40 protein-coding genes are annotated in these 44,929 nt (G+C 67.0%); 30 read left to right on the top strand and 10 right to left on the bottom strand.

Annotated elements, in window-relative coordinates; genetic code table 11:
* Positions 1 to 176 precede the first annotated feature (176 nt).
* Together ACFYOW_RS18960 and ACFYOW_RS18955 are read right to left on the bottom strand one after the other, a co-directional pair.
* The gene (locus tag ACFYOW_RS18960) at positions 177 to 1,274 is read right to left on the bottom strand and encodes an ABC transporter substrate-binding protein (protein WP_387289503.1); all 1,098 of its coding nucleotides are present in this window, start codon (positions 1,272 to 1,274) and stop codon (positions 177 to 179) included.
* A 135-nt stretch (positions 1,275 to 1,409) separates the two neighbouring features.
* Positions 1,410 to 2,207, bottom strand: coding sequence for a VOC family protein (locus ACFYOW_RS18955; protein ID WP_387289501.1), 798 nt, complete (start codon positions 2,205 to 2,207; stop codon positions 1,410 to 1,412).
* A gap of 315 nt (positions 2,208 to 2,522) precedes the next feature.
* On the opposite strand from ACFYOW_RS18955, the gene ctaD reads away from it, so the two are divergent.
* The 8 genes from ctaD (at position 2,523) to ACFYOW_RS18915 (ending at position 12,139) form a co-directional block, all read left to right on the top strand.
* Positions 2,523 to 4,265 (top strand): cytochrome c oxidase subunit I, encoded by a 1,743-nt coding sequence (gene ctaD, locus ACFYOW_RS18950; RefSeq protein WP_063046341.1) that lies wholly within the window; start codon positions 2,523 to 2,525, stop codon positions 4,263 to 4,265.
* A gap of 237 nt (positions 4,266 to 4,502) precedes the next feature.
* Positions 4,503 to 5,726: a phosphoserine phosphatase SerB gene (gene serB, locus ACFYOW_RS18945; protein WP_387289498.1), complete on the top strand. Its 1,224-nt coding sequence runs from the start codon at positions 4,503 to 4,505 to the stop codon at positions 5,724 to 5,726.
* A 74-nt stretch (positions 5,727 to 5,800) separates the two neighbouring features.
* On the top strand, positions 5,801 to 6,565 hold the full coding sequence (locus ACFYOW_RS18940) for a peptidyl-tRNA hydrolase (protein WP_387289496.1): 765 nt from the start codon (positions 5,801 to 5,803) through the stop codon (positions 6,563 to 6,565).
* 383 nt (positions 6,566 to 6,948) lie between these two features.
* A complete protein-coding gene (locus ACFYOW_RS18935; protein WP_063046344.1) occupies positions 6,949 to 7,782 on the top strand; it encodes an ABC transporter ATP-binding protein in 834 nt (277 codons plus the stop codon).
* Between the two features lie 107 nt (positions 7,783 to 7,889).
* A complete protein-coding gene (locus tag ACFYOW_RS18930) occupies positions 7,890 to 8,660 on the top strand; it encodes an NUDIX hydrolase (protein ID WP_387290070.1) in 771 nt (256 codons plus the stop codon).
* 18 nt (positions 8,661 to 8,678) lie between these two features.
* Positions 8,679 to 9,455 (top strand): enoyl-CoA hydratase-related protein, encoded by a 777-nt coding sequence (locus ACFYOW_RS18925; protein ID WP_387289494.1) that lies wholly within the window; start codon positions 8,679 to 8,681, stop codon positions 9,453 to 9,455.
* Positions 9,456 to 10,004: 549 nt separating this feature from the next.
* Complete coding sequence (locus ACFYOW_RS18920) at positions 10,005 to 10,982, top strand: class I SAM-dependent methyltransferase (protein WP_387289492.1); 978 nt, start codon at positions 10,005 to 10,007, stop codon at positions 10,980 to 10,982.
* Complete coding sequence (locus ACFYOW_RS18915) at positions 10,982 to 12,139, top strand: class I SAM-dependent methyltransferase (RefSeq protein ID WP_387289491.1); 1,158 nt, start codon at positions 10,982 to 10,984, stop codon at positions 12,137 to 12,139. The genes ACFYOW_RS18920 and ACFYOW_RS18915 overlap by 1 nt, the downstream gene beginning before the upstream one ends.
* Positions 12,140 to 12,563: 424 nt before the next feature.
* Here ACFYOW_RS18915 and ACFYOW_RS18910 read toward each other — a convergent pair whose 3' ends face one another.
* Complete coding sequence (locus ACFYOW_RS18910; protein ID WP_387289490.1) at positions 12,564 to 13,895, bottom strand: PQQ-binding-like beta-propeller repeat protein; 1,332 nt, start codon at positions 13,893 to 13,895, stop codon at positions 12,564 to 12,566.
* A gap of 238 nt (positions 13,896 to 14,133) precedes the next feature.
* Here ACFYOW_RS18910 and ACFYOW_RS18905 point away from each other — a divergent pair, with 238 nt between their 5' ends.
* Positions 14,134 to 14,883 carry an acyltransferase gene (locus ACFYOW_RS18905; RefSeq protein WP_040693897.1) on the top strand — a complete coding sequence of 250 codons (750 nt, stop codon included), beginning with the start codon at positions 14,134 to 14,136 and terminating at the stop codon, positions 14,881 to 14,883.
* Positions 14,884 to 14,980: 97 nt separating this feature from the next.
* Positions 14,981 to 15,526 carry a DUF1697 domain-containing protein gene (locus ACFYOW_RS18900; protein WP_387289488.1) on the top strand — a complete coding sequence of 182 codons (546 nt, stop codon included), beginning with the start codon at positions 14,981 to 14,983 and terminating at the stop codon, positions 15,524 to 15,526.
* Between the two features lie 3 nt (positions 15,527 to 15,529).
* Here the strand turns inward: ACFYOW_RS18900 and ACFYOW_RS18895 are convergent, their stop codons facing one another.
* The 3 genes from ACFYOW_RS18895 to ACFYOW_RS18885 form a co-directional block, all read right to left on the bottom strand.
* The gene (locus ACFYOW_RS18895) at positions 15,530 to 16,783 is read right to left on the bottom strand and encodes a glycosyltransferase family 4 protein (protein WP_063047273.1); all 1,254 of its coding nucleotides are present in this window, start codon (positions 16,781 to 16,783) and stop codon (positions 15,530 to 15,532) included.
* Between the two features lie 11 nt (positions 16,784 to 16,794).
* Positions 16,795 to 18,327: a 1,4-alpha-glucan branching protein domain-containing protein gene (locus ACFYOW_RS18890; RefSeq protein ID WP_387289486.1), complete on the bottom strand. Its 1,533-nt coding sequence runs from the start codon at positions 18,325 to 18,327 to the stop codon at positions 16,795 to 16,797.
* A 73-nt stretch (positions 18,328 to 18,400) separates the two neighbouring features.
* Complete coding sequence (locus tag ACFYOW_RS18885; RefSeq protein ID WP_387289485.1) at positions 18,401 to 19,204, bottom strand: class I SAM-dependent methyltransferase; 804 nt, start codon at positions 19,202 to 19,204, stop codon at positions 18,401 to 18,403.
* A gap of 192 nt (positions 19,205 to 19,396) precedes the next feature.
* Between ACFYOW_RS18885 and ACFYOW_RS18880 the strand changes: the two genes are divergently transcribed.
* The 5 genes from ACFYOW_RS18880 to ACFYOW_RS18860 all read left to right on the top strand — a co-directional run bounded on the left by ACFYOW_RS18880 (position 19,397) and on the right by ACFYOW_RS18860 (position 23,918).
* Positions 19,397 to 20,182, top strand: a complete 786-nt coding sequence (locus tag ACFYOW_RS18880) for an electron transfer flavoprotein subunit beta/FixA family protein (RefSeq protein WP_063047271.1) — start codon at positions 19,397 to 19,399, stop codon at positions 20,180 to 20,182.
* A gap of 110 nt (positions 20,183 to 20,292) precedes the next feature.
* Positions 20,293 to 21,249, top strand: coding sequence for an electron transfer flavoprotein subunit alpha/FixB family protein (locus ACFYOW_RS18875; protein ID WP_387289483.1), 957 nt, complete (start codon positions 20,293 to 20,295; stop codon positions 21,247 to 21,249).
* A gap of 211 nt (positions 21,250 to 21,460) precedes the next feature.
* On the top strand, positions 21,461 to 22,081 hold the full coding sequence (locus tag ACFYOW_RS18870) for a PadR family transcriptional regulator (protein ID WP_387289481.1): 621 nt from the start codon (positions 21,461 to 21,463) through the stop codon (positions 22,079 to 22,081).
* 56 nt (positions 22,082 to 22,137) lie between these two features.
* Positions 22,138 to 23,160: an ATP-binding cassette domain-containing protein gene (locus tag ACFYOW_RS18865; protein ID WP_387289479.1), complete on the top strand. Its 1,023-nt coding sequence runs from the start codon at positions 22,138 to 22,140 to the stop codon at positions 23,158 to 23,160.
* Positions 23,157 to 23,918: an ABC transporter permease gene (locus ACFYOW_RS18860; protein WP_387289478.1), complete on the top strand. Its 762-nt coding sequence runs from the start codon at positions 23,157 to 23,159 to the stop codon at positions 23,916 to 23,918. Before ACFYOW_RS18865 ends, ACFYOW_RS18860 begins: the two co-directional genes overlap by 4 nt.
* Before the next feature lie 37 nt (positions 23,919 to 23,955).
* Here ACFYOW_RS18860 and ACFYOW_RS18855 read toward each other — a convergent pair whose 3' ends face one another.
* A complete protein-coding gene (locus ACFYOW_RS18855) occupies positions 23,956 to 24,813 on the bottom strand; it encodes a LysR family transcriptional regulator (RefSeq protein WP_387289476.1) in 858 nt (285 codons plus the stop codon).
* 111 nt (positions 24,814 to 24,924) lie between these two features.
* On the opposite strand from ACFYOW_RS18855, the gene ACFYOW_RS18850 reads away from it, so the two are divergent.
* From ACFYOW_RS18850 to ACFYOW_RS18840, 3 genes are all read left to right on the top strand, one after another.
* The gene (locus ACFYOW_RS18850; RefSeq protein ID WP_387289475.1) at positions 24,925 to 26,196 is read left to right on the top strand and encodes an NAD(P)/FAD-dependent oxidoreductase; all 1,272 of its coding nucleotides are present in this window, start codon (positions 24,925 to 24,927) and stop codon (positions 26,194 to 26,196) included.
* Between the two features lie 178 nt (positions 26,197 to 26,374).
* Positions 26,375 to 27,202, top strand: coding sequence for a GNAT family N-acetyltransferase (locus tag ACFYOW_RS18845; protein WP_387289473.1), 828 nt, complete (start codon positions 26,375 to 26,377; stop codon positions 27,200 to 27,202).
* Between the two features lie 5 nt (positions 27,203 to 27,207).
* Complete coding sequence (locus tag ACFYOW_RS18840; RefSeq protein WP_387289471.1) at positions 27,208 to 28,218, top strand: lysophospholipid acyltransferase family protein; 1,011 nt, start codon at positions 27,208 to 27,210, stop codon at positions 28,216 to 28,218.
* Positions 28,219 to 28,273: 55 nt separating this feature from the next.
* Here the strand turns inward: ACFYOW_RS18840 and ACFYOW_RS18835 are convergent, their stop codons facing one another.
* Positions 28,274 to 28,453 carry a hypothetical protein gene (locus ACFYOW_RS18835; RefSeq protein WP_387289470.1) on the bottom strand — a complete coding sequence of 60 codons (180 nt, stop codon included), beginning with the start codon at positions 28,451 to 28,453 and terminating at the stop codon, positions 28,274 to 28,276.
* Positions 28,454 to 28,629: 176 nt separating this feature from the next.
* Between ACFYOW_RS18835 and ACFYOW_RS18830 the strand changes: the two genes are divergently transcribed.
* The 4 genes from ACFYOW_RS18830 (at position 28,630) to ACFYOW_RS18815 (ending at position 32,516) form a co-directional block, all read left to right on the top strand.
* Positions 28,630 to 29,601, top strand: coding sequence for an antibiotic biosynthesis monooxygenase (locus ACFYOW_RS18830; protein ID WP_387289468.1), 972 nt, complete (start codon positions 28,630 to 28,632; stop codon positions 29,599 to 29,601).
* 218 nt (positions 29,602 to 29,819) lie between these two features.
* Positions 29,820 to 30,509, top strand: a complete 690-nt coding sequence (locus ACFYOW_RS18825; RefSeq protein WP_387289466.1) for a CAP domain-containing protein — start codon at positions 29,820 to 29,822, stop codon at positions 30,507 to 30,509.
* A 427-nt stretch (positions 30,510 to 30,936) separates the two neighbouring features.
* On the top strand, positions 30,937 to 31,935 hold the full coding sequence (locus tag ACFYOW_RS18820) for a hypothetical protein (protein WP_387289464.1): 999 nt from the start codon (positions 30,937 to 30,939) through the stop codon (positions 31,933 to 31,935).
* Positions 31,935 to 32,516 (top strand): hypothetical protein, encoded by a 582-nt coding sequence (locus ACFYOW_RS18815; RefSeq protein WP_387289462.1) that lies wholly within the window; start codon positions 31,935 to 31,937, stop codon positions 32,514 to 32,516. Before ACFYOW_RS18820 ends, ACFYOW_RS18815 begins: the two co-directional genes overlap by 1 nt.
* Positions 32,517 to 32,850: 334 nt before the next feature.
* On the opposite strand, the gene ACFYOW_RS18810 is transcribed toward ACFYOW_RS18815, so the two are convergent.
* Complete coding sequence (locus tag ACFYOW_RS18810; protein ID WP_387289460.1) at positions 32,851 to 33,249, bottom strand: DUF4870 domain-containing protein; 399 nt, start codon at positions 33,247 to 33,249, stop codon at positions 32,851 to 32,853.
* Between the two features lie 55 nt (positions 33,250 to 33,304).
* On the bottom strand, positions 33,305 to 34,678 hold the full coding sequence (locus tag ACFYOW_RS18805) for an FAD-dependent monooxygenase (protein ID WP_387289458.1): 1,374 nt from the start codon (positions 34,676 to 34,678) through the stop codon (positions 33,305 to 33,307).
* A gap of 35 nt (positions 34,679 to 34,713) precedes the next feature.
* Between ACFYOW_RS18805 and ACFYOW_RS18800 the strand changes: the two genes are divergently transcribed.
* The 8 genes from ACFYOW_RS18800 to ACFYOW_RS18765 all read left to right on the top strand — a co-directional run bounded on the left by ACFYOW_RS18800 (position 34,714) and on the right by ACFYOW_RS18765 (position 44,916).
* A complete protein-coding gene (locus tag ACFYOW_RS18800; protein ID WP_387289456.1) occupies positions 34,714 to 35,400 on the top strand; it encodes a TetR/AcrR family transcriptional regulator in 687 nt (228 codons plus the stop codon).
* A 520-nt stretch (positions 35,401 to 35,920) separates the two neighbouring features.
* A complete protein-coding gene (locus ACFYOW_RS18795; RefSeq protein ID WP_387289454.1) occupies positions 35,921 to 37,147 on the top strand; it encodes a cysteine desulfurase family protein in 1,227 nt (408 codons plus the stop codon).
* The gene (gene mnmA / locus ACFYOW_RS18790; protein WP_387289451.1) at positions 37,147 to 38,268 is read left to right on the top strand and encodes a tRNA 2-thiouridine(34) synthase MnmA; all 1,122 of its coding nucleotides are present in this window, start codon (positions 37,147 to 37,149) and stop codon (positions 38,266 to 38,268) included. Before ACFYOW_RS18795 ends, mnmA begins: the two co-directional genes overlap by 1 nt.
* Positions 38,269 to 38,490: 222 nt before the next feature.
* Positions 38,491 to 39,543 carry a methionine synthase gene (locus ACFYOW_RS18785; protein ID WP_387290068.1) on the top strand — a complete coding sequence of 351 codons (1,053 nt, stop codon included), beginning with the start codon at positions 38,491 to 38,493 and terminating at the stop codon, positions 39,541 to 39,543.
* A 149-nt stretch (positions 39,544 to 39,692) separates the two neighbouring features.
* Positions 39,693 to 40,874, top strand: a complete 1,182-nt coding sequence (locus tag ACFYOW_RS18780; protein ID WP_387289448.1) for an FAD-dependent oxidoreductase — start codon at positions 39,693 to 39,695, stop codon at positions 40,872 to 40,874.
* 62 nt (positions 40,875 to 40,936) lie between these two features.
* Entirely contained in the window at positions 40,937 to 43,051 is a 2,115-nt protein-coding gene (gene ligA / locus ACFYOW_RS18775; protein ID WP_387289446.1) for an NAD-dependent DNA ligase LigA, read from the top strand.
* Positions 43,052 to 43,135: 84 nt separating this feature from the next.
* Entirely contained in the window at positions 43,136 to 43,834 is a 699-nt protein-coding gene (locus ACFYOW_RS18770) for an SDR family NAD(P)-dependent oxidoreductase (RefSeq protein ID WP_387289444.1), read from the top strand.
* Complete coding sequence (locus ACFYOW_RS18765) at positions 43,831 to 44,916, top strand: S-adenosylmethionine:tRNA ribosyltransferase-isomerase (protein ID WP_387289442.1); 1,086 nt, start codon at positions 43,831 to 43,833, stop codon at positions 44,914 to 44,916. Before ACFYOW_RS18770 ends, ACFYOW_RS18765 begins: the two co-directional genes overlap by 4 nt.
* Positions 44,917 to 44,929: the final 13 nt, after the last annotated feature.

Genomic DNA, 44,929 nt, shown 5'->3' with positions numbered 1-44,929 from the left:
GCCGGACGTCCCGCCATCAGCGACCACCGCGGAGCGAGTCTTACGAGCGGCCTGTTCGCGGCCCGTCTCGCGTCCGAGTCGTCGAAGCGCATGCGCCGAAGGCGCGAGTCTCGACGGCTCGGACGCGAGACACCAGGGGGCCGCGAACACGCAGCGCCGAAGGCGCTGCCAAAAACTCAGTCGGTGACGAAACCGTTCAAGCTGCTGCGCAGGTCGGCGAGCAGGGCGCGGGCCGCGGTGAGGCCGTCGCCGTGCCACACGGTGTCTTCGACCGCGAAGACGCGCTTATCGGCGGAGGCGCCGAGATCCTTCCAGGCATCGCTGCGCAGCACCGACTTACCGTGCGCTTCACCGGCCTCGCCCGCGAAGACGACGTAGATGATGTCGCCCTCGACCTTGGTCAGGTCCTGCTCGGTCACGTCGAAGGAGGTGCCGCGCTGGGCGGTCGGCCGCTGTACACCCACATCGGCGAGGACCTGTCCCGCGAAGCTGTTGCTGCCCTGGACCTGGTCGTGATCGGCGGTGAAGCGGACCACCGAGGCCTGGGACTGGCTGGCGGCCAAGGCATTACCGGTCTCGCGCGCCTCGGCACGGTAGTTCTCCAACGCCGTTGTCGCGGCAGTGCGACGGCCGAGACCCGCTGCAAGCGTGCTGAATTCGGTCTGCCAGCCGCTGCCGGGATCGGCGAGTACGGTCGGCGCGATCGCCTGCAATGCGGCGAAACCGCCTGGGCCGCTCGACATATCGCCGATGATCAGATCGGGATGCAGGGCGGCGATCTGCCCGAGATCGGGCTGTGCCGCCGAACCGACGGGGGGGATCTTCAGCACGCCGTAGCCGAGATACATGGGCTGCGAGCGGGGTCCGTCGATCGGAACCGCGCCGACGACCCGCTCCCACAGGCCGACCGCGCAGGTGGCGTCCAACGCTGAGGTAGACAGCACAACGACGCGCTGCGGATCGGCGGGCACCTCCGACGTGCCCGCGGCGTGGGTGACGGTGCGGGTCTTGCCGTTCGACGGATCCGGTGCGCTCGGTAGCGGGCAGGCGTTCGAGGTGTCGCGCTCCAGGCCGACCACACCGGCGCCCGCGATATTCGTCGTGGTGCGAATGATCGAGCTGGCGTCGTCCTTCTGACTGCAGCCCGCGACGAGCAATGCGGCGCAGAGCAGGGCGACCGCGGTGCCCCCGTGCCGGACCGCGCGATTCCTGGCGGTGCCGTATCGGGGGGAGTCCGTGCGGTTTCGGGTGCGAACAGGGGCGCTCACCGGCATGCGGGTGAGGGTACCGCGTGGCGTGGGTGCCGGGACGCGAAGGCCACCGCCGCGTGCACGTCGCATCCGGACCCTGTCCGCGACCGCGCGGAATCCCGCTGTCGTACAGCGGATTCCGCGCGGTCGTCGGATCGGCTACGCGGCGTTGCCGCCGATGCTGAATCGTGCCCCGGTCGGATCGGCGACCTGTGCGATCCGGCCGTAGGGGGTGTTCTCGGGCGGGGCCAGCACGGTGCCGCCCAATTCGACGACCTTCGCGACGGCCGCGTCGACGTCATCGGCGCCGAAGTAGACGGTCCAGCCCGCCGGTACACCCTCGGGCAGGAAGGCCGAGGCATCCATGACACCGCCGAGCATCGGGGTGGTGGCGTGGATGGTGGTGTAGCGGAACTCCGGGGAGTCGGAAATGGCGAAGGTATCGCTCCAGCCGAAGACGTCGCGGTAGAAGTCGAGCGAGCGGGCGTAGTCGCGGGTGTGCAGTTCGAACCAGGACGGGATGCCGACGTGGTCGGTCCAGGTGCCGCCTGAGGCGATGCCGATGGTCTCGAATCCGCCGAAGGTGCCGGCCTGCCAGATGCCGACGCCCGCGCCGCCGACATCGCCGAGCACGGCCATCGCACCGAGATCGCCCACATCCATGGGCGCAACGACGACCGCGCCGCCGTGCTCGGCGGCCGCGTCCGCGGTGGCCTTGGCATCGGGCGAAGCGAGGTAGACCGTCCATTGATCGGGTCCCTCGGCCCCGTCCGCGGTCTTGCCCATGCCGCCCGCGACGGCCTTACCGTCCTTGCGGAAGGTGATGTAGCCGCCGAACTCCTCGTCCGCGCGGTCGGCGGTCCAGCCGAACAGCTGGCCGTAGAAGGCGATGGCCCGGTCTGGATCAGAGGTGTAGATATCGACCCAGCAGGGATCGCCGGTCTTGGGTGCGGTCATGAGTGGGCTCCTTGCGAGAGTGGATCACTGTCACCGATAGAGACGTCGGCTGCCCGCGAAAATCATCGCTGGCGACTGCTTGCAGGTCGCTCTAAATGGTCGGCACGCAAGGGGCCGGATCATGAGCGCCGAATCAGTGGGTCGGAGTCGCCCACACCGCGAAATACGACACAGAGTAGGACCCGTGCGGATGGCTGTCGCAGCACGGTTTACGATCTCAGGAGCGCAAGCGAACTCCTCGTCTGTCCCCGTAGTGGGGCGGATGCGAGCAGCGGAGCCTGCGGAGCGACCTAAAGGCACCTTTCAGGAGGATCAGTGACTGCCGTAGAGCCAAAGCCAGTCCCTCAGTTGGAAGCGACTCGGCCGTATCCGGCTCGGACCGGGCCGAAGGGCTCGTTCATCGTCAAGATGGTCACCACCACCGACCCTAAGGTCCTCGGTGTCATGTACCTGACCACCTCGATGGCGTTCTTCCTCATCGGTGGTCTGATGGCCCTGCTGATGCGTGGTGAGCTGGCCCGGCCGGGTCTGCAGTTCCTGTCCCCGGAACAGTTCAACCAGCTGTTCACCATGCACGGCACGATCATGCTGCTGTTCTACGCGACCGCGATCGTGTTCGGCTTCGCCAATATCGTCCTGCCGCTGCAGATCGGCGCACCCGACGTCGCCTTCCCACGACTGAACGCCTTCAGCTACTGGCTGTACGCATTCGGCGCGACCATGGCGACCGCGGGCTTCATCACCCCCGGTGGCGCCGCGGACTTCGGTTGGACGGCGTACGTCCCGCTGACCGACATCCTGCACTCGCCCGGCGTCGGCACCGACCTGTGGATCCTCGGCCTCGCGGTCTCCGGTCTGGGCACCATCCTCGGTGGCGTCAACATGCTGACCACGGTGGTCTGCCTGCGTGCCCCCGGTATGACCATGTTCCGTATGCCGATCTTCACCTGGAACATCGCCGTCACCAGCGTCCTCGTGCTGCTCGCCTTCCCGCTGCTGACCGCCGCGCTGTTCGGCCTGGCCTACGACCGCCACCTCGGTGGCCACATCTACGATCCGGCCACCGGCGGCATCCTGCTCTACCAGCACCTGTTCTGGTTCTTCGGACATCCCGAGGTGTACATCATCGCGCTGCCGTTCTTCGGCATCGTCTCGGAGATCTTCCCGGTCTTCTCGCGTAAGCCGATCTTCGGTTACACCACGCTGGTCTACGCGACCCTTGGTATCGCGGCGCTGTCGATCGCGGTGTGGGCGCACCACATGTACGCCACCGGCGCCGTGCTGCTGCCGTACTTCTCGTTCATGACCTTCCTGATCGCCGTCCCGACCGGTGTGAAGTTCTTCAACTGGATCGGCACCATGTGGCGCGGCCAGCTGACCTTCGAATCGCCGATGCTGTTCTCCCTCGGCTTCCTGGTCACCTTCCTCTTCGGCGGTCTGTCCGGTGTCATCCTGGCCTCGCCGCCGCTGGACTTCCACGTCACCGACTCGTACTTCGTCGTCGCGCACTTCCACTACGTGCTCTTCGGCACCATCGTGTTCGCCACCTATGCAGGCATCTACTTCTGGTTCCCGAAGATCACCGGCCGCATGCTGGACGAGCGCCTCGGCAAGTGGCACTTCTGGACCACCTTCATCGGCTTCCACACCACCTTCCTGGTGCAGCACTGGCTGGGCGCCGAAGGCATGCCGCGCCGCTACGCCGACTACCTGCCCAGCGACGGATTCACCACGCTGAACACCATTTCCACCATCGGCGCCTTCATCCTCGGTGCGTCGATGCTTCCGTTCATCTGGAACGTGTTCAAGAGCTACCGCTACGGCGAAGTGGTCACCGTCGATGATCCGTGGGGTTACGGCAACTCGCTGGAGTGGGCCACCACCTGCCCGCCGCCGCGGCACAACTTCTACGAACTGCCGCGCATCCGTTCCGAGCGTCCCGCATTCGAGCTGCACTACCCGCACATGGTCGAGCGGATGCGGGCCGAGGCGCATGTGGGCTGGGGTTCGGGCAAACATGCCACCGAAGTGCACGAAGGCGCCTTGGCAAAGCATTAGACGGTGGCCGGACATTCGTCCGTCCAAGGGCGCAGAGAGTGAGCCCACCAGGCGAGTGAGCAACTACATTGTCCGGCAGAGAGGTACCCGGCAGTGCAGTAGCGTCGCCATGATGAGTGTGCACCTACTGATCATCAGTGGGTGCACACTCATTTTGTGGGGACTAGCACCGACCGCAGCGTTGCGACATCGGGGTCCAGCACAGCTACGGCAAACAACTAACTTGGAGCACCTCAGTTGGCCGACACCATCGTCCTCGTCACCGTCACCGGACCCGACCGGCCCGGTGTGACCTCCGTACTGCTCGCGGCGATGTCGCGGCATCACGTGAGCCTGCTGGATGTGGAGCAGGTCGTCATACGCGGCCGACTGACCCTCGGCGTGCTGGTCACCTGCCCGAGCGATCCGGAGGCGCTGCAGGACGAGCTCGAAGAGGCGATGAATACCGTCGGCATGCATGTCGACGTCGAGGTCGACGCGCAGATCGGCAGGCAGCCGATGTCCACCCATGCGGTGGTCATCCTCGGCGCGCCGGTGACCGCGCGCGCATTCAGTTCGGTCTCTCGTCAGCTCGCCGCGCTCGGCGCCAATATCGACACCATCCGCGGCATTGCCGACTACCCGGTGACCGGAATGGAACTCCTGGTCACCGCGACCGACACCGGCCCCGATTCCGATGCCCGGCTGCGCACGGCGCTGGCCGAGGTCGCGGTCGCCGAACAGGTGGACGTGGCGGTGGAGCGGGCCGGACTGGCCCGCCGTGGCAAGCGGCTCATCGTCTTCGACGTCGATTCGACCCTGATCCAGGGCGAGGTCATCGAGATGCTCGCCGCGCACGCCGGGGTGGAGGATCAGGTCCGCGAGGTCACCGAGGCGGCCATGCGCGGTGAAATCGACTTCGCCGAATCCCTGCGTCAGCGGGTGGCGACCCTCGAGGGGCTGGACGAATCGGTGATCGAGGAGGTCGCCGACCGGATCGAGCTGACCCCGGGCGCGCGCACCACCATTCGAACCCTGCGCCGCATCGGATTCCGCTGCGGTGTGGTGTCGGGCGGCTTCCGTCAGGTGATCGAACCGCTCGCGCACGAACTGGAATTGGACTTCGTGCAGGCGAATACGCTCGAAGTCGTGGACGGCAAGCTGACCGGCCGGGTGGTCGGCGAAATCGTCGACCGCGCCTTCAAGGCCACCGCGCTGCGTAAATTCGCGGCGGAGGCGGGCGTGCCGATGGAGCAGACCGTGGCCGTCGGCGACGGCGCCAACGACATCGACATGCTCAATGCGGCCGGACTCGGCGTCGCCTTCAATGCCAAGCCCGCGTTGCGCGAGGTCGCCGACGCGGCGCTGTCGCATCCTTACCTGGACGCGGTCCTGTTCATCCTCGGCGTGACCCGCGACGAGGTGGAGGCCGCCGATGCCCGCGACGGCGGAATCCGTCGCGTCCCGCTCGTCGGCAGCTGAGTCACGAGGGTCGGTAGGCTCGCTGGGGGTGTCGCGCCTGCGCGGCGGTTTTCGTTGACGATCGAGGTGGCGTGATGTCGAGTATCCCGGAGGCCGAATTGTCGACGGGTGTCGAGGGATTCCGCATTCGGCATGCGGAGCTGGCGCGTGGCTACGGCGCTCTCGGCGATCCGGAAGATTCCGCTCTCGTGCAAGCCATGCAGATGGTGCTGCATATTCCGAAGGTCGATCCGCCGCGGCGCAGTGCACTGCTCGAGGCCGCGGCGGTGGCCACGGTGGCGCTGTGCCTGGATGAGCGGGTCGGGCCCGAGGGTGTGTGGGAGCAGCGGTTCCTGGCCTGGAAGCGGTCGCGGATCCGCAAGGTGGCGCGGCGGGCGCGCGGTGCGCAGTGGCTGGCCGCCAACGAGGTGGACGGGGTGACCGTCGAGGTGGACGGTGCGCAGGCGCGGGCATTCGTGCCGGGGCCGGTGGGCGAGGTCGATCCGCGGATCAGGCGGCTGCAGATCAACGGCACCGACCTCGAACACGACGATCCCGGACCCGCCGATCCCGACCTGCCCGTGCTGTGGGTGAATACGAAGCTCGGCATGACGCTCGGCAAGGCCGCCGCCCAGGTCGGTCACGCCAGCATGTTGCTAGCCGGTGCGCTCACCGTGGACGAGGCACTGCGGTGGTCGCAGCGCGAGTTCCGATGTGCGGTGCGCGAATCCGGACCGGAGCAGTGGGCGTCGCTGTGCGAGCAGGTGTCTCGTGGGCAGGCCGTCGCGGTGCGCGACGCCGGTTTCACCGAGGTCGCTCCGGGGTCGATGACTGTGATCGCGGTGCCCGGACAATACTGATCGGCTGGGGGTGAATTGCTCGCATCCGATTTACACCGCAGGTCCCGCAAGCGATTACGCGGTGTAGATGTTTCGCTGTTCGGCGCTAAGGGGATTCACCTGAGCCCGATCTGGGTACGTTCGACGCAATAGGACCGCCGCATACCACTCGCCGGAGGCCATCATGATGACGACGCTGTTGGTGATACTCGCCGTTTGGGTAGGTTGTTCGATTCCGCTGGCGCTGATCGTCGCGCGGATGTTCCGCTTCACCGATGAGCCGCCGAAAAACCCGCCGGGAGCGGTGCGCGCACCGTCCGCGACGGCACGTCGTGGCGGACGAATGGCCATGTCGTGGCTACCGGCATGGGTCGGTCGTACGAACACAGCGCATTTGAGCCAAGATGGAGCCCGTGCCGCAACCGGATCCCGATCTGCTCATTGATTTCACCGACGTGACCATCCGACGTTCGGGTCACACCCTCGTCGGCCCGGTCACCTGGCAGGTCGAGCTCGACGAACGCTGGGTGGTCCTCGGACCCAACGGCGCGGGCAAGACCTCGCTGCTCCGCATGGCCGCCGCCGAAGTGCATCCGACCTCGGGCATCGCCCATCTGCTCGGTGAAGTCATCGGCAAAACCGATGTCAGCGAGCTACGACCGCGCATCGGCTGGTCCTCGGCCGCGGTGGCCAGCCGGATTCCGCGCGACGAGAAGGTCAGCGATCTGGTGGTTTCCGCCGGTTACGCGGTCCTCGGTCGCTGGCGCGAGCGTTACGACGATGTCGATACCGACCGCGCCATCGATATGCTCGAAAGTCTCGGCGCCGAACATCTTTCCGATCGCACCTACGGAACGTTGTCCGAGGGGGAGCGCAAGCGGGTGCTGATCGCCCGCGCGATGATGACCGATCCGGAGCTGCTGCTGCTCGACGAGCCCGCCGCCGGTCTGGATCTGGGGGGCCGTGAGGAATTGGTGGAACGCCTCGGCGATCTCGCCTCGGATCCCGATTCCCCGGCCATGGTCCTGGTGACCCACCATGTCGAGGAGATTCCGCCGGGCTTCACCCATGGCCTGCTGCTGAACGAGGGCGCGGTCATCGCGCAGGGTTTGCTGCCGGATGTGCTTACCGCCGAGAACCTGAGTGAGGCCTTCCGTCAGTCGATCGCGCTGGATCGCGTCGATGGCCGGTACTTCGCGCGGCGCGCGCGTCGTTTGGGGCGGCACCGTTCGCGCTGAGCCCGTGATGGGGATTACGGCGTAAAACAAGCAGGCGTTAGGGTGCAGGAGTGAGTGAGACGAACGCGCAGGAGCCCATTCCGCCGCTCAAGGACGCGTCGACGGTGATGTTGGTGCGTGACGGTGCCACCGGGCCCGAGGTGTTCCTGCAGCGCCGGGTCGGGGCGATGGCCTTCGCCGCCGGCATGACCGTTTTCCCGGGCGGCGGTGTCGATCCGTCGGACGGAACCGCCGACATCGAATGGGCCGGACCCGAACCCGCTTGGTGGGCGGCGAAGTTCGGCACCACCGAGCCAAGGGCCAAGGCGCTCGTCGCCGCCGCAGTGCGCGAAACCTTCGAGGAGTGCGGGGTGCTGCTGGCCGGGCCGACAGTCGACACCGTCGTCTCCGATACCACCGGCTACCACGATGCCCGGGCGCGACTGGAGCGGCGCGAAGTTTCGCTGGCGGACTTCCTCGCCGAAGAGAAACTGGTGTTGCGCGCGGATCTGCTGCGGCCGTGGGCGAATTGGATCACCCCGGTAATCGAGCCGCGGCGCTATGACACCCGGTTCTTCGTCGCGGTGCTGCCGCAGGGGCAGCTGGCCGACGGCGCCACCACCGAGGCCGCCGAGGTGCAATGGCGCACCGCGGCGGACGAACTCGACCGCTGGCGGGCGGGCACCGATGTGCTGTTGCCGCCGACCTGGTCGCAGCTCGATGCCATTGCCGAATTCGCTTCCACGGCGGAGATTCTGGCCATCGACCGGGTGATCGAACCGATCATGCCGGTGCTCGCCGGTGACAGTGGGCGGCAGGTCCTCCAGTTCCCGGACAACCAGCGCTATTTCGCCGGACTGCCGGATACCAGCAGGCTCAGGGGATCCGCGCGTCCTTGAGGCAGTAGGTTTCCTGCCATGGCCGAATACGTGACCCTGGAGTTGCCGGAGGATCCCGCCGTTCGTGGCGTTGCCGTCCTCCGGATCGACCGCCCGCCACTGAACCTGCTGAATGCGCAGCTGGTCCGGGAGGTGGCCGAGGCGGCGGCGGTTGTCGCCGCACACCCCGGGGTCGCGGCATTGGTCGTCTACGGCGACGAGCGGGTCTTCTGCGCGGGCGACGACCTCGCCGAACTCTCCGGACTCGACCCGGATCAGGCCGAAGCCATGGCCGCCGATCTGCAGGCGGCACTGGGCTGCCTGGCCAAGGTGCCCCAGCCCACCGTCGCCGCGATCAGCGGCTACTGCCTCGGCGGCGGCCTGGAACTGGCCCTCGCCGCCGACCGCCGCATCATCGGCGACAACGTCAAACTCGGCCTACCCCAAATCAAAGCGGGCCTCATTCCCCTCGCAGGCATCCGCCGCCTATCGCTGCTGATCGGCCCCGGCACCGCCAAAGACCTCGTCTACACCGGCCGCTTCGTCGAGGCCGATGAAGCGCGCACCCTCGGCCTGGTGGACGAGGTAGTCGCCCCCGACGACGTCTACACCGCCGCCATCCGCTGGGCTCGGCAATTCACCGACGGACCCACCCGCGCCCTCGCCGCCGCGAAAGCCGTCTTCGAAGCAGGCCCCCACGGCCTGGACCGCGCCCGCATCGAATGGACCGCCCTCTTCACCACCGAAGACCGCCGCATCGGCACCGAGTCTTACCTGGCCGACGGCCCAGGCTCGGCGACTTTCGTCGGGCACTGACGGGGCACACGGCTCGGCCGCGTCGGTGGCGTTCGTGAGGTCTCGGTCGATCTGCCCGGGCGGGTCTGACGGGCTCGATCGTGCTCGCACGGAATGGACCCCACTCTTCGCCACCGGGGCCCGCATTGGCACTAGTCGAACCTGGCCGACGGTCCAGGTTCGGCAACCTCAGTCGGACGCTGACGGGCACCGACGCAACCGGCTGACGGTTCGGTTTGGCCTGCTTGCCGTTACTGGTCGGTAGTCAGGATCTGCGGTGCCGCGGTCAGTCGGGTCGGGCTTGGGTGATCGGAGTGCCGATGCGGACCATAAACAGGAACACGTTCCTGGCCTGTGGGTGGTGTGACTTTCGCGGCACTCGATGATCGTGAGGCCCACTCGAGCCCCAGGTTGCCGACCGCATCTGGGGCGCGAGGCGGTGCGGGGGTAGATCGTCGGGCAGGTTCAGAACCAGAACGAGTCTCGGGCGACGGTGCGGCGGGGCGAAACACGTCCTACTCACTGGTCCGCTGCAGACGTGCGGCGCAGGGTTGGCTAGGCTAGCCCACCATGACGGTCCACCCCGATGACCCGGCGCCGAACCCGCATGCCACCGAGGCCGAGGTCGAAGCAGCGCTGAAGGATACGAAGCTCGCCCAGGTGCTCTATCACGACTGGGAAGCCGAGACCTATGACGACAAGTGGTCGATTTCCTATGACGAGCGCTGTATCGACTATGCCCGCGGCCGGTTCGACGCCGCGGTCGGCCCCGCGCCGCTGCCGTACGAGCGCGCGCTGGAATTGGGCTGTGGCACCGGCTTCTTCCTGCTGAACCTCATGCAGGGTGGCGTCGCGAAGTCTGGCTCGGTCACCGACCTGTCGCCGGGCATGGTGAAGGTCGCACTGCGTAATGCCGAGAACCTCGGGCTCGATGTCGACGGCCGGGTCGCCGACGCCGAGACCATCCCGTACGAGGACGACACCTTCGACCTCGTCGTCGGCCATGCGGTGCTGCACCACATCCCGGACGTGGAACTGGCGCTCAAGGAGTGCCTGCGCGTGCTGAAGCCGGGCGGGCGTTTCGTCTTCGCCGGTGAACCGACCACCGCGGGCAACTTCTACGCTCGCTGGCTCGGCCGCATCACCTGGAAGGCCACCACCACCGTGACCAAGCTGCCCGCACTGTCGGGTTGGCGGCGGCCGCAGGCCGAACTGGACGAGTCCTCGCGCGCCGCGGCGCTGGAGGCGGTCGTCGACCTGCACACCTTCGATCCGAGCGACCTCGAGGCCATGGCCCGGCGCGCCGGCGCCACCGAGGTCAAGGCGAGCACCGAGGAGTTCGCGGCGGCGCTGTGGGGCTGGCCGGTGCGCACCTTCGAGGCGGCCGTCCCGGATGAGAAGCTCACCATGGGCTACCGGATGGCCATGTACCGCGCGTGGCTGCGGCTGAGCTGGTTGGACGAGAACGTCATGCGCCGCGTGGTGCCGCGCCAGTTCTTCTACAACGCCATGATCACCGGCGTGAAGCCGGGCGCTGCCGCCAAGTAGTGGGTTACCGCTTCGGTCGCGAGGATGTCGTCTTCCTCGGCAGCGCGGCGGGTTACGCTGCGCTGGCCGAGGTGGATCGGCTGGAGCTGACTCCCGCGACGCACCTGCGCGATTTGGAGCGGGTGCGTCGCGAATTCGGCGAGCGGTCGGCCGCACTGGTGGAAACGGTGCGTCTGCGCCGTCGTGCCGCGGCCAAACTCGTCGATACCGGACAGTGGCTGTTCACCGATGACGCGCTGCAACAGGCGACGCCGACGCTGGTGGCCCGCCATCGCGCCGCGCGCCTGTCCGGACGTGCCGTACACGATGTGACCTGCTCGATCGGAGCGGAACTCGCCGAACTGGCCCGCACCTGCCCTGCCGTACTCGGCAGCGACCTCGACGACGTGCGCCTGTCCATGGCCGCGCACAATCTCGCCGCATCCCGAAATGTCCTGCTGGCCAAGGCCGATGCCCTCGTCCCGACCAGCACCGGCACCGTCGTCGTCGCCGATCCGGCCCGCCGCGCGGACGGTCGACGCACCCACGATCCGGCCAAACTGCAACCCCCGCTACCGGATCTGCTTGCCGCCTATCCCGGCCGCGACCTGGCCGTAAAGTGCGCTCCCGGACTGGATTTCGACCGCCTGAACTGGCCGGGCGAGATCGAGGTCGTCTCCCTCGACGGCGCGGTCCGTGAGGCCTGCCTGTGGTCGCCGGGCCTTTCCGGCAGCGACGTCACCCGCCGCGCGACAGTCCTCACCTCCCGCGGCGAATCCGTCACCTACACCGACGCCGCCCCCGACGAGATTCCGGAACAGCCCCCCGGCGAGTGGATCATCGACCCCGACGGCGCCATCGTCCGCGCAGGCCTGGTGCGCCACTACGCCGCCGAACACGGCCTCTGGCAACTGGACCCGCAGATCGCCTACCTGACCGGCGACACCGTCCCGCACGGCGTCCGCGGCTTCCGCATCGTCGACCGCCTGGAATTCCGCGAAAAAACCCTCCGCCAAGAACTGTCCCGCCACAACTGCGGCCCCCTCGAAATCCGCATCCGCGGCCTCGACATAGACCCCGACACCCTCCGCAAACGCCTGAAACTCCGCGGCACCCACCCCTACACCCTCATCCTCACCCGCCTCTCCCGCACCGCCGCCGCCTTCCTCTGCACCTAACCTATGCACTGGCGCCGAGAATGCACTGGTGGCTTCCCCTCCCCACATCCCCGCCACAGAAGCATGCGGACCACGCCTCGCGCCCCATCCCACCCGCCTCCATCGACCCGCGCCCGCCCCACCGGCGCCCGCCGAAGTCGAGAATGCAATGGTGGCGGACCGCTCTCGGCGTTCGCCGCCACAGATGCATGGTGATCATGGATTACCCCGGAGCCCGGCTCCATGACTTGCCGCCCCCACCGGCGCCCGCCGAAGTCGAGAATGCAATGGCGGTGGACTGCTCTCGATGTTTGCCGCCACAGATGCATGGTGATCAAGAATCCAGGATTGCGCTGCGACTCAGCCGCTCCCGGCTTTATGGACTCGCCGCCTCTGTATCCTGCCTCTGACCTGCGCTGCTCTCGATGTCTGCGCGGCGAACTACCTACTGCTCGGGTTTGAAGGTGAAGACTTCGCCGATGCGGGTGGCGAGGACTACCTCGCCCTTGGAGCCGATGGAGGTGCCGGTGGTGGTGCCCTTGGCATTCGGGAGGACGTCCGAGTCGACGGTTGCGCCGGTCCTGGTGTCGAAGGTGATCAGGTTGATGCCGTCGCCGATGGCGGCGGCGGTGTAGCCGGTGTCGCCTGCGGTCTGGACGGGGGTGCCGCGCAGGGCGAGATCCTTACGCTCCCAGGCGATTTCGGCGGCATCGCCCTTGTCGCGCAGGGCGAGCAGGTGGCCGTCGTCGCCGGCGGGGATGATCAGCCCGTCGCCGGAGACCGAAATGCCGCCGCGCGGCGCCCAATCCAGCGGCTGCACCCATTTGGTCCGGCCGTCGGCGGCGTCGACCGCGATGAGGCGCTTGGAGTTGTCGCCGACGTAGACGGTCCGGCCGTCGGCGGACAGTGTCGGGCTGGTCGCGCTGCCGTCGGTGAGCAGGTCCGCGCTCCATTCCTGCTGAATCTTATTGTCGGCGTAGCGCAACGCGACCAGTGCGGCGATCGGCTTGCCCGGCTTCCACAGCGTGACGAAGAAGCGGCCGCTGGACACCTCGATCGGCGAGATATTGGCGACCGGGCACTGCGGCCCGCCGATCGCGCAGTCGTCGAGACCCTGTCCGGACGCGGGTCGGGTGAGATCGGGGTACTCCAGGAAGTCGGGATCGCCCAGCAGTTGGGTGGTGCTGACGACGCGCGCACCGGTCTGGCGGCTCAGCACGTCCATCTGACCGGACTGGGTGACCGTCAGGATGTTTCCGTCGCCGGTGAACTGCGCCGAAACCGGTACGCCCGCAACGGGAGTCCGCCAGCGCGGCTGCCCGATGGAGTTGAACGCACTGACCCCGCTGTCGTCGCCGACGTAGACATTGGTGCCGCTGTCGACCACCGAGGGCGCGGAGATCGCATTCGGTCCCAGCGCGTTGCAGAAGCGCTTTCGGCCGGTAGGCATCTGCAGCGAGAGAATGGCGCAGTTGCTCGGGGTCAGGGTGGTGACGAACATTTGCCCGTCCGGGCCGAGCGTCACGGGTTCCTCGATCGGCCCACCGACCGGCCGCGACCAGCTCAGCGATAGTTTGCGCGAGCCGGTGACCGGGCTGAAGCCACTGTTGCGGCCGTCGTGGTGCGCGGTGGTCCAGCCCTTGCCCGATCCGACGGTGATGTCGTCGACGTCGGTACCGCAGCCCGTCAACACCAGTGCACCGATTGCCGCCGCCGCGCCCAGTCGGGACAGGGTGAGCCCGCGCGCCGGGTTGGCCAGTACGCCGCCGCTTCGCACCTGCTGCACTCCTGTCGTCGTTGCCCGCCGGGGACGTGACCGAAAGCGTGTCGACCCCCGGGTACGCGCACCACCGCCCGCGTGGAGGTTCGCCGCCGCCGTCGGCGGCGCAGCGATCACTGTACGGGAGGGTCCGCCGACGTTGTACGGGTCCCGGCGGTGTTTTCCGACGGGATAAGCTCTAGCCGTCGCGACCGGGACGGTCGCCATGTCAAGGACCACGACAGGAGATGACTTCGTGACGAGCATGTGGGGCGCACCGTTGCGCTCGCGGTGGCGTGGCTCGCGCCGCCGGGATCCGCAGCAAGCGCGATTTCTGACGCTGGCGTCGCTGCGCTGGGTGCTCGCGAACAAGGCGTATACGCCTTGGTATCTGGTGCGGTACTACCGGCTGTTCAAATTCAAGGCGGCCAATCCGCATATTGTGCTGCGCGGCATGGTCTTCCTCGGCAAGCGCGTCGAAATCCACGCGACCCCCGAATTGGGGCGGATGGAAATCGGCCGCTGGGTGCATATCGGCGACGGCAATGCCATTCGCTGCCACGAGGGTTCGCTGCGCATCGGCGACAAGGTCGTCTTCGGCAAGGACAACGTCGTCAACACCTACCTCGATATCGAGATCGGTGAATCCACGCTGGTCGCGGACTGGTGCTACATCTGCGACTTCGACCACCGCATGGATGACATCAATATGCCGATCAAGGATCAGGGCATCGTCAAGAGCCCGGTCCGCATCGGTCCGGATACCTGGATCGCCGCCAAGGTGACGGTGCTGCGCGAAACCCGCGTCGGCCGCGGCTGTGTGCTCGGTGCGCATGCGGTGGTCAAGGGCGAGATTCCGGACTACAGCATTGCCGTCGGCGCGCCCGCCAAGGTCGTCAAGAACCGCAAGGCAACCTGGGAGGCCGGTGCTGAGGAGCGCGCCAAATATGTTGCCGCGCTGGAAGATATCGAGCGCAAGAAGAACGGCGCCACCCAGTCGGCATGAGTGCCAACGAGCCCCGGGATCCGGAACGGACCCGGGGCTCGTGCTATCTCGGCCGAGTATGCCGGTATGCGTCGGTGGCAGTCGGTACGGTCACGGCATGAACAGGTACGCGGCGCTGTTGCGCGGGATCATGCCGACGAACCCCAATATGAAGGGGGAGAAGCTGCGCGGGGTGTTCGAGGGGCTCGGATTCGAGAAGGTCGCCACGGTATTGGCCAGTGGCAATGTGGTCTTCCGTACCGTGGACACCGATATCGCGAAGTTGGAAGCCCGCATCCAGGACGCGCTGAACAGCGAACTCGGAATTCCGGGCGGCACCATCGTGCGCACCTACGACGAACTGCGCGACCTGCTCGACACCGATCCGTTTCCGGGCCTGACCCACGGTCGCGGCACCTACCTGACCGCGACCTTCCTCAAACAGGCGCCGCCGAACGTCGCGAAAGAGCTGCGCAAGCACACCGAACCCGGTGTCCGGATCGTCGGCTACGACACGGCCGCCCGCGTCGTCCTCTCGGTCATCGACAACACCGAACCCCGCACCCCGAACTTCATGGCCTGGATGGAGAAGACCTACAGCAAGGAGATCACCACCCGCACCTGGCTCACCATCCAGAAGATCGTCAAGAAGATGGAGAGCTAGGCGCTACTTCGGATCGCGCTCGGGGAGGGGGCGTTCGATGATGGTGGGGCGGCCGAGGGGGTTGCGGACGCGGCGTTTGGCCGAGGAGTAGACCAGGGCGGTTTCGGCAGCGACCACATCCCAGGCGAAGTCGGCGGTGAGGCGCTCGCGCGCGGCGTAGGCGCGGTCCTGGGTGGCGGCCGGATCGTCGAGGGTGGCGCGCACGGCTTCGACGATGCCGTCCACATCTGCCGGTTCGAAGGATGCGCCGGTGACGCCGTCGATGACGGCTTCGCCGAGACCACCCGCGGTGGAGGTGATCAGCGGGGTACCGGCGGCGGCCGCCTCGAGTGCGACGATGCCGAAGGGTTCGTAGCGGCTCGGCAGCACGATGGCATCGGCGCCGTGCAACCAGCCGAGTAGTTCCTCGTGATCGAGCTGACCGGCGAAGGTCACCGCCCGCGCGACCCGATGCACCCGGGCGCGTTCGCGCAGCCATTCGAACTGGGTGCCGATACCGGCGACGGTCAGCGTGGTGCCGGGGTGGGCGCGGCGGATGCGCGGCAGCGCGGCGATCGCATCCTGCACACCCTTCTCGTACTCGAGCCGACCCACATAGAGCAGACGCGGCGGACCGGTGCGCGGTGCGCGCGGCCGAAAGGTCCACGCGCCCACATCGATTCCGTTGCGGATGACCGTCATCGGCACCCGCTCGGGCCCGTAGAGCCGCTCCACCTCGTCCTGCATGGAGGTCGAGCAGGTGATCAGCGCATCCGATTCATTGGCCAGCCACCACTCGACCGAATGCACCTGCTTGTTGACCCGGCCCGAGACCCAACCGCTGTGCCGCCCGGCCTCGGTGGCGTGGATGGTCGAGACCAGCGGCACGTCGTAGTACTCGGCCAGCGCGATTGCCGGATGCGCGACCAGCCAGTCGTGCGCGTGCACGACATCCGGGACCCAGCCGTCGCCGATGCCGGGCTTGCCGAGAGCCACACCGGCGCGCACCATCGCGTGGCCCATGGCCAGCGTCCAAGCGAGCATGTCTTCGCCGAAGTCGAAGCACGGCGGATCCTCCGCGACCGCGACCACCAGCACGCCCTCGGCGATGAAGGAGTGGGTGGGGTGGGTCACGGAGTCGGTGCCGGAGGGGCGGCGGGCGAGCACGACCACTTCGTGACCGGCCGCGGCCAGTTCGACCGCCAGGTGATGCACATGGCGGCCCAGCCCACCGACCACAACCGGTGGGTACTCCCACGACACCATCAAGATCTTCATGAATGTCCTTATCAGGCGGAGTCTCGGTCCGCGATCGCCAGCCGCCGTGCGTCCAAACTCGGGAAGAAGCCGTCGGCCGCCCCCCATCCTGCCGCCAACTGGTGTGCTTTGGCGACTTGGCCCGCCCCGACGGCGGTGGCGATTTCCCGCACGGCGTGGGCGTGTCGATGCGCGCGGTCGCGTGCGTAGCCGGCCGCGGAGTCCTTGCTGACCATGAATGCCCAGTCGCTGGAGACGGTGAGGATGGCCTCGCGCAGCAGTTGATCGGCAACCGGGTCGCGCAGTGCGGCGCCGCCGTCCGCGGCCCGCATCTTGTCGACCGTATCGAGGGTGAGCCGGACAATATCGTCGTTCAGATCCACCAGGTCTTTCACCTGGTCACCGGCCCATACTCGCCAATCCTTACCCGAGCCCCAGGACGAATCGGCAAGCGGCACCGGCTCGCCGACGAACCCGCGCGCCCTGGCATCGGCCAGCGTGCCGACGGTGACGCCCGCCTCGGGCAGTGCCCGCAGTACCTGGGCCAGCCACTGCGGACCCTCGTGCCACCAGTGCCCGAACAATTCGGTGTCGAATGCGGCGACGACCAGGGCCGGACGTCCGATGCGCGCCGATTCCTCGATCAGTCGTTCGCGCACGGTCCGCACGAAATCGTCGACATCGCGAACCACCGCCGCAGCCGCCAGTTCCGGGTCGTACGGGGCCTTGTCCGGACCGGCGACCGTCTTGCCGGTGACGCGGGCGGGCTTGAGACCCGTCGCGTGGTCATAGTGATGAAAGTCACGGTAGGCGCTCTGCCCCGGATAGCCGGACTTGGGCGACCAAACCCGGTAGCTCACTTGCAGATCCCGCCCGAAGGCCACCACATCCGATTCCCGGACCGGTCGGCCGAGGGTGGTATCGCCGCGCAATGCGGGTCCGTCGACCATGAAATGTGTCACACCCGCGGCCGCGTATCCGGTCTCCATGCCGGGGGTGTAGCCGCATTCGGGCGCCCAGATGCCGGTCGGGGTGTGGCCCCAGCGCTGCCGGGCATCGGACAGGCCCTCGCTGAGCTGGAAGGCGCGCAGTCGTGGGTGCAGCAGCGGCTGGAACGGGTGCGCGAGCGGGCCACCGAGCAGTTCGATGGCCTCGGCGTCGATGAGCTGCCGCCACACCGGCGCCGCGCCGTGGCGCCAGTGCTTTTCGAATTCCGCGAGTGCCGCCGCCGCCAGCCGGTGCTCATGCCTGCCGAGTGCGATATTGCCCGCCATCGCGGCCTCATCGGCGCGCAGCTGCCAGTTGCCGAGCCAATGATGCATGCCCGCAAGGCAATGCGGATCGTCCAGCTGGGCGGCGAGTACCGGCGTGATGCCGAGGCTGAGCAGGTGTGAACGGCCTTCCGCGGCAAGTGTTCTCAGCACATCGACGACCGGAAGGTAAGAGGCGGCCCAGGATTGATAGAGCCATTCCTCGCCGACCGGCCAGCGGCCGTGATGGGCCAGCCAGGGCAGATGGGAATGCAGGACCAGAGTGAACTGGCCGGGAACTTCTTGTCTGCTCACGACTGCGCCTCGCTGGCGCTCGGCTCCGTCGTGCGCAACGCGCGCTGTGACATGGTTCGTTCGCTGCGGTCACTCACGGCTTCACCGCGATGGCGACCAGATCGAGGCTCGCATCGATGTCCTCGGTGATCAATACGAAATCGTCGAGGGCGACCGCGGCGACATCGGCGGTCAGCTCGGCGGGCCACGGCTCCCCGGCCAGCGCGCGCTCGATCTGCGCATCGATGAACGAGCCACCGTGCTTGGCGTCCAACGCCTTCAGCGTCGGGCCGTGATGCACTCCGGTCATGAGCATGACCCGGAAACCCGCGTCGACGAGCAGTTCGGTGAGTTCGTCGGCATTGAGTTCGCGGGTGTGGAACGGGTTGAGCGGGGTATCGCGGCCGGGGGAGAAGGTGATCCGATTGGGCGTGCTGATCAGCAGTTCACCGCCGGGCCGCAGCACTCGCAGGCATTCCCGGATGAACTGGCCCTGGTCCCAGAGGTGTTCGATCACTTGGAAATTCACCACGACATCGACCGACTCGTCCTCCAGCGGCAGCGCGGCGAGGTTGCCCTGGATCATCTCCACGCGCGGGTAGCGGGCGCGCACGTGCTCGACCGCGCTGGAGTCGTAGTCGAGGCCGATCACCTTGGTGGCCACATCGGCGATCATGTTCGCGCCGTAACCCTCACCGGATCCCGCCTCCAGCACCGTCTTTCCGGCGCAACGCTCGAGCAGGCGTGCGTAGACGATCTCGTGCCGACGGAACCAGTAGTTCTCCTCGGCGATGCCGGGTACGGTCCGCTCGCCGGTCAGCGGCAACGGCTCCACGGCCGACTCGGGAGTAATGCCCGGGGTGGTGCCCACTGCGGCAGGGATCACAGCCTCGCTCATCGCTCCGACGTTACTGGTAAGGCGGCCGTACATTATCGCCAGGACCACCGTTGTGAGAGAGAAGCGACTAAGTTACCCGCGAGTAACTTAACGTAGGGTAGTGTCACGCCCTGAGCTACAAACAAGGACGTACGGCGCCGCTCGTGCGACCACCACACACGTGTAACCAGAACAGGAGGTCGACGAAGACCGATGCCGAACATCGTCGTACTCATCAAGCAGGTTCCCGACACCTGGTCCGAGCGCAAGCTGACCGACGGTGACTTCACCCTCGATCGCGAAGCCGCCGACGCCGTCCTCGACGAGATCAACGAGCGCGCCGTCGAAGAAGCGCTGCTGATCAAGGAGGCCCAAGGCGGCGAGGTCACCGTGCTGGCCGCCGGTCCGGACCGTGCCACCGAGGCCATCCGCAAGGCGCTGTCCATGGGCGCCGACAAGGCCATCCACATCAACGATCCGGCGATCCACGGCTCCGACGCCGTGCAGACCGCCTGGGTGCTGGCCAGCGCGCTGGGCCAGGTCGAGGGTGTCGAGCTGGTCATCGCGGGCAACGAGGCCACCGACGGTCGCGCAGGCGCCGTGCCCGCGATCATCGCCGAGTACCTGGGCCTGCCGCAGCTGACGCACCTGCGCAAACTGAGCGTCGACGGCGACAAGATCACCGGTGAACGGGAGACCGACGAGGGCGTGTTCAAGCTGGAGGCCACCCTCCCGGCCATCGTCAGCGTCACCGAGAAGATCAACGAGCCGCGCTTCCCCTCCTTCAAGGGCATCATGGCCGCGAAGAAGAAGGAAGTGCAGACCTTCACGCTGGCCGACCTTGGCGTCGACCCGTCGACCGTCGGTGTCGCCAACTCGGGCACCGCCGTCACCGCGGCCACCCCGAAGCCCCCGCGCACCGCGGGCGAGAAGATCGCGGATGAGGGCGACGGCGGCACCAAGATCGCCGCGTACCTGGTCGGTCAGAAGATCATCTGATCCCGCCCGAGACTGCTTCCGCGGTGGGAGCTCAGCGCCCGGAGGAGGTAGCGAAGCGTAACCACGCAGGGCGTAGCGAGCACCGCAAATCAGACTAGGAGAGAACACAAATGGCAGAAGTACTTGTGCTCGTCGAGCACGCCGACGGTGCGATCAAGAAGGTCAGCACCGAACTGCTCACCGCCGCGAGCGCGCTGGGTGAGCCCGCCGCCGTCGTGACCGGCCCGGCCGGTACCGGCGAGAAGCTGGCCGACGCGCTGGCCGCTGCGGGTGCCGCGAAGATCTACATCGCCGAATCCGACGATGTCGAGAACTTCCTGGTCACCCCGAAGGTCGACGTGCTCGCCGGTCTGGTCGAGTCGATTTCGCCGGCCGCCGTGATCGTCGCCGCCACCGCCGAGGGCAAGGAGGTGTCGGGCCGCCTCGCCGCGCGCATCGGCTCCGGCCTGCTCGTCGATGTCATCGACGTCAAGGCCGACGGTTCGGTCGTGCACTCCATCTTCGGTGGCGCGTTCACCGTCGACGCCAAGGCCACCGGCGACGTGCCGGTGATCTCGGTGCGTCCGGGCGCCGTCGAGGCCACCGCCTCGGCCGGTGCGGGTGAGAAGGTGACCGTCGAGGTGCCCGCGCAGGAAGAGGGCGTCGTGAAGGTGACCTCGCGCGAGCCGGTCGTCGGTGGCGACCGTCCGGAGCTCACCGAGGCGAGCATCGTCGTCTCCGGTGGTCGCGGTGTCGGTTCCGCCGACAACTTCGCGGTCGTCGAGGCGCTGGCCGATTCGCTCGGTGCCGCGGTCGGCGCTTCGCGTGCCGCGGTCGACTCGGGCTACTACCCGGGCCAGTTCCAGGTCGGTCAGACCGGTAAGACGGTCTCCCCGCAGCTGTACATCGCCCTCGGCATCTCCGGCGCCATCCAGCACCGCGCCGGCATGCAGACCTCGAAGACCATCGTCGCGGTCAACAAGGACGAAGAGGCCCCGATCTTCGAGATCGCGGACTACGGCATCGTCGGCGATCTGTTCAATGTCGCCCCGCAGCTGACCGAAGCTGTGAAGGCGCACAAGGGCTAGGCTCCCCCGGCCTTCCCGAAGGCGGACCGGTCAGGCGCGGCGTGAGTCGCGTTCCCGGCCTGCAGGATGTCGGTTGGCTTGGTTGGCCCGTCCCCGGTGAGTTACCCCTGACTCGCCAAATCTGTTGTTGTGCAATGCGGCAACAGGTTTGGCGAGTCTTTGCGTTTCTGGGCAAACTCACCGGCGTGTGCGGGTGGGATAACCTGCGGATATGGCTGTTCCTACGACTCGGATGCTGGTGCTCGCCGTGGTGCGGCTGCTGGCGCCGGTGCATGGTTACGACGTTCGGCGGGAGTTGCTGTCCTGGCGGGCGGACAATTGGGCGAATGTGAAACCGGGTTCGGTGTACGGCGCGCTGAATACCTTGCAACGCGACGGGCTCATCGCGGTGGAGGGCGTCGGGCAGGATGGTGCGCGGCCGGAGCGCACGACCTATCGGCTCACCGCCGAGGGGGAGAAGGTCTTCGCGCAGTTGCTGCGCGAGGCACTGTGGGATGCCGAGCAGCCGAAGCATCCCTATGCCGCGGCGGTCGCGCTGCTGCCGCAGGCGCCTCGCGACGAGGTCGTCGCCGCGCTGCGCAGTCGGATCAAGAAATTCGAGGCCGAACTCGAGCAGCTCGATCGCGAGGAGCGTCGTGTCATGGCCGGTAGCGGCGATCCGGCGCAGACCGAACCGCATCATGTCGCCGACGCGATCCGGTTGGCCTCCGAACACATCCGGGCCGACCTGCGCTGGTCGCAGAAAACGTTGGAACGCATCGAAAGTGGCGAGTTGGAGGTCTGGGAGCGGTTCCCGACGCGGGTTGACGGCCGGAGCGCCACGATCGACTGATCAAGACTGAATAGTAAAGCTTGACTATTTGGTCGATCGTTTCTACCGTTGTTCAGGTGGAAACGATCGACTCCGTTCGTGATCGCACTCGCACCTCGGTGATCCGGGTACGCGGGCTGGCGCGGACGTTTGAAACCAAAAGTGGCCCCGTCCAAGCGGTTACGGGCGTCGACTTCGATGTGTACGAGGGCGAGATCCTCGGTCTGCTCGGCCCCAACGGCGCGGGTAAGACCACGACACTGCGGATGCTCAGCACCCTCATCGCCCCGACCGCGGGCGAGGCGGTCATCTCCGACGCTGATCTACGGGCCGAGCAGCGGACCGTGCGTTCGCGCATCGGCTACGTCGCCCAGGGCGGTATGACCAATGACGAGGCCCTGGTCATCGACGAATTGGTGCTGCAGGCAAGGCTTTTCGGGCTGAGCAAGGTGCAGGCCACGCACAATGCCGAAGAACTACTCGTCGCACTCGACCTGGACGGCCTCGGCCGGCGCAAATGCAACCAGCTCTCCGGCGGTCAGCGCCGCCGCGTCGATATCGCGCTCGGCCTGGTGCACGGCCCGACGCTGATCTACCTCGACGAGCCGACCAGCGGCCTGGATCCGCAGAGCCGCGCGAATCTGTGGGAGCACATCCGGCGCCTGCGCGAGCGGGGCACCACGGTCGTGCTCACCACCCACTATCTGGACGAGGCCGACGCACTGTGCGACCGGCTGCTGATCATGGACCACGGCGGCATCGTCGCCGAGGGCTCGCCCGACGAACTCAAGCGCCGCATCTCCGGCGACGTGGTGAGCTTCGAAATCGATGACGGCCACGCGGATCTCGCACTCCAGGTCGCCCAGTCGGTGCTCGAGGTGCGCTCACTGGTGCGCTCGGAGGATTCCGGTGCGAACCGTATCGGTGCGACGCTGGTGCATCTCACCGTCGACCGCGGCGATGCCGCGGTCGTACCCCTGTTGCGTGCCATGGACGAGCGCGGTCTCGTACCGGGTGCGCTCACTGTCAAACGTCCCAGCCTCGACGATGTCTTTCTCACCATTACGGGGCGTTCGCTGCGGGAGGCGATTCACTCATGAGGTTCATGCGCGAGACCGGACTGATCTTCTGGTCGCAACTGCGGGCGAATCTGCGAAATCCGGTGTGGGTCTTGATCGGTCTGTCCCAGCCGGTGCTCTATCTGGTGCTGTTCGGGCCGCTCGTCAAGGGCATCGCGCCGGCGCTCGGCGCGGATTCGGATCCGTGGAAGCTGCTCACGCCCGCATTGGTCATCCAGACCGGGCTGTTCGGCGCGATCTATGTCGGATTCGGCATTGTGGCGGAATTGCGCGCGGGGGTCGTCGAACGGCAGCGGGTCACGCCCGCGAGCCGGGGCGCGCTGCTGACCGGGCGCGTGCTCAAAGACATGGTCGTGCTCGTCGTCCAGGCGCTGGTGCTCGTCGGAGTTGCCATGGCGGCCTTCGGGGTTCGGCCGGATCCGCTCGGCGTGGTGCTGTCGGTGTTGTTGATCGCGGTCATGGCAGCAGGTTTGGCTGCGGCGTCCTATGCGCTGGGTCTGTGGGCCAAATCCGAGGACGTGCTCGCCTCGGTGCTCAACAGCCTCGCGGTGCCGCTGATGCTGCTGTCCGGCATCCTGCTGCCGTTGACTGTCGGGCCGAGCTGGTTGCGCATGATCGGCAAGGTGAATCCGTTCTCGCACACCGTAGATGCGGCCAGGGCCCTGTTCCGCGGTGACTACGGTGCGTCCGAGGTGTATCTCGGGACCGGGCTCACACTGGCGGTCGCCGCGGTGGCGATGGTGATCGGCGCACGTAGCTTCACCCGCGAGAACGCCTGACACCGATGCCGCGAGATCTGCTCGGTGACAGCAGATCTCAGCGGCGGTGCAATCCGGACAGCAGCGTGGTGAGGATAGGCGAGCGGCGCGCATCGCTGCGCAAGACCGCGGAGACCGGAATACGTAGTCGGTGCTCGGCGAGGTGCAGGACGACCAGACCCTCGGTCGGGCTGTCGGCATAGAGCACAGTCCAGGCGTCCGGGCGATTGATCAGCTCCATGGTCGCGGTGTGATCAGGTGGAATCGGCGGACCGAAGGTGGGTCCCGCCGACAGTTCGGCGAAGGCGGCCCGAATCACATTGTGCAGCAGGACCTGTTCCTGCTCGGGCGGGAGCAGCAGCGGATACGGGCTCAGATCCGCCAGCGTCACCTGGTCGTGCGGGGCCAGCGGATGGGCGGCGGAAGTGGCGATGACGAGGTCCTCGATCCACAGCTTCTCCACCGCGAGGCCGGGCTCGTCGACACTGCCGCGGATGAGTGCGAGATCGCAGTCGCCGTCGGCCACCGCGGTGATCCGCTGCCGGAACGGTTTGATGACGAATTCGATCTCGGCATCCGGATGCGCGGCGCGCGCCCCGGCGATCGCGGACAGGGATCGGGTCGCGAAGGACATGTTAGCGGCCAGCCGGATGCGGTGACCGGAGGTGCGCACGGTTGCGCGGATGGCCGACTCCAGACTGAGCATCTGTTTAGCCAGGGGAAGTAGCCGCATGGTCGCGTCGGTCGGCACAACGGCCCTGGTCGAACGCTCGAACAAGGCTACGCCGAGGTCACGCTCCAATCGGGCGATCTGATGGCTGATCGCCGATTGGGAGATGTAGCAGCGGGCCGCGGCCCTGCTGAAACTCAGCTCCTCGCACACCGCGACGAAGTAGGTGAGCTGGCGAAGCTCCACTTGATCTCCAATTCATGAGCGATCCAGATAAGAGTCATATCTATTATGCGCCTGAACACCTGAAATATCTGCGGATCGAATGACGGTTGGTAATGAGAGAAGGAGGCTGTCATGGAACACGCAGATGTTGTCATCGTTGGATCGGGATTCGGGGGGCTTGCCGCCGCTAAGCAGTTGGCCAAATCGGGCATCAATTACGTTCTTATCTCGAGCACGCCGGAGCATCTCTTCCAGCCGTTGCTCTACCAGGTCGCGACAGGTGTGCTGGCATCGCAAGAGATCGCGCCGCCGATCGCCTCGGTACTGCGCAGGCACAGGGAAGCCGACGTCCGGCTCGGCAAGGTCGTCGCCATCGACGCCGACAACGCGGTGCTCACCTACGAGCACGACGGCGAGCGCACGCAGATCCGCTACGGCTCGCTGATCGCCGCCACCGGCGCCTCGCAGTCGTACTTCGGCCGCGACGATTTCGCCGATAAGACGTTCTCGCTCAAGACCATCGACGATGCGAAGCTGCTGCGCGCACAGATCGAACGCGTCTTCACCGAGGCCAAGGACGCGGATGCGGAGACCCGCAAGCGACTGCTGAGCTTCGTGGTGGTCGGCGCGGGCGCCACCGGTGTCGAGGTCGCCGGTCAGCTGAAGGAACTCGCGAAACGGCACTACCACCAAGAAGTTTCGGTGACCCTGGTCGAGGGTGCGGGCGAGGTGCTGCCGCCCTTCGGTGGCGGGCTGTCGGAGTACGCGAAGGCATCGCTGACCAAGAGCGGTGTCGAGGTGCTGCTCGGCACCTTCGTGACCGATATCGAATACGGCAAGGTGACCGTCAAGGACAAGCAGGGCATCGAGCGCCGGATCGCGGCCGAGACGGTTGTCTGGTCGGCGGGTGTGCAGGCGGGCGGGTTCGCACAGATCCTGGCCGAGGCTACCGGCTGCGAAACCGACCGCGCCGGAAGGCTTTTGATCAACCCGGACCTGACCGTCGGCGGACATGCCGATATCTACGCCATCGGCGACATGACCTCGCTCAACGGCTATCCGGGCCAATCGCCGGTCGCCATGCAGGAGGGCAGGCACGCCGCCGACATCATTCGCCGCAAGCAGTTCCCCGGCACCCCGTTCAAATACTGGGACAAGGGCAGCATGGCGGTGATCAGCCGGTTCAGCGCGGTGGTGAAACTCAACGAGCACATCACCTTCCGCGGCGTCATCGCGTGGACCATGTGGCTCGCGGTGCATCTGCTGTACCTGGTCGGGTTCCGCAACCGTTTCGCCGCCGTGGCCTCGTGGCTCGTCGCCTTCATCGGCACGGGTCGCCCCGGTTTCGACGAGGTGGATACGGCGCAGGATCCGGTCCGGATATCGGAGCGCGACGCCGCCTGATCTGCTGGCGAAAAGGTCACGGATCGGGCAAAAGGCGGCGGTAGCGATGCGGGAGACGGAACGCGACGCGACAGTTCGGTGAACGCTCGGTGTGATCATCATCTCGTTCACCGAACCGGCATCGCGGCGACACTTCGAGGTTGCTCCGGCGCAGTTTCGGACTGGCTTCATCACGGATATGACTATTTCGTCCGTGTTGACAGCCCCGGCTCGACCGACGGACTCCGGGGCGGAAGGGTCTCGGTATTCGCTGGTCGTCTCCTCCGATTCGGCGCACCGACTGGCCGCGCAGCGCCTGCGCTACGGCGTCTTCGCCAGTGAGCCCGGCTTCCGGATTCCAGACAACGGAACGGGTCTCGACGCGGACCATTTCGACGAGTACTGCGACCACCTGCTGGTCCGCGACGACCGGACCGAGGAATTCGTCGGCTGCTACCGAATGCTGCCGCCGGACAAGGTGACTGCCGCGGGCGGCTACTACACGGCCACCGAATTCGATCTGGCCCAACTGGATCCGGAGGGCAACCGGATCGTGGAAATGGGCCGTGCGTGTGTGGTGCCCGACCACCGCAACGGCTCGGTGCTGACCCTCATGTGGGCGGGCATCCTGCACTACATCCAGCTCACCGGATACGAATGGGTGATGGGCTGCGTCTCGGTGCCCATGCAGGACACACCCGCCGATCCGGCCGGTGTGAATGTGCGCGGCGTGCGGGATATGTTGCTCGGCCGCCACGGATCCGATCCGGAGCGGCGGGTGCACCCTCATCGCCCGGTGGTGGTCGACGGGCTGACGCTGGACGAGATGACACCGCCCGCGCGCCCGAAGCTGCCCCCGCTGCTGCGCGGCTACCTGCGCCTGGGCGCGGAGATCTGCGGTGAACCGGCGCACGATCCGGATTTCGCGGTCGCCGATTTCGTCGCGCTGCTCGGTCTGAACACGATCAACACCCGCTACCTCAACCGATTACAAGACGCGGCCAATGCACTCGACGGGGGACGGTGAGTCAGATGGTGTTCGACGCGCCGCCCGCAGAGCGCACCGCGCATTCCTGGATGCCGTCGAGCCCGTGTGGGCCCGGCTGCATCGATCCGGTCGATGAGATCGGCACCGCACGGGTGATCGGCCGACTATTCGGCGTGGCCGGATTGTTGCTCAGCTTTCCCGTTGTCAATGTCGTGACGCCGCGCGGACGGCGCGAACAGCTGCAGCGGCGATATGCGCGAAGTGTATTGAGCTGTCTGGGGATTCGGTTGCGCGTTGTCGACAACCGAGCGAATGCGGCAGAGTCGGCCGATGCGCGCTTCGGCGATTCGGGGGACGGGCTGCTGATCGTGGCCGGACATATCGGCTGGACCGATGTGGTCGTCATGGCCGCGGTGCAGCCGCTGGGTTTCGTGGCCCGCGCCGATATGGTCGATTGGCCGCTGCTCGGCGGGCTGGCCAAACTCATGCGGGTCATCCCGATCGAACGCGAACGGCTGCGCGAATTGCCCGGTGTGGTGGCGCGTCTCGGTGAGCGGCTTGCGGCGGGGGACCGGGTCGCAGTATTCCCCGAGGGAACGACATGGTGTGGCCGCGCCTACGGCAGGATGCGGCCCGCGCTCTTCCAGGCGGCGGTGGACACCGGAACCTCGGTGCAGCCGGTGCGCGTGCGGTACCTGGACGCGCGCGGCACCCAGTCGACCATTCCCGGATTCATCGGTGACGACGGCTTCGGCACCTCGGCGAAGCGGGTCCTGCGCTCGCGCGGCATGGTGGCCGAGGTGGTGCTCGAGCCGGTGGAGTATCCCGGACTCGATCGCCGTGATCTGGCTCGTCGGTGTGAACTAGCCGTGCGTGGCGCCGATCTCTCGCGCCATGGAGCCATCGAGGCGTCGGAATGGATCGAGGCGACGGCCACCCGGGTGCAGGATCCGGAGTCGGCGCAGCCGCAGCCGCAACGGTCATCCCGGCGGTTGCGACCGTTCCGCCGCAGGGGCTCCCACCAGATAGCCGAGTCTGCGGTGTCGACAGACTGAGCGAAGGACACGGTCATGGGGCCGACCGGGCGCTTGTCCGGTCGGCCTTCGCCGTTCAGCGCAGCGGCGCAGTTTCGCCGTGGAATCGCTCCTCGCGATAGATGACGCGGATCGCAGCAATGTCGGAAGCTGATCGGGCCGATTCCAAGTGGCCCACCGGTGCCGCCAGCACCACATCGGCCGTCATACCGACCTTCAACCGCAGCATGAACAGTCGTGATCGTACTGAACGCACCCCGACAGGGTCGGCAAAGGCAGTCGCGCCGAATTCGGTTATGCCAGGCATTCCTAGCTGCAAGAATCCCGCATGGATCGAGGCGACCACCGGACACAATCGGCTGTCACGTACCCGCGTCGCCGTCTCGAGCAACGTAGAAGTTCCGGCGCGACCCGAGCCGTGAGGAGATTGCGATGGGAGCCGGGAAAGTTACCGACAGCTCGGCGACGGTCATCATCGGCCAGAAGGTGCGCCCAGGTTTCGAGGAGGCCTTCACGACCTGGCAGGAGGACCTGAACGCGGCGGCATCGGGCTATCCGGGATTCCTCGGGGCCGAGATCGCCGCCCCCACCGCGGTGCAGTCCGAATGGGTCGTGGTCTACCGCTTCGACTCCGTCGGTCACCTACAGGATTGGATAAACAGCGCTACCCGTCAGCAATTCCTGGACAGCGCGCAGCAGTACTTCGACGGCCCCGGCACCCAGCAGGTCATCAGCGGCGGTACGCGGCCCGCGGATCCCCTCGTGACGGTCGTGGTCACCCATCGTGTGCCTACCGGGAGCGTCGCGGATTTCCTTGCGTGGCAAGCACATTTGAGCCGGGAAGAAGCGAAATTCGACGGGTTCCGCGGCACCGAGCTGTTCCGCCCCATCGAGGGTGTGCAGGACGAGTGGACGGCGCTCTACCGCTTCGATACCGCGGCGAACTTGGCCACCTGGCTCACCTCGAAGCGCCGCCAGGAGCTCCTCGCCGAAGGCGAGAAATTCAGCGACTTCGAATTGCGCACCATCGATAACTCGTTCGGCAGCTGGTTCACCTTCAACCAGAACGGCGACGAGACCGCGGCCCCGTCCGATACCAAAACCGCCGTCGCGGTGTGGGTGGGCCTCTATCCGACCGTCGTGCTGCTCACCCTCGCCCTGTCGCCCTTGAAGATGCCGCTGTGGCTGGGGATGCTGATCGGCAATCTGCTGTCCAGCTTCGTGATGAGTTACATCACGATGCCGTACTACGTGAACCGGTTGCTGCGGCGGTGGCTGCGCCCACCCCCGGACGCACCGGCGGCGCAGACGAACCTCCACGGCATCGCCACCGTCGTCGGCATCATGCTGGCCTGGGCAGTGATCTTCTACGTGGTGACAACCAAGCTCTGGTCGTTGCCCTAGCGGGCACTCAGCGCGGCGATCTCGTCGTGAAAGGAGCGTGTCAGCCCTCCGACCACGCCAGCGGCAGAGGCGCGCAATGATCAACAGCTGATGTGTGGCCGAGGATGTCCGCTAGGCGCGCGCCCTGTGCCCATTGGTATTCCGTTGGTGGACTGTTGGTCTCGGCGCCGATGCTCGAGGAGCCCAATGGTTCCTCGAGCGTACGGAGTTGAAAGACCATGAGCCGCAAGATCATCGGCGGTGCCATGCTGGCGCTGGCCATCACCGCCACCGCCGTCACCGGTCTCCCGCACACCACCGCGCCCGCCGCCGCGGCCCCCACCTGCGATAACGCCGACGACCCGGTACACGGCTACCAGTACTTCGCGAACAAGTACCCCAACGACGGCCTCGGCGCCATGTTCGCCCTGAACGACCAGTTCGACAAGATCGAGCGCGCCGTCTTCTGCCTCACCAACATCGAACGCACGAATGCCGGTGTCCCCGAGCTGAAATGGAGCGACGACTTGCGCAGCAGCGCAGCTGATTTCGCCCGCCATGCCGAGGGACGCCAATGGTGGACCGACGGGGCGAACTACCACGACGATCCCGACCTCGCCGGTGTCCCGGTCGACACCCAGATCCAGCGCCGCGTGAAGTCCTACAACCCCTGCACCTACTACCAGGGCGATGGCCACGACGTGAACCGGTGGTCCGAGAACGCCTACGCAGGTTGGGGCTCGAACACCTTCACCACCGCCCGAGCCGCGGTCACCTGGTGGATGAACAGCCCCACCCACAAGGCCAACATCATCGACCGCAACGTCACCAAGCTCGGTGTGGGTGTCCGTGCCGGCGCCGCCCGCCCCGGCTTCGACACCACAGATCCCGCGGGCATCTTCGTCCAGCAATTCATTTCCTGCAGTTGACTTCCCTGGTCTTTCTGCGATTCGGTCAGCGCACTACGCGGCTTACAGTGCGTCCATGTACCGCTGCGCGCGGCGGGTTTACGACGCCAGGCCGTTGATCTCGGATACGGTGCGTGGCCGCTCCGAACCGCGCAGGAAGCGGTACGGTCAGCGACTGTGACAGACAAACCACGGAAGCGCCGCGCATGGCCGCGCATGGTCGCCGCCGACGAGGTTGTTCCTGGTGCATCTGCTCGACCCCATGGAGGTGGCTGCGGGGCGTTCCACTCGGCGTGAGCGCGGCGGCCAGTGAACAAAATCGGTTGCCGCCCGCGTCGGCGCCGCTTACCGTGGATGGGCGACGTATCTCGTTGTTCCCGTTTCTCTTTCGCAACCTCAGCCGTGTCGGGTGACCGGCGGCGGTGGGCGCTTCCCGGAGTGCGCAGCCATGATGATCCCTTCCGCTTCGATCCCATCCGGTCGCCGCTGTCTCATCCGGCAGGTCGCGACAGCAGCCGTCGTGCTGGCCGCGGTCCTCGCCGCCGCCACGATTCCCGCGGCTGCGGCCCCGTCTTCGATTGCGCCGCCGCCGAATTCGAGCGTGACCTCGGTGCCGCCCCCACCGACCCGCACAACCGTGCGCCAGGTGTCACCGACCACCACGACCACCGGCGGGGGCACCAGCGACGGCTACACACTGATCCTCGAGGTCCCGTCCACGGCGGTGCAGGGTACGACGATCACTGTGCACGGCGGGAACTGGTTATGCAGCACGGTGACCCTCACCCCGGGCTGGACCACCTCCGCCACCACGGTGACCGTCACGAGCTACAAGTTCGACACGACCGTCACCGTGCCCACCGGCGCCAGACCGGGCAAGTCCACCCTGACGGTCACCTGCACCGCGGACAGCTCGATCACCGCGACGAAGCCCGTCACCGTGCTCGCGGCCCGGAAGGTGACCACGGACCCGATCGTGACCTCCGACCCCGATGAAGCGAAGCCCACGCCACCCACCGCGGACGCACAGGGCCCCGAGAACAAGTCCGGGACATCGTCTGTCGGTCCGCTCGCCGTGGGCGGCGCCTTGATCCTCGCCGCGATCGTGGGTGCCGTCACCCTGCTCGGCCGCCGCACACCCGCAACGGAGTCCCCCGCCCCGGGCAGCGGTGTCCCCGAGCCCGCGCCGTTCCGTCGTCGCGAGCCCGACACCGCACAGCCCGGCGTAGGGGCACCCGGCGCCGCAGCGTTCGGTCGCCGCACCGCCGAATCCCCTCGCTTCGGCAGCCCCCAGCACACGGGTCGCGTACCCGATGTGCAGGTCCGCGTCCATCAGGACCGCAGCCCCCGCCTGGACATCCGGACCTTGCCTTCTCGGCCACCGAGTGTGCAGATCCGCGTGCACCGGGCCGAACCCATCACGACCGTGCGGGAGGTGCGACGCTGATGTTCCCCGAAACCCTCACCGCACGAGCCGTGCTCTACGACAACGGATCCCGCGAACTGGGCCGCGCCGAGCTCACCGCCCGCCTGCGCGAGGTCGACTTCGACCACACACTGCACACGGCCGCACCGGCGCTCGGCGACCTGGTGCGCGGTATCGCCCTGCCCAGAATCGCCGAGGCCGTCGACGGCCTGCTCGACATCGATCTCGGTGACGCGGCGATCGCCGGCTGGCGCGGCTACGGTCGTCTGCGCTCCGCGGCCGTCCGCTCCCAGCGCGGTCCCGAGGAAACCATCGAGCTGCTCGCCCACGAACTCACCCACACCTACCGCCCGAACCTGGAGATCCTCGTCGACGGGCAGTCCGCCGGCTCGGTCACCGTCGAACTCGTCCTCACACTGGAGATCCAGCCGCTGGCCGCCACCGTCCGCCGCGGCACCCTCGTCGCCCTCGGCCCCGGCGACTGCACCGCGACCGTCTCCTTCGGCACGGAGTCCACCGGCCCGATACTCGAACGAGAACGGCAGATCCCCACCGCCCGCATGATCGACCTGCGCAGACCCATTCCCCTGGTCCGGTCCTAGCCCGCAGGCCGTGGCACCCCCTGAATTCTCAAAGTTGACGGGGGCGTTGCGTGCGCCCACCGCCTAGGGGCTCCCGTCAATCTTTTCAGACGGCTCCCCAACCGGGCGGTTGTCATTCCTTCTGCGTTGTCCGAATTTTGTATTCCTCGAGGGGTACCCGACCGACCATCCGACCCGATCACATGCCTCCGGCATTATCGGACGTTCCGCGCGGACGCCAACGGCCCGAGATAGCCTCGGGCCGTTGATCTTCGGACTGTCGCATCTGGCCGCCGGTAGGGGTGCCGACAGCATCCTCTATTACGAAATCCAGCTGGGGACTTCGAATATGCCGCTACTTGACCGAGTTGGCCAACTGATCGGCATATGGTGCAGTGAATTTTCCGACAATGGGAAGCTCTGCGCGGACACCGCCGGTGTTGTTTGTCTGGACCATGGCCATGATCCAGACGACGACCGCGAAGACCGCGACTGCGAGTCCGGCGAGGCTGAAGATGATCCCCAGGACTCCCAGGAGCGAGCCGACGATGCTCAGAACAATATTGACCACCGAGACCGCCCCGAAGAAGACGATCGATTGCGAGGCATGGAATTTCACATCGGGATCGTTCTTTCCCACGAATAGGAAGATGATTCCGGTGAGCCACCCCAGTGCGTAGGACAGGATCGCGCTGGTCTTTTTGTCCGAGCCGGCGGGCTGCGGTTGGTTCGTGGGAGGTTGAGAAGTTGTCATGGGGTAAGTAGACGCCGCGCGCGTCACCTACCGATCCCGGGTTTCAGCACGAGCGCTAGCGGTACGAACGGCTCACGAAACCGTCAGGCCGGACCAGCACTGTCCCGTACGGCCAGCCGTCCACGACGTGCACCGGAACGTCGGCCTCCACGTCGGGGTCGGCCGTGAGCACGCACCACTGCGATGCGACGAGATCCAGGGTGGACACCCCGTCGGTCACCCACATGTGCGGCAGGCGGGATCCCGGTGACCCGTCGAGGTCGAGGGCGACGTCCTCGGTGGAGGGGAGCACCGCGCCGCCGTACCGGTAGCCCATGTGCACCACTGGCGCGTTGATCGCCCCCGCTGCCTTGCGCGCCTGCGCCATGTCCTTGCCCCAGTGCAGGGACGGATCGTTGAACCGCAGGCGCGCCTGCTCCATCGTCATCAGGGCCACCGGATGGCGTTCCGCGTGATAAGTCTCCAGCAGCTCGGGTCCGGCCTCACCGCGCAGTACGTGTGCGAGCTTCCACGCCAGATTGTGTGCGTCGGCGATGCCGGCGTTCAACCCGAACGCGCCCAGTGGGGGGATGGCATGCGCCGCGTCGCCGACCAGGAAGACCCGCCCGACGGAGAGGCGATCGGCCACCTGGCCGCGCCCCCGGAACCTCAGCACACTGCGGATCTCCACCTCGATCGATGGATCGCCGAGCGCGGTGCGGATGAGCTCGGGAGTCGGCTCCGTGTCGAGGGTGGTGAGGAAGACCCACTCGCGTTCGCCGTCGACGGTCACCAGCAGGCCGGTGGCGTCCGGATGCTCGACATTGCACATTGCGAACGGCTTGCGCGGACGCAGATGCGCGTCGAACAGGATGCTCGTCGTTTCCCGACCGATCGCACCGGGACCGGTGAGGCCGGTGCCGAGGATCTGCCGAACCCGGCTGCGCACACCGTCGGCCGCCACCAGATAGCGCGCCCGCACGACACGCCCGTCGGACAGGGTCGCCGTGATACCGCCGGAATCTTGCTCGAACGAGTCGAGCGCCACGCCGAACTCCACGTCGCCCGCCTTGGTGATCAGTACGCGGTCGAGCCGGTTCTGTGCGCAGGTGCCGCGGATCCGGGCTGGTGTGTAGGTGAACTCGGCCGCGCCTTTCGTCTTCCACTCCGTGCTTTCGGTGAAGTCGGCCTCGGCGAGCGTGCGTCCTCTGATCTTCCCCGCCCGCAAGTCGACCGCGGCCTCGTTGACCGCGTGCTCCAGGCCGACCTCGCGCAGGATCTCCACCGACCGCGACCCGATGCCGGTGGCCCTGGGGTGGGGCGACAGCTCCGGCTTCTCCTCGACGACGAGGGGCTTGACGCCGTGGTGGCGCAACAGCACCGCGAGCATCAGCCCGACGGATCCGCCGCCAGCGATCAAAACATCTGTGGATACAGTGTGCCCGTTCATGGGCACACTGTATCCGCTTCGGTAGACTCCTGTCCATGTCGCTTATCTGGGAGCGTGACCCGTACCGGTCGAAAAGGCAGGCCCTGAGCGTGGAGCGCATCGTGGACGCGTCCATCGCCATCGCCGACGCCGAGGGGCTCGACGCGCTGTCGATGCGCCGCGTCGCCACCGAGCTGTCGACCGGCACGACCTCGCTCTACCGCTACGTGGACAGTCGCGACGACCTGCTCGACCTCATGGCCGATGCGGTACAGGACAACCACGTGCCGCTGACAGGAGACTGGCGCGCCGACCTCGAGGCGTACGCCCACCACGAGCGCGAGCTGTGGCTGCGGCACACCTGGCTCGCCCCGCTGCTGGCCACCCGACCATCGCTCGGCCCCAACTGGCTGCGCGGCCTGGAACACGCCCTCACCGCGGCCGCGCCGCTGACCTCCGACATCGCCGACGCGGCCTCGGCCGTCGGGCTTATCAGGGACTACGTGCGCGGCGCGGTCATGCGCGAGCTCGCCGAGAAAGAGACCCAGCGGCGCACCGGTCAGACCGAGGACCAGTGGCGCGCCGCCGTCGCCCCCTACATGCGCAAGGTCATCGAGAGCGGCGCATATCCACGGGTTTCGCGCATGACCAAATCCGCCGACCTGAGCCCGGCCGAACAGTTCTCGTACGGCTTGCGCCGCATCCTCACCGGGATCGCGGACTCTCAGCAGACGCCAAAGTGATGCACCGAGGCCGGTTTCGCCCGAACGGGGAACTATCTACGCGACACACTGCATTCGGCATGAGGTGCGCTCCGCTGGCGCGCCCAGCCGACGAGACGCTCTCGTCGGCGACGTCAACTTTGCGCCAACGGAGGCCCTCCGGAGCTCGGAGAGACGGTCGAATGTCCGGCGACTTCGGGCGGAATTGGGTTCGCCGGATCAAAAGTTCGTCAGGTTCTCGGCCAGCCGGTCGGGCGGGATACGCCCATCCAGCAGACCCAGTACGGGTCGCTGTTAGCCGCCGGAGCCTACACAGCTTGGCGGATGTGACACGGCGGATGCGTCACAAGAACACCATGGACGTCTACACGCACCTGGTAGACGGACAGAGGGCGGAGGCGTTGATGCTGGGAGAGGCGTTGGCGCGGGGTTGAGGGAATACCGCCGCGCTCGGCTCGGCTTGCATGTGGTGGGTGAATCGTAGACAGCGCGGTATACCCCGAGGATATGCAGGTCAACGGTGGGATAGGCTTTGACGGTCATGAAGTCGGCTTTTGCGGGTCCGGTCCATGGGGCGCCCCGGACGGTCTACCTCGATCATGCGGCGACCACTCCGATGGTGCCTGCCGCGATCGAGGCGATGACGGCTGCCCTCGGGATGGCGGGCAATGCCTCGTCACTGCACGGTTCGGGACGTGCGGCCCGGCGGATGCTGGAGGAGGCACGCGAGTCGATCGCCGCCGATCTGGGCGCCCGGCCCTCTGAAGTGATCTTCACCTCCGGCGGGACCGAGAGCGACAATCTGGCGATCAAGGGCATCTACTGGGCCCGCCATGACGCCGAACCGCGCCGGACCAGGATTATCGCGGGTTCGACCGAACATCATGCCGTCATCGATGCCGTCGAGTGGCTGGAGCAGCACGAGGGCGCGCAGGTGACCTGGCTGCCGGTCGACTCCGACGGTGTGGTGTCGCCACGGGTGCTGCGCGATGCGCTGGCCGAACATGTCGACGAGGTCGCACTGGTGTCCATCATGTGGGCCAATAACGAGGTCGGCACCATTGCGCCGATCGTCGAATTGGCCGCGGTGGCACAGGAATTCGGTGTGCCCATGCACAGTGACGCGATCCAGGCCGCCGCGCAGCTGCCGATCGATTTCGCGGCCAGTGGGCTTTCGGCGGCGAGTTTCGCCGGGCACAAGGTCGGCGGACCGCATGGTGTCGGCGTGCTGCTGCTCGGCAGGCAGGTGCCGTGTGTGCCGCTCCTGCACGGCGGCGGGCACGAGCGCGATCTGCGCTCCGGGACTTCCGATACCGCCGCGGCCGTCGGACTCGCCACCGCACTGAACTACACGGTGACCGAGTTGCCGACGCGCACAAAGGAATTGACCGCGCTGCGGGACGAGTTGATCAAGGGCATCCGCGACGCCGTGCCGGATGCGGTGCTGAGCGGTCCGGACGGTGCGCGACGGTTGCCGGGCAATGTGCACTTCACTTTCCCCGGCTGCGAAGGTGATTCGCTGCTCATGCTGCTGGACGCGGCCGGGATCGAATGCTCTACCGGGTCGGCCTGCAATGCGGGTGTGGCCACCCCGAGTCACGTGTTGATCGCCATGGGCGTGCAGCCGTGGCAGGCCCGCGGTTCACTGCGCTTTTCGTTGGGGCACACCTCGACGCGCGCCGATGTGGACGCGGTGCTGAATGTCTTGCCCCAGATTGTGGAAAGGGCCATGGCCGCGGGTCTGGCCGGTGTGAAGGGAGGTGTCTGATGCGGGTACTCGCCGCGATGAGTGGTGGTGTGGATTCGGCCGTGGCGGCGGCACGTGCCGTCGACGCTGGTCACGAGGTGGTCGGCGTACATCTGGCACTGTCCGCGACACCGGGCACCCTGCGCACCGGCTCGCGCGGTTGCTGCTCGAAGGAGGACGCGGGCGACGCCAGGCGGGCCGCCGACGTGCTCGGAATCCCCTTCTATGTCTGGGATTTCGCGGACCGCTTCAAGGAAGACGTGATCGACGATTTCGTCGCCGCCTACGCCGCGGGTGAGACGCCCAACCCATGCCTGCGCTGCAACGAGAAGATCAAGTTCTCCGCCCTCGCCGACCGCGCGGTGGCCCTCGGCTTCGACGCCGTGGTCACCGGGCATTACGCCCGGCTCGAGGACGGTGTGCTGCGGCGTGCCGTCGATGCCGACAAGGACCAGTCCTATGTGCTCGCGGTGCTGACCGCGCAACAGCTGTCGCGGGCCATGTTCCCGGTGGGCGACACCCCTAAGCCGCAGATCCGCGCCGAGGCCGCCGAGCGCGGGCTCGCGGTGGCGAATAAGCCCGACAGCCATGACATCTGCTTCATCCCGTCCGGTGACACCCGGGCCTTCCTCGGCGCGAAGATCGGCATCCGGCCCGGTGCGGTTATCGATTCCGACGGGCAGGTGCTCGCGAATCACGAAGGCGTGCACGGGTTCACGATCGGTCAGCGCAAGGGGCTCGGACTGCCGGGACCGGCTGCCGACGGTAAGCCGCGCTATGTCACCGAGATCGATCCCGACTCCGGCACCGTCCGCGTCGGCTCGGCCGAGGATCTGCAGGTGTGGACCGTAGCGGCCGAGCGCGCCATCTGGACCTCCGGCACTGCGCCCGAGGGGCCGATCGAGTGCGTGGCGCAGGTGCGCGCGCACGGCGGTACCGCACCGGCCGTGGCCGAGGCGGTCGGCGACCGGCTGATCGTGCGACTGCGCGAGCCGCTGACCGGTGTGGCCCGCGGCCAAGCCGTCGTGCTGTATCGCCAGGATGCGTTGGGAGACCAGGTGATCGGCAGTGGCACCATCACCGGCACCGCGCGCGATGCGTCGGATTCTGTGAGTAGCGCGGGCGCGAGCACAGGGCAGTGAGTGACGCCGACATCGGGCGGCGCGGCAAGCGAGATCGGTTCGTCCCGGCGCGGACCGGGATCCACCACACAATGGGGTGCATACCCCGCGTAGGGGCAACGCAGTGAGCGAGCGGCAGCGAGTGAACCATCGACACAGCGAGCGTCAGCGACTGAGCTATCAGCACAGCGTGCAATCGCGCACCACGGAGCCGAGCGTCAGCAAGGCGCAGTCGTGAGTGAAATCGCCAAGGAGTCAGGCCAAATCCCGGCGCAGGAACCCGTGCGTATTCCGGGCGGGATCGCGACCGCCGTCGGTTCCTGGCCGGGTACGGATCCGCGGGAGGCCGCGGCGACCATCATCGGTGAGTTGCCGGATCTGCCGCATCTGGTCGAATTGCCCGGACGCGGTGTGGGTTCGGACATGATCGGCCGCGTCTCGGCACTCCTGGTTGATATGCGATTCGACACCACCACGCGGGGTTATCGGCTGGCGGCCAGGCCAGGTGCGGTCTCGCGGCGTGCGCGCGATCTGCTCAGGTCGGATCTGGACGCACTCGAAGAGGCCTGGGCGACAACGGGTTCGGTAGGCACGGTCAAACTGCAGGCCACCGGTCCGCTGACGCTCGCGGCCCAACTCGAACTCCCCGTCGGGCACCGGGTCCTCACCGATTCCGGTGCGGTTCGCGATATTTCGGAATCTCTGGCAGAAGGTCTCGCCCAGCACGTGGACGAGGTGCGCAAACGTCTCGGCGCGGAAGTCGTTCTGCAACTGGATGAACCATTACTGACCGATGTGCTGAACGGTTCCCTGCGCGGCGTCAGCGTACTCAACACGGTGCGCGCGGTCCCCGAACCGGAGGCACTCGCGGTGCTGGACGCGGTCATCACCGCCCAAGCCGCCCCGGTCCTGGTCCACACCTGCGCCGACGCGCCCGCCCTAGCCTGCCTCCGTAGCAGCGCGGCCACCGCCATCGGCTTCGATATGGCCACCATCACCACCGGCGCACTCGACGATATCGGCGAAACACTCGACGCGGGAAAGCAATTGGCCCTGGGCCTCGTTCCCACAACACCACCCGGCAAACCCCCGACCTGGCGAGATATCGCAGAACCCGGCGTCCGACTCATCGACCGCCTCGGCCTGCGGCGCACCGTCCTTGCCTCCCAGATCCTGGTCGCCCCCGCCTGTGGCCTGGGCGGTGCCCCACTCGAATGGGCCCGCCGAGCCCTGCGCCTCTCCACCGAAGTGGCACGCGCGTTCGCCGAAGAGCCGGAGTCCCTGGACTTCTCCTGACGCCCGGTGCCGCCATTGCTATCGTCGTAGGTACGGACGCGCGAAGACCACGGGCCGGTATGGGTTAGTCCGGTCAGCCTTCCGCTTCACATCGCACTGCAGAGTGCGACCTGTGCGTCCCTTCCGTTGTTGTGCGCGAAGGGAGCGTCATGGGTTTTCGAGTGATCGTCATCGGTGCCGGCCTCGGTGGCCTCGGCCTGGCTCAGGGGCTGCGGCAAGCAGGTATCGAAGTCGTCGTCTACGAACGGGATTCGGCGCTGACCGCCCGTCGGCAGGGCTATCGGCTGCATATCGACAGCCACGGCAGGGATGCCCTGGTGCGGTTGCTGCCGCCACATCTGCAGCGGGTGTTCCACGCCACCGCCGGACTGCCGAACCCCCGGTTCACCGCGCTGAATCACCGACTCGAGCGGGTATTCACCCAGGTGGATGATGGTCCGGCGGCGGTTTCCCTGGCGGTCGACCGGCTGGTGCTGCGTCAACTGCTGCTCGCGGGTATCGAGGACGCTGTCGAATTCGGAAAAGAGTTGCGGCGCTATGAGATTCAGCGAAGCGGTCGAGTCATCGCACATCTTGCCGACGGCGACTGTGTGGACGGTGATGTCTTGGTCGCCGCAGACGGCGTGAACTCCGCTGTGCGACAGCAGTATCTGTCGCATGCGCGGATCGTCGACACCGGGGTGCGACAGCTGTACGGCATGGTGCCGCTCACCGACCGCACACGGGATCTGTTCGATGATGATATGTCCGGCGTCTTCACCGCGATCACCGGTCCGGACCGCACCTACCTCGGCGTCGCGCCGGTCGCGTTTCCCGTGCCGCCGCAGCAGGCCGGTGCGGAGGCAGGTCTTTCGCTGCTGCCGGTATCGGACTACATGACATGCTCTTTCGGTGCGCGGCGGGAATGGTTCGCGGATTCCGCGGAAGCGCTGCGCGCGATGAACGGCGCACAATTGCACGCCATCATGACCGCCGCGACCCGGGACTGGCATCCGAGGGTTCGCGAGATCGTCGCGCACTGCCAGCCCGATTCACTGTTCGCGCTGCCATTGCGCACCAGCGTGCCGATCGACCCGTGGCCGACCACCCCCGTCACCCTGCTCGGCGATGCGATCCATGCGATGAGTCCGGCGGCGGGTTCCGGCGCGTGTACGGCACTGCGCGATGCGGCTCGGTTGACCGTCGCCCTGATCGAGGCGCGCGCGGGCGGCGATCTGATCGCCGCATTGCGCGCGTATGAGACGGAGATGATCGACTACGGATTCGCGGCGGTGCGGGCGGGCGCTATCGACGGGCAACGTCACCTCGGACAGGATCCGCTGCCCGGATAGTCCGCCGCGACGTGCGGGAATGTGGCGGTGACTTGTCGGTGGGCTCGACTAGTGTGCGTTGGGTGAGTGACAGCGACATTGCGGCGGAGCCGGCCACGGCGGAGCAGCGGGTGGAGTGGCAGCGGCTTGCGGACGAGGTTCGGGAGCACCAGTTCCGGTATTACGTGCGGGACGCGCCCATCATCTCCGACGGTGAGTTCGACAAGCTGCTGCGGCAACTGGAGGCGCTCGAGGACGCGCATCCGGATCTGCGTACGCCCGATTCGCCGACCCAGCTGGTCGGCGGCGGATTCGCGACGGATTTCACCGCCGTGGACCACCTCGAGCGAATGCTGTCGCTGGACAATGTCTTCGACTTCGACGAGCTGCGCGCCTGGGCCGGCCGGGTCGAAGCCGAGACCGGGTCGAATCTGCACTATCTGTGCGAGGTGAAGATCGACGGTGTCGCGCTGAACCTGGTGTACGAGAAGGGGCGACTGGTGCGTGGCGCGACCCGCGGCGACGGGCGCACCGGCGAGGACGTCACGCTCAACGCGCGCACCATCGAGGACATTCCGGGCGAACTGACCGCGACCGCGGAGTTCCCGATCCCGGAGCTGCTCGAGGTGCGCGGCGAGGTCTACTTCCGGCTGGAGGATTTCGAGACCCTCAACGCGGCGATCGTGGCCGAGGGCAAACCGCCGTATGCGAATCCGCGCAATACCGCGGCGGGTTCGCTGCGCCAGAAGGATCCGGCGGTCACCGCGCGGCGGCGGCTGCGGATGATCTGCCACGGCTTCGGGCGCATCGAGGGCTACACACCGACCTCACAGCACGAGGCCTACCGCGCGCTCGCCGCATGGGGTCTGCCGGTCTCGGAGCACACCAAACTGGTGCAGGGCATCGATGCGGTGATCGAGCGCGTCAACTATTGGGGCGAGCACCGTCACGATATCGAGCACGAAATCGACGGCCAGGTGATCAAGGTCGACGAGATGGCGCTGCAACGCAGGCTCGGCTCGACCTCGCGTGCCCCGCGTTGGGCGATCGCCTACAAGTACCCGCCCGAAGAGGCCACCACCAAGCTGCTGAATATCGAGGTGAACGTCGGGCGCACCGGCCGCGTCACTCCGTTCGCGGTGATGGAACCGGTCTCCATCGCGGGCTCCACGGTCGCTATGGCCACCCTGCACAATGCCTCCGAGGTCAAGCGCAAAGGTGTGCTCATCGGCGACACCGTCACCATCCGCAAGGCCGGTGACGTGATTCCGGAGGTGCTCGGCCCGGTGGTCGACGCACGCACCGGCGACGAGCGCGAATTCGTCATGCCGACGCACTGTCCGGAATGCGGCACCGAGCTGGCGCCGCAGAAGGAGGGCGACGCCGATATCCGCTGTCCCAACCAGCAGTTCTGTCCGGCGCAGCTACGGGAGCGGGTGTTCCATGTAGCCGGTCGCGGTGCGTTCGATATCGAATCGCTCGGCTACGAAGCCGCCAATGATCTGCTGAAGTCGAGCGCGATCACCGACGAGGGCGATCTGTTCGACCTCGACGAGGCCCGACTACTGACCACCGCGCTGTTCGCCAACAAGGACGGCGGCCTGTCCGCCAACGGCAAGCGACTGCTGGAAAACTTGCAGACCGCCAAGAATCGGCCGCTGTGGCGGGTGCTTGTCGGGTTGTCCATCCGGCACGTCGGGCCGACCGCGGCACGGGTGCTGGCAAGGGAATTCAGCAGTCTCGATCGGATCCAGGATGCCGCGGTCGAGGAACTGGCCGCCGCCGACGGTGTCGGCCCGACCATTGCCGCCGCGGTCGCCGAATGGTTTACCGTCGATTGGCATCGCGCGATCGTCGACAAGTGGCGTGCCGCAGGCGTGCGGATGGCCGATGAACGCGACGAGTCCATCGCGCGCACTCTCGAGGGGCTATCGATCGTGGTAACCGGGTCGCTGGAAGGGTTTTCCCGCGACGGCGCCAAGGAGGCGATCCTGGTGCGCGGCGGTAAGGCCGCGGGTTCGGTCTCGAAGAAGACGGCATTCGTGGTGATCGGTGATTCGCCGGGCTCCAAGGCCGCGAAGGCGGAGGAACTCGGTGTGCCGATCCTCGACGAGGACGGATTCCGCAAGCTGCTCGAGGAGGGTCCGGCGGCGGTGACGCCGGAGACGGCCGCGGAGGATGCCGAAGCCGAGGAGTAGATATGCCGTCGGCGAATACTCCTTGACCTGAACCTGGCTTCAGGTATGACGATCGACTGGTAGGTAACTATCAGGAGATTCGATATGACTCACCGCTCTACCGCTCTGATCACCGGTGCTTCGGCGGGATTCGGTCTGGCTCTTGCGCGCTCGCTCATCGGGCGCGGCTGGCGGGTGATCGGCACCGCCCGTCGCGCCGACCGGCTGGGGCGGGCGGGGGCCGAACTCGGCGAAGCCTTTTTCGCGGTGCCGGGTGATATCACCGATCCGGCGCACCGCGCGGAGCTGGCCGAGGTCGCGGGCGAATTCGGACATCTCGACCTGCTCGTGAACAATGCGAGCAGGCTCGGGCCCAGTCCGATGCCGCGACTGGCGAACTATCCGCTCGATCAGCTCGAGCTGGTGTATCGGACCAATGTCATTGCCCCGCTCGCGGTTCTGCAGTTCGCGCTGCCACTGCTCGATCCGGATGGGGTGGTGGTGAATATCAGCTCCGACGCGGGCGTCGAACCGTATCCGGACTGGGGCGGCTATGGCTCCTCGAAGGCCGCCCTGGATCAACTCACCGCCATCCTGGCCGCCGAACATCCGGAGCTGTCGATCTACGCCTTCGATCCCGGCGATATGCGCACCGAAATGCATCAGGCGGCATTTCCCGGCGACGATATCTCCGATCGGCCCGAGCCCGAGACCGTCGTGCCCGCGCTGCTGCGCTTGATCGAGCGGCGGCCCAAGAACGACCGTTATACCGCCGCCGATTTCGCCGCGGGGGTCGGTAGATGACAACCGCTTTGAATGAATGGCCCGACGTTCTGCCACCCGAGCGCAATGCCGCCGCTCCGCCGGAGGCGCGGGGACTGTCCCGCGACGAGGTACGGATGCTGGTGGCGGCGGATCGCCTCACCCACAACACTTTCCGTGAACTGCCACGACATTTGCACGCGGGTGACCTTGTGGTGGTCAACAATTCGGCGACGCTGGCCGCAGCGATCGACGGCGCTCTCGACGGCATGCCGGTCACGCTGCATCTGTCCACCTGGCTCAACGCACCCGAGGACGGGGCGAGCGGGCCACCGGACACCTTCGGCGGTTGCGACGGACTGTGGGTGGTGGAGGTGCGCACCCGCGAGCGCACGCCCTATCCGCGTGACCTCAACCCTGGCAACGAGATTCAGCTGCCGGAAGGTGCCACCGCCACCCTGCGTGAACCCTGGCTGCCGGGTGCGCGCCGACTCTGGATCGCCGAACTGAGCGCCGATCCCACCTGGCTGCTGGCGACCCACGGCTATCCGATCACCTATTCGTATGTGCCACAACGCTGGTCGCCTTCGTACTACACGACCGTTTTCGGCCGGATCCCGGGCAGCGCCGAAATGCCCAGTGCGGCACGTCCGTTCACGCAAAGCCTGGTGCTCGATCTGGTGACCTCGGGCGTCGCGATCGCGCCGATCACCCTGCACACCGGGGTCTCCTCACCCGAGGCGGGCGAACCTCCGAGCCCGGAGCGGTTCGCGGTATCGGCGACGACCGCCCGTCTGGTGAACGACACCAAGGCGGCGGGCGGCCGCATCATCGCGGTCGGCACCACGGTGACGCGAGCGTTGGAGACCACCGCGGATCACAACGGAATGGTGCATCCGGCCCGGGGGTGGACCGAACTGGTCCTCGGCCCGCGACATCCGGCCCGGGTGGTCGACGGCATCATCACCGGCTGGCACGCACCCGGTGCATCGCATCTGGAACTACTCGTTGCGGTCGCGGGCGAGGCCACAGTCCATCAGGCGTATGCCACCGCCCTCGAAACCGGATATCTCTGGCACGAATTCGGCGACAGCGCCCTGCTGTTCAACACCCCCCGCAGCTGAATCCACCCGATGC

The sequence above is a fragment of the Nocardia sp. NPDC006982 genome, from assembly GCF_042869435.1.
Lineage (GTDB): Bacteria > Actinomycetota > Actinomycetes > Mycobacteriales > Mycobacteriaceae > Nocardia.
This window is presented reverse-complemented; position numbering and strand designations above follow the sequence as displayed.

Coding starts and splice junctions, on each gene's coding strand:
- ACFYOW_RS18960 (WP_387289503.1), bottom strand. CDS start 1,274: ATGCCGGTGAGCGCCCCTGTTCGCACCCGAAACCGCACGGACTCCCCC.
- ACFYOW_RS18955 (WP_387289501.1), bottom strand. CDS start 2,207: ATGACCGCACCCAAGACCGGCGATCCCTGCTGGGTCGATATCTACACC.
- ACFYOW_RS18940 (WP_387289496.1), top strand. CDS start 5,801: ATGTCGAGTATCCCGGAGGCCGAATTGTCGACGGGTGTCGAGGGATTC.
- ACFYOW_RS18935 (WP_063046344.1), top strand. CDS start 6,949: ATGGAGCCCGTGCCGCAACCGGATCCCGATCTGCTCATTGATTTCACC.
- ACFYOW_RS18930 (WP_387290070.1), top strand. CDS start 7,890: ATGTTGGTGCGTGACGGTGCCACCGGGCCCGAGGTGTTCCTGCAGCGC.
- ACFYOW_RS18925 (WP_387289494.1), top strand. CDS start 8,679: ATGGCCGAATACGTGACCCTGGAGTTGCCGGAGGATCCCGCCGTTCGT.
- ACFYOW_RS18920 (WP_387289492.1), top strand. CDS start 10,005: ATGACGGTCCACCCCGATGACCCGGCGCCGAACCCGCATGCCACCGAG.
- ACFYOW_RS18900 (WP_387289488.1), top strand. CDS start 14,981: ATGAACAGGTACGCGGCGCTGTTGCGCGGGATCATGCCGACGAACCCC.
- ACFYOW_RS18895 (WP_063047273.1), bottom strand. CDS start 16,783: ATGAAGATCTTGATGGTGTCGTGGGAGTACCCACCGGTTGTGGTCGGT.
- ACFYOW_RS18885 (WP_387289485.1), bottom strand. CDS start 19,204: ATGAGCGAGGCTGTGATCCCTGCCGCAGTGGGCACCACCCCGGGCATT.
- ACFYOW_RS18880 (WP_063047271.1), top strand. CDS start 19,397: ATGCCGAACATCGTCGTACTCATCAAGCAGGTTCCCGACACCTGGTCC.
- ACFYOW_RS18875 (WP_387289483.1), top strand. CDS start 20,293: ATGGCAGAAGTACTTGTGCTCGTCGAGCACGCCGACGGTGCGATCAAG.
- ACFYOW_RS18870 (WP_387289481.1), top strand. CDS start 21,461: ATGGCTGTTCCTACGACTCGGATGCTGGTGCTCGCCGTGGTGCGGCTG.
- ACFYOW_RS18860 (WP_387289478.1), top strand. CDS start 23,157: ATGAGGTTCATGCGCGAGACCGGACTGATCTTCTGGTCGCAACTGCGG.
- ACFYOW_RS18850 (WP_387289475.1), top strand. CDS start 24,925: ATGGAACACGCAGATGTTGTCATCGTTGGATCGGGATTCGGGGGGCTT.
- ACFYOW_RS18845 (WP_387289473.1), top strand. CDS start 26,375: ATGACTATTTCGTCCGTGTTGACAGCCCCGGCTCGACCGACGGACTCC.
- ACFYOW_RS18840 (WP_387289471.1), top strand. CDS start 27,208: ATGGTGTTCGACGCGCCGCCCGCAGAGCGCACCGCGCATTCCTGGATG.
- ACFYOW_RS18830 (WP_387289468.1), top strand. CDS start 28,630: ATGGGAGCCGGGAAAGTTACCGACAGCTCGGCGACGGTCATCATCGGC.
- ACFYOW_RS18825 (WP_387289466.1), top strand. CDS start 29,820: ATGAGCCGCAAGATCATCGGCGGTGCCATGCTGGCGCTGGCCATCACC.
- ACFYOW_RS18820 (WP_387289464.1), top strand. CDS start 30,937: ATGATGATCCCTTCCGCTTCGATCCCATCCGGTCGCCGCTGTCTCATC.
- ACFYOW_RS18815 (WP_387289462.1), top strand. CDS start 31,935: ATGTTCCCCGAAACCCTCACCGCACGAGCCGTGCTCTACGACAACGGA.
- ACFYOW_RS18810 (WP_387289460.1), bottom strand. CDS start 33,249: ATGACAACTTCTCAACCTCCCACGAACCAACCGCAGCCCGCCGGCTCG.
- ACFYOW_RS18805 (WP_387289458.1), bottom strand. CDS start 34,678: ATGAACGGGCACACTGTATCCACAGATGTTTTGATCGCTGGCGGCGGA.
- ACFYOW_RS18800 (WP_387289456.1), top strand. CDS start 34,714: ATGTCGCTTATCTGGGAGCGTGACCCGTACCGGTCGAAAAGGCAGGCC.
- ACFYOW_RS18795 (WP_387289454.1), top strand. CDS start 35,921: ATGAAGTCGGCTTTTGCGGGTCCGGTCCATGGGGCGCCCCGGACGGTC.
- mnmA (WP_387289451.1), top strand. CDS start 37,147: ATGCGGGTACTCGCCGCGATGAGTGGTGGTGTGGATTCGGCCGTGGCG.
- ACFYOW_RS18780 (WP_387289448.1), top strand. CDS start 39,693: ATGGGTTTTCGAGTGATCGTCATCGGTGCCGGCCTCGGTGGCCTCGGC.
- ACFYOW_RS18770 (WP_387289444.1), top strand. CDS start 43,136: ATGACTCACCGCTCTACCGCTCTGATCACCGGTGCTTCGGCGGGATTC.
- ACFYOW_RS18765 (WP_387289442.1), top strand. CDS start 43,831: ATGACAACCGCTTTGAATGAATGGCCCGACGTTCTGCCACCCGAGCGC.